The organism is Sediminivirga luteola, from assembly GCF_014639315.1.
Classification (GTDB): Bacteria; Actinomycetota; Actinomycetes; order Actinomycetales; family Brevibacteriaceae; genus Sediminivirga; species Sediminivirga luteola.
Window position 1 is genome coordinate 1 of the sequence record NZ_BMFY01000007.1, and the last position, 55,336, is coordinate 55,336.

The following is a 55,336-nucleotide window of genomic DNA, read 5'->3' on the forward strand; positions in this document are numbered from 1 at the left end:
CTATCGGTGCGGCAGTCCCCCAGGACTGGATCATTCAACCCGACCGGAGTCGCCTTGCCCCTTTGGTTCGTCAGCCCAAATGGCTTCCTGGCAGACACCACATCGCCGAGGAGAGGCTCCGACTCTCCGTCAACTCTGTGCGCCCTCACCTTGTCCAGAATCCGCACGCCCTCGTTGCGACGCACGAGCACGTCATAGGCGTCAAGCATCCGAAGTGCGGGTTCGCCGATAGCCTCGTCTCCGATCTTGGTGGTGACCTCGCACGGTCCCTCATGGTCTCGACTCCACAACCAGTACGACACGCCGCCTCGAATCTTCACGCCAGGAAAGACGTCGTACAGCTGCGGATAGTCGATGAGTTTCGCAAAGCGGTGGTCGGCGAGCATCCGATCCCGGAAATCGTCCAGACCCTTCCCGCCCGAGAACCATCGCGACGGGGTGATCATCACGGCATAGCGAGGGTCGAGCGCGAGTGCCTTCTCGACGAAGAGATTGTAGATGGGCGTGGCCGACGCGCCGCCACCACCGCCTCCATCCCCCAACTGATAGGGCGGGTTGCCGATGATGACGTCGAACTGCATGTTGTCTCCGAACAGCTCGGCGATCCGAGCTCTGATGTCGTCGGTATGGATGAATGCGTAGGCGTGAGTTTCCAAGTCGTCACCGCGTGCGTAGCTGCCTTCGCTAGCACCGCAGTAGGTGCACTTGCGGTTGGTATAGACGGCCATCTCTTCGCGCGTAAGCGGATCAACCCGAAACTCGCGTTTGCCACCGCCCCAGGCGTGGTCCGTGCGATCGAACCAGATGTTGCCGTCCTCGGTCGTGAACGACCTGGCGATCGAGTGCGGGCCGTTGGCGAACTTCGAGCAATAGACACTCCGGCGAGCCAGCAGTGCAGTGAGCTGTGTGATCCCGATGCCGAAAACCTGACGGGTGAGGATGTGATCGACGCGCTGGGCGAGGTCAGGGAACGTCAGGATCAGTCCGTCGGTGAGGCGGCGAGTGATCTCGCGAAGGAAGACCCCCGACTTGGTGAAAGGATCGAGGAACGTGACATCGGGGTTGGTCCAGATGTCGGCGCCGTCGTTGGCGTCTGCCCACGCGGCGGCAAGCGTGTCGAGCATCTGGTTCGCGAACTCCGGCGGGGTGAAGACCTCATCGTTGGAGAGGTTCGCGATGCACGTCAACACATCCGGGTTGTGCCCTCGGAGGGTGAAAGGTGCAAGGGTCACGCGGCGGCCTCGGCGATCTGACTGACGGTCATCGTCGGGTAAGTCTGCGCGGGGACGAACAGGTCCTCGTCATCGAGCTCGCCGAATAGGGTTCCCTCGTACGAGGCGCGCTGAGTGAGGTCGTCGTAGCGAAAGTCGCGCCTCTGGAACTTGCCTTTGCCGAGGTAGCCCCACTCAGGAAAGGTGATCGGCTGGCCGCTTGGCACGGTCATGGTCAAGGCATCGCCCTGGACGATGTTCACGGCGAGAACCGCGCGGGCCGCTCGCGCCCACTGGTCATCGTTGCCGATACCCAAGAATGTGTTGAACACCTCGGCGAGATTGTGGCGGCACTCTTCGGCGTTGTCTGCGAGAAGTTCGATACCGTAGGTGCACATGAGCGCGAACAATGCGTAGTGGCGCTTCTCGAACTCGCTCTTGCCGTGCCGAAGCTCGACCGTGGCGAGCTTGCGAGCCAGGACGGGGATGAGGAAGTTGCCCGAGCCGCAGGCGGGTTCGAGTACGCGGGAGTCGATCCGCTCAGACTCGTGCTTAACGAGGTCGAGCATGTCCTCGACCATCCACGCCGGCGTGAACACCTCGCCGTGGTCCGCAACGCGTTGCTTGGACTTCACCAAGCGCTGGGCGTCTTTCAGGTTCATCTTCCCCCCTCCCCGTGCTCGTCGTTGTCATGAGCGTAGGAGCGTCCACCGACACCGGGATGGGCTACGTGGAGCTCTTGGTCACTGGCCGCCGCACCCGCGCGCACCCAGTCGTCTATCTCGCTGGCTTGGAACTTCCAGAGGCGTCCGACCTTGTGGGCGGGCATGGCCTTCTCGGCGATCCAGGTGTAGACGGTGTCTTTGGTGACCCCGAGGTGGGCGGCGATGTCGTCTGCGGACAGCCACGGCTCAGCCACGTTGGTCCTCCCTCGCTCAATGGCCCAGGCAGGCCAACACCCACGATGATACCGGCTGAGGTACGGCTTGAGTTGGGTTTCTCCGGGCGTGGCCGAACGAGACGGGTTTCGAGAGTGGCCGCTGCGTTCTGCCGATCAGCGTGGGATGCGCACCTTGAGCCAGGCGGTCACCGTGTTCCGCCAGCGGTCCAGATCGCTGTTCCAGCAGAGGGTGTGGCCGGCATCGAAGGTCTCAAGCTCAACGAGGTCCGGGCGAGCGTCTCGGAGTGCTTGTGAGAGCCGGATCGGCACGGAGTCGTCTCGGGTGCCGTGGAGGATCAGGGTCGGCGTGTTGTGCTCTACGGCTCGGGATGTCCAGTCGAAGGTGGGAAGTGGGATGCGTCCTGGCAGGCCGACTGTGCGTGCCAGTGGGTCGAGGGTGAGCCACGGGATCGCGAGGTGCCCGGCTGCTGCAGGCCATCCGCTGCGGGCGCAGTTGGACTTGATGACTTCGGTCCAGTTGAGGACTGGGGAGTCGAGTACGAGCGCGGCGATCAGTCCCGGATGTCGCGGGTGGTCGGCGAGCTGGAGAGCGACAGCGGCACCCATCGACCAGCCGAAGATCACGACCTGTTCGGCTCCTCGTCGGACGGCGTACCCGATGGCCTCGTCAACGTCGCTCGTCTCTGCGTAGCCGAAGGTCGTCCGGCCGGTGCCAACTCGCGGCCCTTCTGCTGTGTTGCGGTAGCTGACGACGAGGGAGGTGTAGCCGAGTTCGGTTGCGGCGAGGACGCCGCGGAGGGTGCCGGCGCGGGTGCTGCCGAGGCCGTGGATGTGGATGGCCCAGGTCGCGAGGTCGCCGTCGATGCGCCAGGCCGGGCATGGTCCTGCGGGGTCGTGATGGTGATGTCGCGTGTGTGGAGTCCGGCGTCGGCTGGGGTGGCGTAGTAGATGCCGCTCCAGGAGGCGCAATCGCCGGTCTTCGGAGTGAAACCCGATGTGGTGCCCGTGATCCTGCGAGCGACGCGGGTGGGTCCTCGATCGACGGTATCTGTGGCGAGCTGCGCCCAGCCGCCGTGCTCGAACCAGAGATTGTAGATGCCTGGCGCGGCGGCCTGGTCGGTGCGGTCGAGCACGATCAGGTCGCCGTCGTCGGTGTACTCGACGCCTCGAACGGTGAGGTCGAACATTCGTGGGCCGACGGGTGCGGTGAGCCGCCGCGCGATGGCCCACCCGACCCCGGCAACCGCTGCCGCCGCGGCCCCAGCGCCGAGAGCGATGCGGCCTATCACGACTCCCGCTCCTCGACGTAGGGAACGGGCGAGGTCGTCGCGAGGGCACTGTCGCTTCCGACGAGGTGGCTCTCGGCGCGTTCGAGCAGGTCGCGGTCGTCGGTGCTGATGTCGAAGGTGATGCGAGGGTCGATCATCGCGTCGCGGATTTCGACGATCACTCGGTGGAGGTGCCCTTCGGGGTCTTCGCTACTGGCGGCGAGGGGGTCGGCCTGGCTCAGCCCGGGCCGTGCGCGCGTCGCCTGGTGCCAAAGCGACTCCAGCTGCGCTGTGAGGGCGACGGTCTGCCTCTGCCGGGCGCGGTGCTGAGCGCGACGGACGGCAGGCTGGATCGCGAACCCGGCACAGAGGAACACGAAGGTCAGGACGGAGAGCGGATCGTAGGCGGACTGGATAGTGTGCATGAGGTCGAGGTGGCCCGTGGCGTGGGCAACGTCCATGACGATCACGGCGAGGCAGAGCGCGACGCCGAACGCCGACCCCAGGCTCAACAGTGCCGCGGGGAGGTGCTGGATGCCGGTGTTGTGCCGGTACTGCCTTATGGCGAGGACGAGCATCGCCACGACAATGACGAGGCAGTAGGTGAAGTTGATGATCGAGTAGACCGCCGCCGCTGGCTGTGCGCCGAGGTCGATCATAAATCGTGTGGTAGTGGTGCCGCGGTCGATGAGCAGGAACGATGCGGTGATCGCGAGCAGCGCGACGAGCAGGACGGGGATGCTGACGGCGGCTCGGACGAGCCTGGGCCGGTACTCGCCGGTCTTCATGACGCCGCGGCCGAGGAAGAACAGCCCGGTCATCAGGAGCGCGTCCGCGATCAGGGTGGCGAGGTTGGTGCCACCGAGCAGTCGATCGACGGCGCTGTAGGCGGCATCCACGTTGAGCGTCATCGCGATGGCGATGGTGAGGGCGGCGTAGGTGATGCTTCGGTCGGTGCGTTTGCGTCGGAAGATGAGCAGGCTCGCCACGAGCGCCCACATGAGCGTTGCGACGAGCGTCTGGATCATCCGAATATCTCCGAGTATCTGGACTCTGCGAACACCGACCCTCGGATGCCGGCGGCGAGCCGGTCGGCGAGGGACTCGGCGGCGATCTCGGTTTCGCTGTCGAGGTCTTGCCGCCTGAGCAGGCGACCTCTGGTGTACGGCGGGATGTTGGGCAGCAGTACCTCCCCGACTGCACAGCCGTCGCCTTCGCCGTGGCCAAGGATCATGTGGGCGAGCTCGTGGAGCACGAACTGCTGGCGATGCAGCGCGGAGTCGCTGCGGGCGTGAAGCACGACGTCTTCGGCATCGGTGGAGAGCCAGAGCGCGCAGAGGCCGTCGTGGGTGTCGAGGTCTGCGAGTTCGACGACGCGGAGCCTACGGTGCCGCCGGTCTTGGACGGTGTGGAGGAGATCGTCAAGGGCGAAGGTATTGCCGAGCTCAAGGCCCGCGACGGCCGCCGATACGGTCTGTTCGATCTTCACGGTTCGCCCCTTCTCTGTAGGGAGCAGGGACCGGTGGCGGCTCCATCGTGCGGTACCGGTCAGTGCTCGGGCATGTGTGTCATTTCCTCGTCCAGGAACTTGGTGATGGCGTGGAGTGCTTTCGGCGAGATATCGCCGAGGGTGCGGGCAGCGTAGGACTTCACCTTCGCGGCACGCATGGACCGAACCAGGTCGAGCTGCGCAGAGACCTTCTCGGGAGTGGCAGCACCGTCCTCGCCGAGCAGGAACGCGGCGTCCACGTCGAAGAACTCCGCGAGCCCTTCGAAGACGGCGGGGTCTTGGACGTAGCGGTGGCCGTTGACCATGTACGTCCAGCGCGACCGCGACAGGTTGGTGCCTCGTTCTTGGAGGTAGCCGGCGATCTGCGAGTAGGTCGGCTCCGTGCCGGACTCGGCGACGGCGACATCCATCAGGAGCCGCAGACGTTTGGCGAGGTCTTCGGCCGCAGCCTGGCTCTCGTCTTCGGTCATGACGGTGACCCCCTTCCCTTCGCAACGGGCAAGGCATCGATGTAGTCCACCCAGAAGGTGGTTGTGCATGCTCAACCGTACTCGTTGAGCATGCACAAATCAAGGCTTGCGCATGCTCAACGGTCAGTGTTAGAACAGGACTCCGGGGCATTTTGAGCATGCTCAATGTTGCGTCCCGGTCTCGGCTCGGGCTGCCTCAAGGAGGTGAACGATGTCCAGCTCACGGTCTGGGCGCGGGTGTTCGCGCCTACCTGCCAGGTGTACCGCCGCGCGCAGCCGCGTCGCGGCCCGCCGAAGAGGAGGCCGGAGCATGGCATCGAACGAGGACGCCCGCGCGGCGCGAGAGGCGAAGCTCGACGAGCTGCACGAGAAGCTGACCGGCGCGGTCGAGTCGCTGGTCTCGGGTGACGACTGGCGCCAGGCGCTCGCCTTCGCGGCGCGGTTCCGGTCGCGGTCGTTCAACAACACGATGCTGATCTGGGTGCAGCACGAAGCCGCGTTCGAGGCAGGCCGCGTGCCCGAACCCTTCCCCACCCTGGTTGCCGGGTACCGGCAGTGGCAGGGGCTCGGTCGGCAGGTGATGAAGGGCCAGCCGGGCTACATGATCTTCGCGCCCGTGACGGGCCGGTTCGCCACCGCGACCCCTGCCGATGCGGGCTCGTGGCGGCGGCTCGGGCCGAGGGAGACGCCGAAGGCCGGCGAGGTGGTGCGCTCGCGGATGGTCGGAGCCCGGCCGGCCTACGTGTGGGATGCCTCCCAGACCGACGGAGAACCATTGCCAGTTCCGCCCGCTCCGACGCTGCTGGAAGGCGAAGCACCCTCGGGGCTGTGGGACGGGCTGGCCGGGCAGATTCGCGGCGCGGGGTTCGAGGTGCTGCGGGTGCCACACGAGGGGATGATCTCCGGCGCGAACGGCATGACCGACTATGAGGAGCGCACGGTAGCGGTGCGGGAGAACATGGACCCTGCTGCGCAGGTCAAGACGCTCGCGCACGAGCTGGCGCACGTGCTGATGCACGATCCCGACGACGAGGAAGCACGTCAGCATCGCGGCATCCGCGAGGTCGAAGCCGAGTCCGTCGCGCTGATGATCGGTGCCGCGCACGGCATGGACACCACCGGGTACACGATCCCGTACGTCTCGACCTGGGCCGCCCGCGTGGACGGCCAAGAGCCCGTCCAGGTGGTGCAGTCCACCGGCGAGCGGGTGCGGAAGACCGCGCTGGCGATCCTCGACCAGCTCGACACGCTCCAGGTCGGCGACGGCACCCCGCCCGGACTCGAACGCGACGCTCCCAGTCCGCGCACCTCCCGTACGGCTGCGAACTCGGTGGAGACCGATCGTCCGCGTGCTGCGTCGGCGCCAGCGCTGGCAGGGCGGAGGCTGTGATGCCCGAAGCATTCGATGTCCTGGCGGCGCTCATTCGCGTGGATCGTTCACCGAGCCTGGGGCTCGCGGCGCGGAGCCTCGCGGCGGCTGGCGTGCCCGTGTTTCCGTGCGTCGTCGAGGGGAAGCGTCCGCTGACCCGCCGTGGGTTCCTCGATGCGAGCAGCGACCCGGAACAGGTTGCCGCGTGGTGGTCGCGCACACCGAACGCGAACATCGGCATCCCGACCGGCGCTCCATCCGGCGTTGTCGTCGTCGATGTCGATGTCCACGGCCCCCACGACGGCCGCGCGGCGTTCCAGCGCGCCACCGACGCGGGGCTCGTCGATGGCGCGGGTCTGCTCGTGCGCACACCCACCGGAGGCGCGCACGTGTACTTCCCGGCGACCCCGGGCCGCGAGCAGCGGTCGTGGCAGGCAGCCACCGCGGGCGTCGACTTCCGGGGCGACGGCGGCTACATCATCGCTCCTCCCTCCCGGCGAATCATCGACGGCAGTGTGTGCCGCTACGAGGTCGCGGACATCGCCGCGCACTCGGTCGGTCATGTGGACGCGGCCCGTCTGCGGGACTTCCTCGACCCGCGCCCCGTCGCTCCACTACGCGCCAGCAGCGGCTCGATGGATGAGGATGCTGAGCGGTTGGCGACGTGGGTCGCTGGGCGGGGTGAGGGCGAGCGGAACTGAGGCCTGTTCTGGGCTGCCTGCCGCCTCGCAGAGAACGGCGTCTCGCCCGCCGAGGCGCTCGATGCGCTGGGTGCTGCGGCACAGTCGGCGGGTCTGGGTGATCGCGAGATCACCACGACCGTGCGCTCCGCCTACCGAGCCACCCAGCCCGCATCCGAAGTGACGCCCGGCGGCCGGAGCCAGAGCGCGGGTCGGTGGTTCGGTCGCTCGGCGAGCCCACCGTCCGCAGCCTTGGGGAGGGCTGGGCTGTGAGGCGTGAATCGGGAGGGCGGCGCTGGGCCGCGATGACGGCGGTCGCGGGGACGGTGTTCATCGCCGCCGGGGCGTTCTGGCTGTCGTTCACGTCGTTGGCCGATCTGGCTGCTCGCTCCGGGATCGGGGCTGGGCAGGCGTGGGCGTGGCCGCTGATCGTGGACGGCATCATCGTCGTCGCCACGGTTGCCGTCGTCGCGCTCGCCGGGCAGCGCTCGGCCTGGTATCCGTGGGCGCTGCTGGTAGGCGGCGCGCTCGTGTCGGTGACGGCGAACGCCATTCATGCTGTCGTCGCCGCGGACGCCGACGTGCCAAGGATGCTCGCGGCCTCGGTCGCCGCGGTGCCGCCCGTCGTGCTGCTGGCCATCACGCACCTGACCGTGATTCTCACCCGCACCACCGACCCCCATGCGGAACCCGCCACTGCCGACTCGTTCTCGACGAACACCGCGGATTCGATGCCTGCGCTGCCGCCTGGCGAGATGGAGGCCAACCGTCGCGATGAGGGTGTGGCGGATCGGCGGGCGCTGGGGTGGGAGCTGCGCGAGGCGGGCTGGTCGAACAAGCGGATCGCCCGCGAACTCGGGGTGCATCCGTCGACGGTGGGCCGCTGGTTCGCCGTCGCGCACCTCACTGACACCACTGACACCGCCGACGAGCGGGAGGAGACGATCCCATGAACACCACTGAGAACCCCCAGCGCAACGATTCCGCGAGGCCCGATCCCGCACGGCTGGTGCCCGAGGAGCCGCGGGAGCGCCCCGAGTCGGTCGAAGTGATGAGTACGCCGGAGGCGGTGCGGGCCGCGCCGGTCGCCCGCGACGACAAGCGGCACGCGCTCGTTCGTGGGCGAGGCGTGGAGTGGGTGCGCCCCACTGACTTGATCGCCCGGCACTCGGCGCACGCGGCCGGGCGGGGTCTCGACTTCCAGGCCGAGCTGGCACGCCGCACCCGCACCCCGCTCGGTGCAGGTGTTCGTCGTCTCGGGGATCGCGCCCGGCGGTTGCCGCCGATCTCGGCGTTCGGGTGCAGCACCGCACCTGCCTCGCAGGTGTCCCGCTCCGGGGTCTCGATGAGTTGACGGTGGTGACAGGTCATGGCTGCGACGGCATCGGCATGCAGGACGCGCTCGTGGGAGCGAGTGCGCACCTGCCTGCCAGGAGGTGCCGACACCATGACCAGACCAACCAGCACCAGCACCGAGCAGACGGCCGACGGGGCTGAGGACTTCACCACCGGCGAGGGCCTGCGTGCCCTGCTCAATCGCCTCGCCGAGGGCGGCGAGGATGCCTGGGTTCACGACCCGGTGGCCCGCGACCTGATGGAGTTCGCCGCCGACAAGTACCGCGCGCTCGCGAGGAAACACAGGCTCGACACCTGGGAAGCGGTGACGGCGGCGTTCGACGCGATGCAGTACCGCTCGACCCGTGAAGCCAACGATCCGTGGGCGATCATCACCCACGCCGTGCGGATCACCTGCGTCTACGAGGAACGCGCTCAAGGTCTGCTCTGCTCGGTGCACCAGGCCCGCCGCGCCCACGTCTCGGCGTTCCACGACCCTGAACGATTCTCCGAACGCGACACCGCGCTGGCCGACTACCATCCCGCGTTCCACACCACCGACCTTCGTCCCAGCGACCTCGAACCGGAACCGCGCGACAGTCTCGGGTCAGCGCAAGCGTGCATGTCCGCTGGATCGGCGGCCGAGGACGCCATCGCGATGCTGTGCCTGCTCGACTGGCCGACCGACACGGCGCGTGCCGCTGTCGAGCACGTCTGCGGGGCGTTGATGAAGGCTGGCACCCGCCAGTCCGCCTACGAGGCACTGCGCCGCGATCGGCACGCGCGGGCACTGCTCGACCTGCCGCGCCGCTCCTGGGCCGCGCTGCTGAAGGCGCTGCTCGGGAACCCGCACCCGGCTTACGTGGCCACCAGCAGCGGTCGCGGCATCCTGCTCCGGCTGCTGCTGGGCGAAACGCTCGACCTGCTGCTCCGCGACGACGATCTGATCCTTGCGCTCGCACTGGCCGCTCCGAGTGGTGGAGGCGGTGAGTCGTCGTGATCGAGCCACAGATCGGCAGCATCCAGCTCGACCGCACCGTCGAGTCGATCCTCGTCGGCACCCGGCACCGCGCCGACCTCGGCGACATCGACGCCTTGGCCGCGTCCATCGAGCGCGACGGGCTGCTGCAACCTCTCACGATCACCATCGATGGCGTGCTGGTGTGCGGGGCACGACGGCTCGCCGCGATCAAGATGCTCGGCTGGCGCACCGTCAACGTGTGGGTTCGCAGCGGTCTGTCTGACCGGCTCGGGCAGCTCCTCGCCGAGCAGGACGATAACATGCTGCACAAGCCCTACACACAGCTCGAAGCCGCCGGCCTGTACCGCGAGATCAAGCAGGTCATGGCCGAAGACGCCGCCCGCCGGAAGTCCGCCACGCAGTTCAGCAGCGAGAACCAGCCGGGGAACGACGGTGGTGCAAACTTTGCACCACCGTCGAGCGGGCCACTCGGGAAGACCCGGGAGCAAGCGGCGGCGATGATTCCCGGCGGTGCGTCACACACGACGCTGGAGAAGATCGGCTACCTCGAAGACATCGCCAACAACCCCGCTCAGCCCGAGACGTTGCGCGCCGAGGCCGCCGCCGGACTGGAAAGGATCGAGGCCGGTGACCCGGTGCATCCGATCTACCAAACGATCCGCGACGCCGATACCACCGCGCGGGAGCGGCGCGAGGCCGAGCTGCACGCCCGCGCCGAAGCAGCCGTGGCCCAGGCGAAGTCGATCAAGAAGGGCAAGCGCACCCCACCTCGGTCCCTTCCGGTCGTCACCGACGAAGGGCAGCCCGTCCGCTACCCGGTCCGGGCGTTCATCCAGACCTGGGGCGAGCTGACGAACTGGTGGACCCACTACGACACCGACACCCTCGCCGCCGAACTGACCGACGAGCAGTTCGAGAACTTCCTCGCCACCACCGACGGCACCGTCCGGTTCGCCGACGCACTCCGCGTCGCCCGCGAAGGCACGGCGGAGCCGCCACGCCTCCGCGCGCTCTGACCGCCGGCGTGGGTGCGGGGTGCGCACCTGCTCGGCATGAGCCCTGCATCCACTGACACCCGGAACCGCCGCCGACTCGTCACCCTCATCGCCGCCGGTATCGTCCTGCTGCTCCTCACGGGGGTCGGCGTCTACGGACTCCTGACTGGCCCACGCAACAGCACCAGCACCGATCCCGACCCGGAGCCCGGCCCGGTCACCACGGCACCGCCGACCGTGGAACCGAGCACGCCGCGACCGCCGGGGGTTCCTGCGGTTCCGCGCTCAGCCGATCCCGAGGCATTCGCTCGGGGCGTCGCGTCAACGCTGTTCGCCTGGGACACGGCTTCGGGGCTGTGGCCGCTGGACTACACCTCGGCGATCCTCACGGTCGGTGACCCCAGCGGAGACGAACAGGCCGGGCTGGCCTCCGACGTGGCCGCGTACCTGCCGACCCGCGACGCCTGGATCGAGCTGCGGCAGTATGCCACCCGCCAGCACCTCACCATCGACACCGCGTACGTCCCCGCCGCCTGGGCCGACGCGGTAGCGCAGGCCCAGCCGGGGCAGCTCGCGGCAGGGACGACGGCCGTAACGATCGAGGGCACCCGCCACCGTGCCGGAGTCTGGAACGGCCAACCGGTCACCAGCGAGCATCCGGTCGCGTTCACCGTGTTCGTCGTCTGCGCACCGACCTACCCGACCTGCCACCTGCTGCGGCTGTCTCAACTCGACAACCCGCTGCGCTGAAGAGGTTGGCGTCGTGTTCCGCAAAGCCGCCATCGCAGCCCTGGCGCTGCTGCTCTTCGCCCCCGCCGCCGCACTCCTCGGCATCGGGGTGCTGATGAACCCCGCTGCCGCCTACTGCGCCACCCCTGCCGGTACCGCGAACCTCGGCCCGATCCCGGACTCGCTCACCGTGACCACCACGAACGGCGAGACCTTCACCCTGAATCGTCAACAGCTCACGCACGCGGCAACGATCATCACCGTCGGCAACGGCATCACCGACGTGGGCCGCCCGGGAATCAAGATCGCGCTGATGGCCGCGCTCACCGAGTCCACACTGCGGATGCTCACCAACACCGGCGCATACCCTGAGTCGGCGAACTACCCGAACGACGGCAACGGCGGCGACCACGACTCCCTCGGCCTGTTCCAGATGCGCCCCCAATCAGGATGGGGCACCGTCGCAGAGTTGATGGACCCGCAGTACCAGGCCCGAGCGTTCTTCGGCGGGCCGACCGGACCGAACTACCCCTCGCCACGCGGCCTGCTCGACATCCCCGGCTGGCAACAGATGGACCCCGGCGAAGCCGCCCAAGCCGTCGAGGTCTCCGCCTACCCCGACCGCTACCGCAACTACGCGCCCGTCGCCGACAGCATCCTCGCCGCCCTCACCAACGGCGGCAGCACTCCGGTTGGCGTGGGTGGCCCGGCGGTCTCGTCGTCGCGGGTGGTATTCCCACTGCCCGAGGGCACCTGGGTGCTGTCCTCGCCGTTCGGGATGCGGGTGCACCCGATCACGGGCGAACGAAAGATACACACCGGCACCGACTTCGCCGCACCCGACGGCACGCCGATCCTCGCCGCCGCGGACGGCACCGTCACCATCGCCGAGTTCTCCGGCGGGTACGGCGGCCTCATCGTCATCGAGCACACCATCGCCGGCAAGACCGTCGCGACCGCTTACGCACACATGTGGCAAAGCGGCATCCACGTCCGTCCCGGCGATCGGGTGAGCGCCGGGCAGCACATCGGCGATGTCGGCTCCTCGGGCATGAGCACCGGCGCACATCTGCACTTCGAGGTCCGGCCCGGCGGCACGAACGGTGAGGCAATCGACGCCGCCGCCTGGCTCAACGAGCACGGTGCCGCGAACCTGCCGACGGCGACCAGCGGATCACCCGCTGCCTGCAACAACGCCACTGCGGGGACGCCGGTCGGTGTCGATGGAGACCCCGACCGGCTCGTCGACGATCCCACCAGCTCGGGCAAGATCACCGCCCGCCTGCTCCACCTCTACCAGCAGACCCTCGCCACGTTCCCCGACACCGGCTGGGGCTGCTACTCACCGCGCCCCGGCACCAAGTCCGAGCATCCCCTCGGCAGGGCGTGCGACATCACCTTCGGCAACCGCATCGGCCAGCGACCCAACCCAGAACAGCTCGACGCCGGCTGGAAGGTCACCAACTGGATGAAGGACAACGCCGACGTGCTCGGCGTCGAGTACCTGATCTGGCAAGGCCAAATCTGGTCCCTCGCCCGCGACTCCGACGGCTGGCGACCGTACAACGGCGGAGGCATGCACGACCCCGCCTCCATCACCGGAGGCCACTACGACCACCTCCACGTCACAGTCAAGGTGGGGTGATCGGCGATGGGTGTCTTCCCCGACTTCGACGGGCTCGGCGGTATCGGAGACCTCCGCGCCGTGGTCGGCGCGCTCCTGACGTTAGTCCTGATCGTCGCCGTCCTCATGCTGATCGTCTCGGCGATCGTCTGGGCCATCGCAACGGCCCACGGCAACTACGCCACCGCCAGCAAGGGACGAATCGGAGTCCTCGTCGCCGTCGGTGCCGCCGTCCTCGCCGGAGGCGGCGTCGCCTGGATGAACTGGCTCCTCAACCTCGGCCAACAGCTCTGACACCGAACACCTCTGAGCCCGTTGATGCCCACGTCCTCACCGGCGTGGGCATTGCTATTCCGTCGCCGAGGGGTCACGGGTGCACCTGTGGCGTGTACCCCGTCTGCGAGTTCGTGGGCGGGCCGCCCGTCGCTAAGGAGTCCTACCGTGTTCGATCTGCTCGCCAACGTCATGTCCGCGCCGTTGCTGGTGCCGATGGACATCAACATTGACCCCAACACCGACGGCCTGCCGGGGATCAACCAGTTGCGAACCATCGTCGGCGCGGTGATGACCATCGGCCTGATCCTGTCCGTGCTCGCGCTGATTGTGTCCGCGATCGTGTGGGGCTTCGGCGCGAACTCGTCGAACCCGCACCTCGCCTCGCGCGGGAAGATCGGCGTCCTCGTCTCCTGCGGTGCTGCGGTGATTTGCGGCGCGAGCGTGACGCTCATCAACTTCTTCTGGAACGTCGGCCAGTCCGTCTGACCCGCCCCGTCGTCGAGAGCTGGTGTTCGTGATGGGCGTGTGCGACGTTCCCGTGATCTCCTCGGTCTGCGATGCCGTCGGCGAAGGAGCTGCGTCTCTGGTCGCGGCCCCGTTCGACTGGCTCGCCCAGGCGATGGGTGCCGCCGCGGGGTGGCTGTTCGAGGCGGTCTGGTCGGTCTTCGACACCACGACGCTGGTGGATGTCACCAAGCCCGGTTACATCGCCGTCTACAACCTGTTGTTCGGTATCGCGGTCTTCGTGATGCTGATCTTCTTCTGCCTCCAACTCATTACCGGGCTGATCCGACGCGACCCCACCGCCCTCACCCGCGCCGCCCTGGGTCTGGCGAAGTCCGTCCTCGGGTCGTTCGTGGTCATCACGCTGACGGCGCTGCTGCTGGAGGTCGTTGATCAGCTGTGCATCGGGATCGTGCAGGCCGCCGGGGAAACGACCGAGTCGATGGGCGACAAGATCGCCCTGCTCGCTGCGGGGCTGGTCGGGATCAATATCGCCGCTCCCGGCGTGGGCGCGATCATCACGATCTTCATGGCCGGGCTCGCGATCACTGCCGCCGCGATCGTGTGGCTGTCCCTGCTCGTCAGGAAGGCGCTGCTGTTGGTGGCGGTCGTGTTCGCGCCGCTCGCGTTTAGCGGCGCGTCGTGGGATGCCTCGCGGGGGTGGATCGGGAAGTGGGCGATGTTCGTGGTCGCGCTGATCTGCTCCAAGCTCGTGCTCGTCGTGATGTTCCTCGTCGCGATCACCCAAGTCTCCGCACCGATCGACGCCGACCTCGCCTCGGTCAGCGACCCCATCGCGGGAATCGTGCTGATGGCGATGGCCGCATTCGCCCCGTATCTCACGTACAAGTTCATCGCGTTCGTCGGGTTCGACATGTACCACGCGATCGGCTCCGAGCAGGATGCCAAGAGCGCCCTCAACCGTCCGATCCCCGTCCCGACCAAGCCGCAAGGCGGCGGCGACCCGAAGAAGGTGCTCGACGGAGCCAGCAGTGGCGGCGGGAACGCGGGCGGAGGTTCTGGTGGAGGAAGCAGCGCCCCGCCACCGCCGAAGACCCCGGCACCGGCACACGCCGCGAGCGGCGGAGGTGCCGCCGCTGGTGGAGGGGCCGCAGCCGGCGGGGGCGGCGCAGCCGCGGCCGGTCCCGTCGCGGCAGGCGTCGTGGTCGGGGCGAGTGTCGCCAAGGGTGCCGCGACCGCCGGGCCGAAAGCCGGAACCGCGCTGGGAGCCCAGGGCGAGCACGCCGCCGACGCCGCCGCGCAGACACCGCCACCTCCCGCAGCCTCGCCTGCGGCACCGCCGTCGAGCCCGGCACCACGACCGCCGAGCACCGACCCGTCACCGCCACCGAAGCAGCCCCCGCCGCCCGCGCCACGCCCACCGAAGGAGTAGACGATGAGCAGCACGAACCACGACCGTCCCACCGCGGGCGAACTCGTGCCGGTGAAGTTCTCCCGCCTCACCCGCCGCGGTGTCCTCCTCGGTCTGTCGCTGACCCAGCTCATCACGCTCGCCATCGGCGGAGCCACACTCATCGGCGCGTTCTACGCCGGCGGCGGGATGCTGCTCGCCTACACCGCCCCCATCTGGGTACTCGCCGCCGCACTGACCTGGATACCCATCGCGGGCCGGCCCATCGTGGAATGGCTACCCATCGCCTGCTGGTGGCTGTGGCGCACCACCGGCGGGCAACTGCTCTACCGACACAGGATCGTCGTCCCACGCCCCGTCGGAACCCTCGCCCTGCCCGGCGACATGGCGCGACTGCGCGAATACACCGACCCCGACACCAGCGCCGGAATGATCCACGACCCCCACGCCGCAACCTTGACCGTGGTGTGCGAGGTCACCCATCCCGCGTTCGTGCTCCTCGACCCCGGCGAACAGGAACGCCGCGTCAGCTCCTGGGGTCGCGTCCTGGCCACCGTCTGCCGCTCCGGGCGGATCGCGACGCTACAAGTCCTCGAACGCACCCTCCCAGACTCCGGCACCGGACTCGCCGAATGGTGGGCCACCCACGGCACCCCGGACGGCTCGTGGGCGGCCGACACCTACGCAGAACTCATCGACCGCGCCGGCCCAGCCGGCGAACGGCACGCCACCACACTCTCGCTATCACTGGACATGAAGACCAGTGCGCGGCAGATCAGGACCGCGGGCGGCGGGATTCGTGGTGCTGCCGCCGTGCTGCGGCAGGAGATGAACACGCTCGTCGCCGCGCTCCGCTCCGCCGACCTCTCGCCGTCGGGATGGCTGACGCCGGGGCAGATCGCGGTGATGCTGCGCTCCGCCTACGACCCCGCTATCGCCGCCACGCTGGAACGCCACGGCAGGCTCGGCCAATCCCTTGCGACCGCAGGGCCGGTCGCGGTCACCGAGACTTGGGGCAAGCTCCGCACCGACTCCGCCCACCACGCAGTGCTCTGGGTCAGCGAGTGGCCCAGGTCGCTCGTCTATCCGGGATTCCTGTCGCCGGTGCTGCTGTCCACCGGCATCCAGCGGTCGTTCTCGCTGATCTGCACCCCCATGCGTTCCGACGCCGCTGCTCGCGACATCCGCAAGAAGAAGGTCGAGCACATCTCCGACCAGGCCCAGCGCGCGAAGATCGGCCAGATCGAAGACGCCTCACAGACCGCCGAGTACCACGACGTGCTCCAGCAAGAAGCCGACCTCACCGCCGGACACGGCATCCTCCGCTACACCGGCCTCATCGCCGTCTCCGCACCCACCGTCGAAGAACTCGACGCCGCCGTCGCCGCCATCGAGCAAGCCGCGATCCAGGCATCTTGTGAGACCCGGCTGCTCGTCGGCCAGCAAGCCGCCGCCTTCACCGCCGCTGCGCTCCCGCTCTGCCGGAGGGTCTGACGGGTCTTACGTGCCTCGCAGTGTGAAGCCCGTACCAAACGACTACGCGCTGTCCCTCGTGCGGTCGGCGATTGACCTTGGAGCGTCGACCTGCCGCGGACGAACGAGAACATACTCGCCGTCAGGGGTCATGCTCTCGCGCAGCAGCTCAACGACGCGCACGAGCGTCGCATCGTCAATCGTCGGTCCGTCCAGAGCGGCGCGGACCGCGTCTTCCAACTCGCTTGGAAGCACCTCGTCGTCGATGCGGACATTGGCGAGCATTGATCGCGCGCGAGCTGCGTATTGGTCCGCCAGCAACGCTGAAAGAAGAATCGCCTGGTACTGCTCCGCCGTCATGCTCTGTGGGCTGCGCGCCAGCTCTTCCGACGGTGGCTCATTATGCTCGGCGAGCGGACCTTCAAGGTACGCAGTAGGAACCTCATCTACCTTGCCGACTTCGACAGAGAACGTCTGCCGTGGCGGTCGAGTTGTGGCCCACTTCCACAGTCTTGAGACACCGAGGACCGCGGCGTCCACCGCAACATCAACTCCACGTTCAATGTAGGGCGCTAACGCCTCCATGATTGCGTCGCCGACTTGGTACCGGAACTCCTGACCGGGCGAAGGGCGCGCTGGTACCAAGGGTCCGCGCGACCGCACGATCTCGTCGATGTCGGCTGGGCGAGACTCAGTAGGACCGAGCAGGTTCTTGGTGTCGTCGTCACGGAGCAGGTCCCGTTCATACCCACGGGTCGCCCGCGACTCGGAACGGTGGGTTCCCTCGCGACGCCGCACCCAACGCAGCTCTTCGTCGTCGTTCATGCCTCACCTCCTCGGTGGTCGAAGTTTACCGGCGTCGAGCGCGGTGGGCTGGAGGAATGAGAAGCCCCTTGCTGCTGAATGCCTCAAATGATCTGCGGGTGCACGGGGGCGCACCTCGTGGGTGACATGACCTACCGATGGAGGCCACCATGCCCACGTTCTTCGATTCGACCGCGGATGCAGCGGAGGCATCCGAAGCCTTGCGCGGACTCGCGCACCCGAGCCGGGGGTTCGATCAGCCCGCCGAGATGTACGGGGTGATCGGTGATCTGTCCTCGGGGATGCGCTCGCTGCGGCAGGCACTCGATCAGATCGCCGATGTTCACGAGCGCAAGGTCGCGCACGCCTTCAATGACGCCGGAAGCCACGAGGCAGGAGTGCGTGACGCCCTCGCTGCTGCGGAGGAACTGCGTCAGGCGGCGAACCTCGTCGACCGGGCGTATGACCGGCTCGCGGAAGGGTTCATCGCCGCCGGGCGGATCGCCTGGCACCCTGAGCCCGCCGTCGAGGAGGCCGCGCCGTCTCGGTGGGTCAGTGTGGTGTTCCTTCAGGGCGAGGAGGCGGACCGGCCGTTGCGCATCCTCGGCGAGCTGGGGCATGTCGATGCGGTGGACTTCCTCGCGCAGTGGGACTACGGCGACGAGACCACGCAGGCCGCGCTGGAGAACGGGTACGTCTACGACGAGCCCGGCGAGGGCACCAACGACCAGGTGGCGCTCTCGGGCGACTACGCGCTGGTCGTCAACCCGCACGTCGGCTACGTCTCGCTCCTGCGCCGCTACACCGAACCGGAAGCAGAGCCCCAGGACGCCGAACCAGTCGGAACCCCTCCGGTGCAGGCTGGGCCGGAGTTGCTGGTGTCGTACTCGTCGCCGGGTGCCACGGAGCGGGCCGATGTGCCGACGGCGAAGCGGGATGGGTCGTGGTTCGAGCCGGCCAAGATCACGGCTGTCAAGCAGGCGCGAGGGCTGGTGCTGTGACCGAGGATCGCGCGCGGCTGCACACCGCAGTTCTGGTAGCGCCGTCGAAGGAGCGGCGGAAGCTCCGGAAGCAGCGCCGCAAGGCAGAGGCCCGGCTCCACGCCGAGCAGCGTCGGGCCGCGCTCGCCGCGGCGAAGGCGAAGGCCGAGGAGGAGCGTGCCGAGCGGCGCGCCACGGTCTACCTGCCGAAGTCTGGCGAACCGGGTGCCGCGAGGCTGCGCACTCCGGGTCGGTTCCATCTGACGCGGCATCAGGACACGTCGGCGACGCTGGCGGGTGCGTATCCGTTCGTCGCCGAGGGTGGGCTCGGTGCCGATGGTGTGTTCGTCGGCCAAGACCTGTACTCGGGCGGGAGTTTCGTCTACGACCCGTGGGTGCTCTACGCGCGCGGGATCATCACCGCGCCGAACGTGGTGCTGGCCGGGATCGTCGGCTCAGGCAAGTCCTCGCTAGCCAAGTCGCTCTACACGCGGTCGCTGCCGTTCGGGCGGCGCGTGTACGTGCCCGGCGACCCGAAAGGCGAACACACCGCCGTCGCGAACGCCGTCGGCGGACGCGCCATCGTCCTCGGGCACGGGCTCAACACTCGCCTGAACCCGCTCGACGAAGGTCACCGGCCCAGCGGACTGTCGGACGCGCAGTGGGCCTCGACCGTCGCGGCGCGGCGTCGTGACCTGATCGGCGCGCTCGCGGAGACCGTGCTCGCGCGAGGCTTGTCGCCGTTGGAGCACACCGCGATCGACATCGCCCTGACCCAGACCGTGTGGGAGAACGACGTGCCGATCCTGCCGATGGTCGTCGATCACATCCTCGCCCCCAGCAAGGATGCCGACGGCAGGCTGGCCGAGGACGGCAGGCTCGTCGGCCACGCGCTACGCCGCCTCGTCGCAGGCGACCTGGCCGGGCTGTTCGACGGCCCCTCCACGGTCGCGTTTGATCCGTCATTGCCGATGATCTCCCTCGACCTCTCGCGGGTCACCGAGAACTCGACCCTCATCTCAGTCCTGATGACGTGCTCGTCAGCGTGGATGGAATCCGCACTGCTCGACCCGAACGGTGGGCAGCGGTGGGTGATCTACGACGAGGCATGGCGGCTCATGTCCCACCCGGCGCTGTTGCGGCGGATGGATGCGCACTGGCGACTCGCCAGGCACTACGGGATCGCGAACATGCTGATCTTCCACAAGCTCACCGACCTCGACAACGTGGGCGACCAAGGCTCCGCCATGCGCTCCCTGGCCAACTCGCTGCTCGCGAACGCGGAGACGCGGATCGTGTACCGGCAGGAATCCGACCAGCTCGGACCGACCGCGACCGCCCTCGGTCTGACCGGCACTGAGCAGCAACTCTTGCCGAACCTCGGCGTCGGCCAAGGCCTGTGGCGGATCAAGGCGAGGAGCTTCGTCTGCCAGCACCAGCTCCACCCCGACGAACTCGCCCTGTTCGACACCAGCAGCCGCGCCGCGGGAGGTCACCGATGAACCTCACGGGCCCGCGCCGATCCACCACGACCGACGACGATGCCACGGCTCCCGTCGAGCTGCCGCACGTCCTCGTCACCGTCGCCGACGACGGAAGCCTCGCCGCGACGGTCGATGGAACACCACTTCCGTCACCGGACGCGGGCGCGTGGACGCGAGCGACGTTCGGGCCGCTCATGGACGCCATCACCAAGGACCGCACCGTCGCCGTCCGGGTCGAAGTTCGCGAGACCGATGGAAGTGTCTTCACCGATATCCTCCGCACACGCAAGACCCGACGCGCCGTGGCCCCGCCCGAGACCCCTGTGCCAGAGACTCGTCGGAGTCGCCACGCCCGACGAGTGCCGCGCCTGGCTGAGCTCACCGCCGAGGGGTTCGTACCCGGCGAGGATGTCGCCGTCGCGACGATCGTCTCCCACACCGACGCCACCGGAACCGGCGAGGCCCACGCACTCATCGACCTCGACGACCTGCCCGACGCAAGCGCGCCCGAGGTGATCCTCCTTGGGCGCATCTCCGGCACCCTCGCGGTGCGGCGGCTGACATGAACCAGCGGCAAGCCGGGAGCATGGGCGACGAACTCACCAACGCCGCCCTCATCGGCCTGATCGGCATGTTCGGGATCGCTCTCGTCCTCCGCGCGGCCGGCAGCGTCGCCGCGCTCCTCACCAGCACGCCCCAGCCCGACGCCGGCGCAGCGGCGGGGCTCGCCGTGCTGTTCAACCCCGGCGACCCCGCGACCGCGCTCGGTGCCGACGGACTCAACCCGCTCGTCTACTGGCTCGTCAGCACGACACTGCTCGGCGGACTCGCAGCCGGGATCGTCTGGGTCTGGATCGTGCTGCGTCGACACACGCGGAAGACCGAGACCGACCCGCACCGACTCGCGGGGATCGCGACCAGCCATGAAGTCAAGACCGCAGCATCCGCGAAGGCACTGCTTCACCGTGCGGCCACGCTGCGGCCCTCCTTGGAGTCGCCGGCACCGCAGGATGTCGGCTACCTCCTGGGGGCCAGTCGTGGCACGAAAGTCTGGGCATCGGTCGAGGACTCGATCCTGCTGATCGGCCCGCCCCGCTCCGGCAAGGGATTGCACGTCGTCATCAACGCGATCCTTGACGCCCCCGGTGCGGTCGTCACCACCAGCACGAGGCCCGACAACCTCACCGCGACCCTTCGCGCTCGACGCCGCAAAGGCGGGCCGGTCGCCGTGTTCGACCCCCAACACCTCGCCGAAGGCATCCCCGCCGGACTCCGCTGGTCACCCATTCGCGGCTGCGACGATCCGCTCACCGCGATGATCCGCGCCAACGGACTCGCCGCCGCCACCGGCCTCAGCGCCGGAGGCGTCGAGTCGGGTGGGTTCTGGGAGGGAAAGACCCGCACCGCACTCCAGAGCCTGCTGCACGCCGCCGCACTCGACGGCCGCCCACCGGCCGAGCTGTTCAGGTGGACCCTCGACCCCAGCGCAGCGACCGAGGCCGTCGCCATCCTCAACTCCCACCCGAACGCGGCGATGGGTTGGGACGACTCCCTTGGTGCGATGATCGACGCCGACCCCAAGACCCGCGACAGCATCTGGCAAGGCGTCTCCCTCGCACTCGCCGCCCTCGCCGACCCGCGCGTGCTCGATGCCGTCACGCCCGGCCCGCACGAGCACTTCGACCCCGAGACCTTCCTCACCGAACAAGGCACCCTCTACCTACTCGCCACCGGGGCGGGAGCAGGAGCCTCCGCATCGCTGGTCGCGGCATTCGTCGAAGACCTCATCGAAACCGCCCGCAGGCTTGCCGCCCGCTCACCCGGAGCACGGCTCGACCCGCCGCTATTGCTCGCGCTCGATGAGATCGGGAACCTCGCACCGCTGCCATCCCTGCCGACGCTCATGGCCGAAGGCGGCGGCACCGGAATCACGACCATGCCGGTCTTGCAGTCCCTCGCCCAAGCACGCGACAGGTGGAGTGAACACCAGGCCGGCGCGATCTGGGACGCCAGCATCGTCAAGATCATCCTCGGCGGCGCATCCAACAGCCGCGATCTCCAAGACCTCTCCACCCTCATCGGTGAGCGTGACGAGTACACCGACAGCGTGACCCTTGGCGACCACGGCACCCGCTCCAACCAGCGTTCGGTCCGCCGTGTGCCGATTCTGCCGCCAGACCGCATCCGCACCCTGCCGTTCGGCACCGGCATCACGATGCTGCGCTCCGCACCGCCCATCGTCACCGATCTGCGCGCCTGGCCGACCCGGCCCGACGCCGCGCAGCTCCGCAGCGACCGCAACGAACTCGAAGCATTGCTGCGCCACCGCCCCGCGTCCTGACGACGCTTGGAAGGGCCAGCGCACTTGCCTGACAGAGCGACCACACGCAGTTGGTCGCCCGAGTTCAGGAGGAGGCCATCATGGCCATTCACACCCAGGAATCGTTGTCGGGCTTCATCGCTTCGGAGCCGTTGCTCACTGAGACGGCCAAGGGAGACGCTAGGTTCTTCGCCCGTATCGGCAAGGAGCACTTCCGCCGCGAGGACGATGGTTCGTTCACGCAGACCGAGACGACCTATCACCACCTGGTGATGTTCGGGCGTTCCGCTGAGCACGCGCACGCGAGCTTCGCCCAGGGCGACAACTTCGTCGCCGAGGGCTACACGCGGCCGGTCAACTACGAGCGCAACGGTCAGGCGATCGAGGGCGAAGAGTTCGTCGCCAAGAAGATCGGCCACGACACCGCGCGGACCCGCTACGAGGTGGACCGGACGCCGCGCAATGGAGTCGGCCGGGACGCAGCGGCGTACGACCCGACGCAGCGAGCAGCGACTGCGACGCACGCCCCGGTCAGCATGTGAGTTCGGGAGCCACAGCACCATGAACGATCAGCATGAGATGGATGAGCCGGACGTCTTCGACGGGCCGCCCCGCGTCACCAACGCGGACATGCCCGAACCGCCGCACCCCGTGAACTGGAACCTGCTGACGGCGCACGAGCTGGAGCAGGAATGGCTCGCGCTGAACCGGTGGGTTGACTGGCTGCGACGCACCTACGGCCTCACGGTCGCGGTGGTGCCGCCGTACTGGCATCACCACCCGGAGATGGTCTGGGAGCTGTCTGCGCTGCACCTGCATTGGCTTGCGGCTTACGACCCCGAGCAGAACGCATCCGCGCCGCTCGGCTGGCACCGCGACTTCGCCGACGCACGAGAGCGTCTTCGCCATTGGGTCACCGCCTGCGGGACTCGTGGAGACCGCGACCGCCCGACCCGGCAAGCTGCTTGGCCCGGTGAGGACCCAGCGCCCACGATCCAGGACTTCACCTTCGCTGACCGGGACATCGAGTTCGTCGAGTTCGTCATCGCGCAAGTCCGCAAGCGCCAGGAGGCCGAAGACGAGTTCTACGCCAACCTGGCCGGCGACGAGACTCCGTAGACCGATGAGCCGCTATGCCAAGAAGACCGACCGTCGCCCCTACGAGGAGCGGTCGTTCTCCGTCCGGGCCGTCCACCGCGAACGCGCCGACCTGCACAAGCTCGCCGAGGTTCTCATCCGGCTGACGTTGCAGGAGACCGGCGAGAGCCGCGCGGCCCGCGAGGCCGTGCGGGTGCCCGACACCTACCGGGCGGCGACGGATGGCCTGGCCGCCTCCGAAGCCGCCCGGTAGAATGAACCTTGCAAGCCTCGCGATGCGGGGTGTTGTGGCCTAAACCTCGCCGCTCGGCGAGCAACACGCACCGAGACCATCGGGTCCCGCCCTACAGCCTTCATCGGCTGCTCTCACGATCAACACCCCTCCCACCAACAGTGGGAGCGCGAGGGTCGAACCGCGTGAGAGTGAGCCCCCGATGACCACCATTGCCGATGATCCGGCTACCAGCCTCATCGACCCGCCCAACACTGCGGCTGCCGCCGTGTCGTACCTGCGGGTCTCGACCCGCGAGCAGGCAGAGAAGGGCGGGACCGACGAGGGCTTCTCGATCCCCGCCCAGCGCGAAGCGACCCGGCGTAAGGCCGAACAGCTCGGCGCCGGCATCGTCGAGGAGTTCGTCGACGCGGGAGCCTCAGCCAAGTCGTCCGACCGGCCCGAACTGATGCGGATGATCCAGTACGTCAAGACCAACAAGGTCGCGTACTGCATCGTTCACAAGGTCGACCGGCTCGCCAGGAACCGCGCCGACGACGTGAGCATCCACCTCGCACTCCAACAGTGCGGGGTCATGCTCGTGTCCGCGTCCGAGAACATCGACGAGACCCCCTCGGGGATGCTCCTGCACGGCATCATGTCCACCATCGCCGAGTTCTACTCCCGCAACCTCGCCACCGAGGTCGCCAAGGGCATGACCCAAAAGGCCATCGGCGGCGGCACGAACGGACGAGCGCCCATCGGCTATCTGAATGTCCGCAAGCGCGACGAACTCGGCCGCGAAGTCCGCACCATCGAGCTCGATCCTGAACGGGCACCGATGATCGAGTGGGCGTTCAAGGCCTACGCCTCGGGCAACTGGAGCGTCAGCCAGCTCCATGACGAACTCACCTCGCGCGGGCTGCGCAGTCTGCCCACCCCGAAGCGGCCGGCGAAGCCGCTGGCCGTGTCCACCATCCACCGGCTCCTGACCAACCCGTACTACAAAGGCGATGTCGTCTACCGAGGCACCCGCTACAAGGGCAACCACCCGGCGCTCGTGCCCGCCGAGGTCTGGTACCAGGTCCAGTCCGTGCTCACCGCGCACCAGTGCGCCGTCGAGGCAACCCAAGTCCACGGCCACTACCTCAAAGGCACCATCCACTGCGGCCAGTGCGGGTCCCGGCTCATCGTCTCCAACGCGAAGAACCGCCACGGCAACGTCTACTGCTACTTCGTGTGCTCCGGTCGGCATTCCAAGCGCACCGACTGCACGCGCCAGGCGATGCTCATCGAGGACGTCGCGAAGCTCGTCGAGGACTACTACACGCGCGTCCAGATCACGCCGGCTCAGCAGGACGCGCTCGCGGGGATGCTCCACCACGAGTTCGACCGGCTCATGGCCGCCGAAACCGAGGAACTGGAACGCCTCACCGCCAACCGCGACCGGCTCGAAGGCGAGCAGGACCGCCTCATGCAGGCGCACTACGCCGACGCGATCCCGCTCTCCGTGCTCAAGCGCGAGCAAGACCGCATCGTCGCCGAACTCGACCAGGTGACCCGCCGTATCGACGCCCACTTCGGTGACTACGCCGACGCTCGCGCCCACCTCGACGACGCGCTCGGCCTGCTCGCCAACTGCGCTGACATCTACGCCCGCTGCGACGACACCAACCGGCGGCTGTGCAACCAGGCGTTCTTCACGAAGGTCTACATCGACGAGGACAACGAGCTGCGCGTCGAGCACAACCGGCCCTTCGAGATGCTCCTCGATCCACAGGTCAACGCCAACGCCCTGACCTGGGCCGCAGACACCAACAAGACCCGAACCTCAACCAACGTTTCCGTTGGCAAGGGTTCGAGCCTTGTGCGTGGGGTGGACCTAACGGGAGCACTATCGAAACTTGCCCCGCCCCTGGTTCACATGGCCGTGGTCCACCGCACGATCCGTGTTCGGCCTGGTCCTCGCAGGTCTCGGGCGGTGCCTCGAACTCGCCAGCAGGCGACGGTCAGCGATGATGCCCTCGTCTTGGCTGAGGCGCGATACGGGAAAAACGAGACGCTGCGACAGATCGCGAAAGACATTGGCGTGAGCCGTCAGCGGCTGGCCTCGCTGCTACGTGAGCGCGGGGTCCGGTTACGCAGTATCACGCCGTCGGCTGCGGAGGTGAACGAGATGGCGCGCCGGTATGCAGAAGGCGAGTCTCTGGAGCGTGTCGGCACACGGCTGGGGTACTCCGCTGGCACCGTCCGAAACCATCTTCTCGCCGAGGGCGTCGTCATGCGCGACTCGCACGGCCGACCGCGGTGAGGCCATCGGGTCCGAGCACCCAGGCCTACGGCTATCGATATGCGGGTTTCGCGTCGACTTTGAGCCACTTCCCTGCTCGGGCGACGCTGAGCAGAGAGGGCGCCGACGCTGAGCTGTCGCGTGATGCGGTTGCTCCATCGTCTCGCCCTGTTGCCGGCGGCGCTGAGGTGCGAAGTTGGTTCAGAGCGGCTAGTTCCGGGACGTCGGTGACGGCTGTGATGGCTCGCTTGTTCAGCCATCCGTAACGGGCGATCTGTTCGGCGGCCCGCAGGACTGTGCTTCGACGTGGTGATGGGAGTTGACCGAACACGGACTCCAGCGTCGGCAACAGCTCAGTGATGACTGAGCTGGAGGCGGTGCACCACAGGGCGAGTGACCACTCCGCCTCGGCCAGGTCATCGTCGAGGACATCGAGCTGTTCGCGCCACCACTGAGCGTTGCCGCTGTTGGCCCGAGCTTGAGCGAGAAGTTCGGAGGGATGGCTGGCGCTTCCGAAGGCCGCTGAGCCGGGCTTCTTCGTGTAGGCGGGCGGGAAGGGAGATGCAGCGCCGATGATCGCGATCTCGGACGCAAGCCAGCACCGTCCAGTGTGTTCGTGTAGTGCGGCAGCGGTGTCCGCCCAGGGGAACGTGCTGCCTTTCTGCCCGGCCTTGAATGCTCGTTGCTTGGCGATCTGGGTGTACGGCGAACCTGCTCGTCTGAGCTGGTTGATCGCCTCGCTTCGGCGACGTTTCGACTTCTCATCACTGCCGACGAATCCGGTCTTGGAACTGGTGAGGAAGTCGCTCGGCGACAAGGCCGCTGCGACTTGTGCGGGCATGGACCGGGTTGATGTCACGCAAGGGCATTCACCGTCCAAGACTGCGTCAAGAAGCGCTGCTTCGAGTGAGCTTCCTGGCGTAGGGATGAGGCCCGTGCTGAGGAAGAGCTCGGCGGCGCCTTCGGACAGGTCGATGTCCTCGAACGATGCGGTGACACCCGCGCCGGCCTCGCACTCGGCACCGAGTCTGAGCCATGCGTTTTGCTGCGGTGTGCCGATGGCTGCGGCGAGCTGCCCGTACCACCATGCGCTGAATTGGCTGCGTTGGTTCAGCAACTCGCGCAGAGCGCGAACTCGCCGCTTGTTGTCGCTGTCCGCCGGGTCCTTGCTGATCAGAGTGGTGAGGCGGACCCAGGTGGGATCGGCTCCGTCCTGGTCAGGGAGGTCGGGCAACTCGGGCAGAGCGATGATGTCGCGGCGGTCGAGCGCGGATAGCAGAATTGTGATTCCGGCGTCCGAGCAGAGTGCGGTGAGGATCTTGCGTGCCTCGCGGGGGCGGCGCAGGAAGACACCGTCGGTGAGCAGTGCCCACGCGGCGAGGTAGGAGGCGGGCGAGGTGCTGTGGGCCAGCTCCTCTTCGATCCCGGCGGTCAGGGGGTAGATGCCATTGCCCTTTGCGTTGCCTCCGTAGAACCTAGCGGTGTTGAGCCAGTACGGCCGGCGCAAGAGTTCGCGCAGCACGGCCGTGCTGTCGAAGGCCGAGTTGTCCTCGCCCGCGTTGTGATAGAGGAACCGTGCGGCGAAGTACTCTCGTAGGGACAGGACTTCGAACTCGTAGGTGCCGTCGACTTTGCTGGTCAGCGCCCACAGACGGTCGCTGGCGCCCTCGAAGAGCTGGTCGACGATCGATTCACGGTTGCCGTAGGTGCGCTGGAAGTGCCGCATGGCTTCCTTGAGTTCGTCCACGCTCATGCGGCCGTTGATCTGCGATTCCTCGGTGTGGGCGTGGAGGTACCAGCCGAGGAACGGGATGATCTCGAGCAGCTCTTCCTTGTGGTCCTTCACGGCCCTGGGGTGCTTGTTCGCCTCGCGAGCCAGGAGAAGCTCGACGTACTTGTCGTAGAGATCAGTGCGTTGCGTGGGGGTGGCTGCTCCTTGCTGGTGAAGTAGGTCGAGCAGGATCGTCAGCTGCATCGGATTGCCGGCGAGTTCGTTGATGTAGGGCTCGCGGCTCTTCTCCTTGAAGCTCTTCCGCAGGGCGCGACCGTCCTTGCCTCTGATCCCGCGGACCGTGCACCACTTGCGCAGGTAGGCGTCACGCTGCTCGACGGTGAGCTGGTTGAGGGTCACGACCTCAAACAGGTCGGGTGAGGGCTCGGGCAACTCGCCGGCGCTGGGGCGCGTGGTGACGACCACTCTCGGTGGGTCGGTGTACGCCTTCCCGCGACCGACGAACTTGTCGATCTCTTTGACGATCCTGCCTCGGATGGTGGCGCTGCCGACTTCGTCGAGTCCGTCGAGCACGACGAGGCTGGGGACGCGCTCGAAGATGTCCTGGACCGTCTTCGCGCCAGCGGGGATACCGCCGCTCTCGTGCGTCAGCAGGTCGGCGAGGAAGCACTCGATCGTTGCCTGTTCACCCTTGCGCGCTTTGGCCTTGCGTTGCTTGCGGTCCTCGGAGTGGTCCCACACGTCGTTGCCGCCGAGCCAGAGCGCGTAGTCGCTCAGGTCGAGTCTGACGGGGAACCGCGGCCGCTCCAGCTCGGTTAGTGAGTCAGGTCTGTCGCTTTCGGGGATGAATGACCCGCGGTGGGTCTGGCAGAGGTATTGGCTGAGTGTCGACTTGCCCTGTCCTGGCGCGCCACGGACGAGGGTGAAGGGCGCCGATGCGCGCAGTAGGTAGGCGGCGGCACCGCCCAAAGTGGTCGGTGATTGTGCTTGCAGATGCTTGCTGGCCACGGTGTGTACGCGGTCGGCGGTGACGTCGACGAACAGGTCCACGACCTTCTCTCGGTCCACATCGGACTGGCTGAACTTGACCCGTTTGTCGTCCTCCCATTGGGCGGCGGCGACCTTGCGGATGAGGTCACGATGCGCCTTGTCCTTGCCCTCACCGACATGCTCGGCGACGAGGTATCGGACAAGGTCCCACCCCGCGAGCATCTCGGCGTAGGCCCACTTGGTCTCGGTCGGGGCGTTGTCGACCCACGGGTTGAGCGCCTCGCGCCAGATGCAGGTCATCTGTTCGTAACCGAAGTCCTTCGCGTACCCCTGGAGCTTCTTGTCCAGTCGGTCGAACGTGCCCGAGTCCTCCTTGGCCGTGCTCCCCACGTTGGTGACCAACGTGTAGTGGCGGACCCCCTGTGCAGCCAGGCGGCGCAGACTGGCTTCCTCGTTCTTTACCACCTGGTCGAGCCAGGAGACCGGGTCCTTCTCCTTGCCACTGAGCGACCACTTGACCTGATAGACGAGCACCTTCGAGACGTCGACCTTGCGCAAGCCGTCTCGGCCGCCGTCGGCCTGACGCAGGGCCATCGGGATGTAGTCGGGAAACTGGTTCGCAAGCAGAGCGCTGACGAGCTGCTGGAAGTCCTGGTCCCCGAGACGCTCGTAGAGGTAGCGATGTCGACTCTCGGGCACGGGCTGCCTCCTAGACTCCAACCCGATCGTCTCGCTGGTGCGGTCGGGAAACCTCTGTTGTGTTCTTCAATTGAACCCGACGACTCCGACAGGCTTGAGGAACTACACGCCGCATGCCGAGGTCCATGACTTTGCCCGAATCGACCCCCGTCGCAGAAGTAGGGACGGCTGCCCCGGCGGAGCGCCTGGAGCCCGTGTCCGACGAGTTGCGGACACTCACGTCCCCTCACTGCGCCTTGCGCCGTGTGAACCTGGGTCGGACTGCCCGAGTGCCTTCATGAGGGTCGGCAGATACCGCTGAACCTGCTCGCGATCGCTGTCCTTCTCGTCCTCTGTCAGGTCCTCGTAGCGGGTCGTGGCTTGTCGAGTCCATTGATCGACGAGGTCGGCCGGGATACGCAGTGACCCGTCCGGGAGTGGTTCACACTTCTTGTGCAGGTACAACTGCCAGTGGGCCCATCGTTCGTGCTCGATCGACGCGAGTTCTTCGAGGAGTTCCGGCTTTTGAAGCGCGTCGTTGATGCTAGTCATCAGATCAGGTTCTCGTTGACGAGATTCCAGTAGTGCTGACCGAGGACAGTCAACTCACACGACTTGCGCTGCATCGCGGCATGCCACATGTGTGGCGCATCAACGGGGCGAACGAGGTTGACGCGAACGTAGGCCTGCAAGACCTTGAACACAGCGGTGTGTTCTGGGTCAGGGGGAGGGATCGTGGGGTCTTTGAGCTGTTCGGTGAAGCGTTCGGGCTCGTATGAAGGGTCAAGTGGGAAGTCGTAGTCGGCAGATGGAAAGTGAGTGGTAAGCGCCTGGAGCGATGCAAGGGGGATAGGAGCCTCCGCTTTGCGAAGGGACACGAAAGTCTTGACGTTGGTCTTGAAGACGGGGCGCTGAGCCCAGGGGCCGAGCGACTGGTCGATGTGCGCGTAAACGCTTCCGGGTGTCACATCACCGACGAGGTTGGCTGCCGCGCCGTTGAGTGCGTCGACGAATAGGTTGGTGAAGACGCCCGCGCCACCTCCGGGAACTTCCAGCGCGTACTGGTTCTCAGTCGACGCCGTGAGGATGGTGACGCCGTCGTTGAGTTCGGCCATCGATCTGGTGATGGCGTCGTTACCGGCGGCGCCGCTGTGACAGCTGTCGAGGATGATGACCTTGTTGCGTGCTGGCGAAGTGTTGGCCATCGTCATGACCTCATGAAGAGCGAGTCCATCATCGCCATCTGCTGAGTCGCTGGCGCAGAGGAACCCTCCGGTGTCTTCGACGTACCCATGCCCTGCGAAGTAGAACAGTGCGATCTCGGCGTCGTCGGCGAAAACCTCACGGACGGCATCCTTGAGGTCCTTCTTGATCACCGGCTGACCGGCTCCAGTACCTGTGAGGAGCTGAGGAGTCGTAAAGTTGAGCGTGCCGTCGGCATGGCGTTCGAGCGCGGCACGAACTGAGTGGGCATCGTTGACACAGCCGCTCAGAGAACCGATGTGGTCGTAGTGATCTATACCGACGATCAGCGCCTTGCGCATGTCCGCCTCATAGCGAATCGATGAAGCTGCTGATGTTGGCGTCGGTCCACTCCACTGTGCGGATGCCCGCGATCGCCGTCCTGTCAGACTTGTAGGCCCAGATACCGAGGACGGGCTTGTCCTCCTCGGTCGCGCATTGGATCTCCCACTCCTGTCCGGTTGAAGTCAGAGAGTTCTCGCTGACGAGGACGATCACGCCGTGTGAGCGGCGGATGCGGGTGCGAACCCTGTCCTTCCAGCCGCTGTCGTAAGGCTCCTTCACCGACATGTCGATGAACTCGTAGGGCGCCCGCGGGCTCAATGACTGCCCCTTGAGGAAGTCTCGCTGGCGCTCGTCCTCGATCGCGAACGCCACGAACACTGTTTTCACGTCCGACATCGCATCTCCTTTGATGGATCAGGTTCTACTCAGCGACTCGGGCATCGTGACGCTGCTCACACGTTTCCAGTCTACCGCCGTCAACCCTGCGATGCGGGGCCAAGTCGGGGCGTGGGCCGACATGCACCAGCAACTGGCGACCCGCCTCTCCTCCGCCCAGGCCTTCCGTCACCCGCTGAACCAACGTAATCTGGGAAGTGGCGGCCTCTACCTGCTACGCCACCACCGGATGTGGTGACCGACCGGACGGCCTCGGCTGGACAGTCCTTCGACTCCTTGTCGCCGGAGACTCGGAGAGGACTGTCGTCATGTTCCGCTTGATCTGGACCGCCAGCGTCCACACTCGCTGCTTCCTACGCCGCTACATGCCCACCAACATCGTCCTGGACGCGATCCGCACACGACGAGGGCTGCGTTGGGGCGTCCCGGCGATGCTGCTCGCCCTTCCCTACCTGTATGGCGCGAGCATCGTTACGACCCTCATTGCCAACGGTGCGCCAGCATGGCTGCACTTGATGGCTCTGCTCCTGGTGTGGAACGCGATGAAGTTCATCGTCATAGGACCGGTCAGCCTGTTCCTTCTCGTCCGTGCAAGGGCTACGGAGTCCCGTGATCGACAGATCGAACGCCACACGATCGCAGCTGGCGCTCGCGCCAACTGAACCGTGCGACAGGACGGGAGGTCATGCAACAGCTCGGCGAGGCTCCCGGCTGAGCTTGCGATAACGGCCGGGACTCACGCCCACGCACTGGCGGAACAGGCGAGTTGCATGGTTACGACTCAACCACCCGACCTCGTGGGCTGCTTGCTCGACGGTCACCTCGGTTTCCCGGAGCAACCGAGCCATCTGCTCGGCTCGAAGCATCGTCAAGTACGCCAGCGGTGTCTTGCCGTAGGCGTCGACGAAGACCCGGCTCAGCTGTGCCGGTGACAGGTGCACAGTGTCGGCGAGGCGGTCGAGGGTCCACCGTTCACCAGGCGCACCGCGGAGCATCTCGACGATTTGACGCACTTCGGCACGCAGCGGGGCGAAGCCGCGGTGACGCGGGAGGCCGGGCCGGGTGGACTTCCGTTGAGACGGAGACCGGCGCGAGGCGGTGGTGCGCACGAACGGGGTCACCACGTCGAGCACCGCGAAGAGTAATGCCTGCGTCCGGTAGAACCGCTCCGGCGACGGCCCGTCGAGGCTGAGCGCGACCAGCTCGTCGAGCCAGGGCATGAGCATCCCGGCGCGGTCTTCGCCGAGCCGGAGTATCTGCGCCGGTTCGGAGTACAGCTCGTCGGCGAAGTCCTGAGCATCCCATCGGTCGGCCAGCAACGCGGCGTGCTGCCAGAACACCTGGTCGATCACGTAGTCGCGGTCCAGGTAGAGAGTGGTGACGGTGATGGAGCCTTCGGGCTCGCTTCCGCACAGAGTGCTCGCGCCGAGCGCCACGACGTCGCCGACAGTGACGGGTTTCTCGCCGAACTCGCTGAGAAGGATCGCCGAGCCGTGCCGCACGAAGATGAGCTTCACGCAGTCGTAGGCGACGGGTGCGATGGGTCGATGAATCGAGCGCGTGCGGGCGAGGATCGGGGCGAAGGACGCGCGACTATCACCGGTTGCGGTTTCCTCGATCGACGACACACGCTCGGGCTACTTGCACGTGTGCCGGTTAGGTTCGCGGTGCCGGTGTCAGCAGAGCGAACTGTGCTCCAGCGGGGTCGGCCAGCACGGCGACGCGTCCGGCTGGGATGTCGCTGGGTTCGGCGACGAGGGTCGCTCCGAGCCGTAGCGCGTTCGTCAGGACTTGGTCGGTGCCGATGGCTGGGTCGACGGTGAAGTAGACGCGCCAGTGCGCCGGACCACCGTCGTGGGCAACGATCTGGTGGCGTCCGGCCACGGGTGCCTGATGTCCGGTCGGCGTCCAGACTGCGTAGTCGTAGGTGTCTGCGTTTCCGATCTGTGTCGAGCCGAGTCCGACGAGCCGAGCGTAGAAGTCGTCGGCGACGCTGCCTCTAGGGGTCAGAAGCTCGGCCCACGCGAACGCGCCGGGGGTGTGACTGGCGAAGCGCCAGCCCGGTCGCGGCTGCCAGAGGCCGGTGATCGCGCCCGTGGGATCAGCGATGAGTGCGACTTCTCCCTGGCCGGGGACGTCTACGGGACCGTACAGAATGCGGGCATCGCTTTCGGCTGTGTGCCTCGTGGCGCGGGCGATGTCGTTCGTGGTCAGGTAGACCGTCCACGCTGCGGGCTGGTCGCCGTCTGTTTGGCGGAGCCCCGCGATCACGGCGCCGTCGAGCGTGCGAGAGTAGCGGTAGCCGGCCGGCGCCTTGTCCTCGATGCGCCTGCCGAACAGTTCGACGTAGAACTGGGCGGCTGCATCGGAGTCGGGGGTTTGGAGGTCGATGAGGTTCGGGACACCGGCGGTGGTCTCGGTCATGGGGCGGGCCTTTCGGGACTGGTAGCTGACAGGTAGGCCCGGCCGCGGGCGGAGAGTTCGTAGCCGGTGGGCAGGCTGCGGGTCAGGCCGTGCTCTTTGAGGGTGCGGATGCGGCGTTTGAGGGAGTCCTTGCCGAGCGGCAGTCCATCGACGAGCTGCCCGGCGGTGATGCCCGGCTGGCCTGCGATCCGGTTCAGCGTGGTGCGTGCCCACGGGGTGCGGGCGTCGAGGCGGTCCAGCAGGGCGTCGATGTCGGCGATATCGGAGGGCGAGAGCACTGCGTTCTCCGCGAGCGCTTCTCGGGCATCGGAGCCGACCCACGCCACAGCGATCCGCCACAGCGGGATGCTGTCGTCCCCGCGGAAGGTGGTGAGCAGCTCCTCGAGGGTGGCGTAGCCGGCGTCCCGCGCGGCAGTGGCGTCGAGCTGTTCGGGGTCGGCTCGGTCGATCGCCTCGATGCGCACGATGCCGGCCACGGTGCGGAACGTCGATCCGGGTGTCACGCGAGGCGTCGTCCAGCGGCGATAAGCGATAGCGACCTTCCCGGTGGCGACATCGTGGGCGATCCGGTTGGTGAGGATCATCGGGCTGCCCTGACGAACTCGGTGACCGGTCGTGGTGCGCGACCCAGAACCTCGGCGGTGTCGGGAAGCACGGGCGCGGCATGGCCGGCGTCGATCGTCGCGAACAGGCTGGTGAGGGTGTTGACGTAGTCGGGGTGCCACCCCAGGTCGAGCGCTGCGCGGCGAAACTCCTCCTCCGAGACCGGCTGATACTGCTCGATCGGAATCGTGGAGTCTCGACAGGCGGCGGCGAGGTCGGTGAAGGTCAGGCTCTGTGGTCCGGTCAGTGCGTACTCGCGGCCGTCGTGATCGCCGAGGAGGGCTTCGACGGCGACGGCGGCGATGTCGCGGGTGTCGATGAAGCTGACCGCGGCATCGCTGGTCGGCAGGCGCAGCAAGCCGTCGTGTGCGTCGGCGAGGGCGCGCAAGGGGCCGTCGGTCAGGTTCTGGAAGAACCAGTTCGGCCGCAGGATCGTCCAGGCCAGGTCACTGCGTTGCAGGTGCAGTTCAACGGCGCGCTGCTCGACATCGGCCGGAGCGTATTCCATGCCCAGGGCGGTCATCAGCACCACGCGCTCGGCACCTCGGCGCTGGGCGAGGTCGAGGAACTCGACCACCGCTGTCCCCAGCCCGGTGACCGAGCGGTGGCCGTCGTCGCCTCCGGGGACGATCAGGAAGACCCGGTCCACGCCCTCCAGTGCCGCCGGCCACGTTGCTGGGTCGCTCCAGTCCAGCGGGATGGCGCTGCGGCGGGACGCTGCCCGCACGTCGACGTCCCGAGATTGAAGCTGTGCCAGCGCTTCGCGGCCGACTTTCCCGCTGGAGGCGGTGACCAGGGCCGTCATGGGTTGGTCCCGAGGACGAAGGCGAGCTGGGCGAGCACCACATCGCGGTAGTCCAGATCGGCCGAGGCTCGGTGCCCTAGCACGAGGGGGTAGAGCAGGCCGTCCATTGTCGCGACCACCACGTCCACGATCGCGGTGACCGCGAACCGGGGAGAGAACGAGCCAGACTCCACCCCACGCTCCATCGCGTCTAAGAACGGTTGTCGGTACTGTTCGGCCAACGCGGCGGCGTGGGCGCGCAGCTCGGCATCGTGAGCGGCGGCGGTCCAGAACTCCATCAGCATCCGCCACGTCGGCACCGGCGTGGACAAGCCGCGGTCGACCAGCGCGACCAACTGCTGCCACGGGTCCTCGAACCCTGCGGCCAGCTCGGCCAAGGCCTCGACCTCGCCCGAGGTCGCACCTTGAAGTGCCTCGATGAGCATGTCCTCACGGGACCCGAAGTAGCCCTGCAATGTCGACACCGCGACACCCGACGCCTGCGACACGTCGGCGAACCGGGTCGCGGCATACCCACGCTCGGACAACACCTCCACGACCTGCTCCAGCACCTGTGCTCGTCTGGTCCCGCCAGCACGCCGCGTCCGCGTCAACCTATTCTCGCTCATGCTCATACCGTATCACCATACGGTATGAGCATGAGCGGTCCTGCTATCGGCCGTTGGCTCGGAGGATCGCCACCGCCGAGACGGTGGCATAGCCGCGCCATTCGAGGGCTGCGGCCTCGGAGTAGCTGGTGAAGTCCACGATCCACCCACCATCGCTCTGCTGCCCGTTCTCCAGACGATCCAGGTCAGCGACGACTGCGGCCTCGTCGACAAGGCTGCGGACCGGACGTCCCGGCTCGGGCGCGAAATCGAGGAGATGGAGCGTCTCACCTGCGGCCCCTCCTTCGACCGGGATCGCACCGTCAGCAGGCACGTATTTGCCAAGGCGCTGCAGGAATTCGTGGGCTTCGGGGTGGCTGTCAGCGGCCGCATCAAGGAGCTGAAGGGCGAACGACAGGACGTAGGCGAAAGGCTTCTCGTCCATCTGGTCAATCGCGTCGAAGCAGTAGCGGGTGACCCGTGCCAGCCAGGGATGCTCGCGCGCTTTCTGAGTGTCGCGGGCGAGGCGATGAGCCTGGGCGGCGACGCCGGCAGTGATCTGCAACGACGACTCCTCCGGGTCGGACTCGACCCAGAAGGGAGCGCAGGCCGCGGGGTTGGCGATCGGCAGTGCGAACGGGAGGCCGCCGTCGGGAAGAGTCACGGAGTCGAGCCAGTCGAACAGTTGGGTCGTCGCCGATGTCGTCTCCGCACCAGCGTCACCGATCGCCTCCAGCGCGTGAAGGGCACCGGCTGGTTGGCTCTCGGGCGCGCGAAGATCGGGCTCGATGCCCCAGCTGTAGCCGCCGTCACCGTTGCGGTAGCCGTCGACCGCAGCCAGCACCGCGGCACGATCGGTCGCGGTCGTCCCTCCGGTGAGCAGGGCAAAGCGTCGTCGATCCAGTACGCGTCCGTGGGCTGCCAGGAACGATGCCGCTCGCCCGATGTCGTAACTCATGCTTCCCACGGTGTCACGGGGGATGCGCTGTGGTCTTGGACGAATCGGTCAGCCCTGAGGATGCTGCCAAACACGGTGGTCGCTTGCAGCGGTCCTTATGCGGCGAGCGCGCCGGGAGTGGTTCCGGCCAGACGTTGGGCGTCGCGGTTCAGGTGGGATTGATCGACATATCCGGCCATCGTGGCGGCCTCGGCGAGCGGGGTGCCCGATCGGGCCAGGTGGAGAGCGTACTGAAAACGGTGGATCGCGGTGAGCGTCTTCGGGCCGTACCCGAACAGCTTGTCGCTGACGCGACGCAGGGTGCGTTCCGAGAGACCGTGACGGTATGCCATGTCCGTCACGCTGAGGCCCGCCCTTGCGGTCTTGTCCAACGACTCGGCGAGTCGAAGCGCAGACGCTTCGGGCGCGGCCTTCTCCCAACGCGTGACAAGAAGGCGCTCCAGCGCCGCCGCGGGATCAGCGTGGGCGCTCTCCGTCACCATGTTCGGCACCGTGATCAGCTCACTCAGATCGAACCGCTGATCGGTCAGCTCGTGTGCGGGAATGCCCATCAGAACATGCGCGGCGCCCGGTGGCAGCCTCAACCCCCACGTCACCCCGCCGGTCTCGGACGACGAGATCATGGCGGTGGTGTCCGCGCCGGCGAACAAGAAGCGACCCTCGGACCACATGAGGTCCATGACTCCATCAGGCAGAATGCGTAGATCGCCGGGCTCGGCCTCGACTCGCCACAGCAACGCCCCGGTGCGGGGGCCACGCCGAGCTGTATAGCTGCCCATTGTCCGCACCTCCCCGCGTAGACAAGATTCTACCGTCGGCCATAGTCAGGAGTCGGTCTCAGTCGAGTTCGCGAGAACTGGCATCGGGCCACTGCGGACGAAGCGGAACCGCGGGGTGCTGTCGTTGACTCGGGTCGCGACGTCCGAGTCGTAGGCGGCAAGAGAGCCGTCTGCGGTGACGACGTGCTGGCCGTAGCGGGCGCCGACGGCGATGAGGATGGTGCCCTCGATGTCGGCCGCTGGCCAGCGGACGGGGTTGAGATGTCCGGCCACGTCGAGGAAGCCTCCTTCGGCGACTTTCGGGATCGCGCGGATGTAGCCGGAGGCATAGCAGGCCCCACCAGCTTCGACGACAAGGCGCTGGCTGATGATCCCGGAGACGATGAGCCTGCCGCCGGTGCGGACGTGGACGCCGCCGTAGGCGGCACCCAGGAGCCGGGTGGGTCCGCTGACGCGCAGGAGCGTCCGTTGGTCGTCGTAGAAGACCACCTCGTCGCCGCTGTCATGGACGCGCTCCGTCATGCTTCTTCACGCTAGCCCGTCTGGCCGGACGTTCACAGGCGGCGGCTCTGGTCGACCCGCTGCGCGTCCCTGCGCGGGATGGGCTGGGCGGAACGCTCGGCGGCGGACTGGGCGCGGCGCAGCGCGGCAGACGCTGCCCGGTACTCGTCCGACTGTTGCGCTCTGGTGATGTCCTTCGGGTTGCCCAGCGGCGCCGGCCCGATGATGTCGTAGCGGTGCCGGTACAAGGCGATGGTCGTGGCGGCGGTGAGCCAGGCATTGCGAGCGCGCAGGTTCGCGCTGGGACGCCCAATGTGCGCGGTCCAGTCCTCCCCCGCATTGATCGCATGGTGGAGAGCCTGTTGGGCGGCGGCCTCGATGAGGGCGGCTCGTTCGTTGAGTGCGGCTCGCATGTCGTTCGGGATCGGTTCGGCGGGAGTCGCGATGAGCCCGGCTGCCCGTCGCGCCCGTGTGCTCCGACCTTCCGGCAAGCGCGTCGTGGCCTGGTCGATACTCGTGGCGAGTTGGGCCGCGGGGTCGGTTGGGTCTTCGCCGGGAGTGAGGGACGGGGCCAGGGCGGTCAGGATCGCGGTGACGTCGTGGCCGGCAGCTTCGTGGCGGGCGAGTGCGCCTTCGAGGTGGTCGTAGTAGGGGCTGGTGAACACGTCATCGGCGACGTCCTCGGGGAACGGTGCGACATCGAGCAGTGCCGCCCACCGGTCGACTTGGGCTTCGCGGGCCAGGACGTCGTACTCGTCCAGCAGCGTGGACAAGGAGGCGTGACGGTCGGCCTCGAGCTTGAGTGTCTCGGTCGCCGACAACTCGGCGTCGCTGCGCGCGAGCACACGTGCCAGTTGCTCGGTCACGGTCGCGGTGTCGGGCTGGTCGAGGTGGGGTTCGACCTCGTGCGGGTCGGGCTGGACGACGTAGGCGTGATTGCTCTCGCGTCCTCGGGTGAGGGCGACGTAGAGCAGCTCCCGCGACGCCTTCTCAGGATCGATGAGTGCATGGGCGGTGTCCACGGTCGAGCCCTGAGCCCGGTGAACCGTCGAGGCGTAGCCAAGCTCCAAGTCCTCGCGCACGTATCCGGCAGGCAGCACGAGCGCCTTCCCGCGCGGAATGTCACCTTTGCCGAGCCGACGCACGGCGCAGGAGCCGTCGTCGTAGCGGTAGGTGATCTGCCAGCGGTCACCGTTCTTCACCCACGATCGCCCGGTGCTCAGGCGCCGGTCGTTGCGACGGGTGACAACGAGATCCCCAACGCCAGCGGCCGTCCCGTCGTGCAACCGCACGCCGTCGGCCTCGACGACGCCCGCCTCGATAAAGTCGGCGCGGGCGCGTTGGTTCAGCTCGGCCACCGTGTCGCCGTTGCCCGCGATCATCAACGTCGAGCGGCCCGCAGCCCGGTCTGCCCGCCAAGCGTCGTAGACGGCATCGAGCATCGCGTCGAGTTCGCCGTCGTGAAGTCGTCCGTGCGTGTCGTAGGTCTCCAGGATACCCGCGTTCCCGTGGCGTAGACCGAGGCTGGCGCTCTTCTCCCACTCGTTCGCGAAGCGGCGCACGTCGGTCAGCTCGGGCACCTTGTGGCGGTGGCGCACGAGCATCCCGAACGCTCCCCCGGTCTCGATCGCCGAGAGCTGCGCCCAGTCACCGATGAGCAGGACCTTGGCGCCGACCTCAGCGGCGTGGGTGGTGATGCGGTCCAGGGCGAGGGTCCCGGCGAGCGAGGCTTCGTCGACGAGCACGAGCTGCCCGGGCTGGAGGTTCCACCGGTCGCGGTGGTGTTCGTAGAGGAACTTAGCCGTGTTCTCGGCCCGGACGCCGAGGGAGTCTCCGAGAACTTCGGCGGCGGCCGCGGACGGGGCCAGACCGATCACGGAGTCCTTGCCGTGCGCGGCCGTCCATGCCCGGTGCAGGGCGCGCAGCGCCGTGGTCTTCCCGGCCCCGGCAGGCCCAACGAGCAGATCGAGGGTGAGTCCGGAGCCTGCGATCACGGTGATCGCCGCCGCCTGGTCCGCCGCGAGCTGGACGCCCTTGATCTTGCGTGAGATGTGCCTGGCGAGCAGCCGTCCGGACAGCTGCGGCGCGTCCGCGGTCTGGGAGTGATGAAGGAGCCGGGTTTCGGCGTCCAGGATGTCTTGGCTCGAGTACGCCACCTGATCGGCGGGCTGGAAGCGAGTCGAGCCGTCCATGCTCCGGTAGTGGTCGGGCACCGCGCGGTCATAGTCGGGTGTGAGCCGCAGGGATGCTTCCTCGGCGCGGGCGACGATCTGGTCGAGCACCGCCGTACGGTCGTCGGTCGTGGCGAACCGCACGCCCATGATCTGGCGCATCGCCTCGGCGTGCAGATTCCACCGTGTCCATGTCGCCCGCCGGTTGCCGACCTCCATCAGCACCACGGCCGCGATGTCTTGCACCTGTTCCAGGCCCACGTCGTCGGCGCGCAACCGCGCCTCCGTCGAGCCCTGCGCCAGGAGAAGTCCTGCCCAGGTCGTCGCGTCCTCACCCAGTACGACGGTTGCGCGCTCGCGCCACTCGGCGGTCAGCTCGGCCAGGGAATGCAACTCCTTGTCCGGCCGCGTCTCCAAGGTCGCTTGCTGGCGCAGCCGCGCAATCGTCGCCGCCGAGGGCTGGCGTCCATGCTCGGCGACGTACTCGGCGATGAGCCGGTTCTTGACCTGCTCGATCCCATCGGCCCCGTCGCTGGTGCCGGTGGTGCGGCGGGAGAACTCTGCGATCAGCTCGGCGGGTACGCCCTCGATCTCCCAGCCAGTGTTGCGGTCCTTCCCGCGGTCCACCGGAGCCCAGGAGACACCGAGCAGGCGAGCGGTGTGATCGGTGAGGAAGGCGTTGTACGACGCCGACATCGCGACCGTGGCGCGGTGCAGGGTGCGCGAATCCAGAGTGCGCCAACGTCCGTCTTCGCCCTGGACCTTATTCGAGACGACCACATGGGTGTGGAGCTGCGGGTCCGCCGCGCGGGAGTCGTAGTGATCGAACGCGCTGGCGATCACCCCGGCGACGGGCATCCGCGCGATCCCACCGCGCCCGACCCTGGTGGCCGCGACGCGCTCCTCCAGCATGGTCATCGTGTCGCGCAGCGCAGAGTGATGGGCCTGCGCAAGCAGCGCTTGCGTCCCGGCGTCGGCGACGCCCCACACTACGCTGAGCGACTTCGGCGGCGAGAACGTCAGATCGAAGCCTGCAACCGCGGTGCGCGGCTTCTTCGCAACCTCTTCCTCACGGATGCGCTCGATGGCTTCCTGCCGTTGCGCACCGGTCAGCGACGCATCCAGCCGCGCAACCCTCGCCGCAATCCGCTCCCGCGGGGGAAGCAGCCGCGGATACGGCGACCCGAGCTTCTTGCCGGTCACCGGATGCACGCCCTCGCCGAGCAGCCTGGCGAGGTGCTCCTCGGTCACCGTGTCGCCGTCCGCGAGCGCTGGACCCTGGCCGGTGTCGAGACTGGACAGGCCCGTGCCAAGCCACGTTCCTGGAGGACAGCCGGACTCGGTGTAGTACCGGGTCAGCGGAGTGCCCATGTCCCGGTCGCCGTCGCCCGCGGCGACTGACCTCAACAGGTATTCGTACCCGCGGCCCGACGACATCACGCGGATCGTCATCACCACGGCCGGCCCCTTCCGAGACGATCTCGGAAGGGGCCGCCTCAGCGGTCAGGTGCGCCCCGCGCGCCCGCTCTGCACCCTTGGTGCCAACCGTGTGGAGGAAATCTACGGGCCTCTGATCAAGCCAGCTGAGCGGACCACCGTCAGGTGGTCCGAAGAGTTCAGCGATGCGTCAGCAAGCAACGCTATGTACTAGCCGGCGCTGGCCCTCGCCTACAGAATGATGGTGGCGTAGAAGGTCCGCGGATCGATGTCGGCTAGCGCGAGCATGTCGTCGGACGCTGATCCCCCCGAGTGCGGCGCGGTCACTCTCGGCATCCGAAGCCGGACGGCGACGACAGGTTCTTCGTCGACCTTCTGGACGAGGGCGTAACAGATAGCGAGGACGTGCCGTCGACTCGCTTCGCCGGTGTCGCTGGTAGCGGTGATCTCACCAATGGGCGGCGTAATCGATACTCCGGCGGAGGTCAGTTCGGTGACGAGGTGGTCGGGCAGGTCGCCGCTCCACGACGACGCGGCTTGGCCGATGGTCCGGGCGACCACGTTCTGTTCTTCACGGTTCCAGGTCGGGATGTTCAGAGTGATCTTGTGCTCGTGGCCGCGTTCGGTGAGCCGAACGGTGACCTGGTTTGTCTCGATGGCCAGGTCTTCGATGGCGCGGCGGGCCAGGGCGCGGGCGCGGGGTAGGTCGCGGTCGGGTGGTCCGGTGATGAGGACGGGTTCGATCATCTTGAGCCAGGCGCGTCCCCATGCGGTGGCGCCGAACTCACGGGTCATGGGGTGGCCCCCAGATTGAGCCGCAGCACCTCATACAGCTCGTCGTCGCCGAGGGTCAGCAGGTCGGCGTCGCTGCCTGTGAGGGCTGCGTCGGCGAGTCCGCGTTTGCGGGCCTGCATGGTGGCGATGTGGTCTTCGACGGTGCCGGCGGCGCGCAGGGTGTAGACCGTGACGGGCTGGTCTTGTCCGATGCGGTGGGCGCGATCGGATGCCTGGTCCTCGACGGCGGGGTTCCACCAGCGGTCGTAGTGGATGACAGTCGTGGCGCGGGTGAGGTTGAGGCCGAACCCGGCCGCGCGCAGCGAGAGCACGAGGATGCTCGGTCCGGTGCCGTCCTGGAAGTCGCTCACGATGCGGTCGCGGCTGGTCGGGCGTAGTCCGCCATGCAGGAACGGGACCGTGATGCCGTGACGCTCGGCGAGGTCGCCGGCCAGGAGCCGGCCCATCGCGGTGTATTGGGTGAAGACCAGGCAACCGGTGCCGGTGGTCAGGGTCTCGTCGAGCATGTCGCTCACGCGGTCGAACTTGCCCGACCGCTTTGCCAGCGGCCCGTCCTGGCCGAGGACCTGGGCAGGGTGATTGCAGACCTGCTTGAGTCGGGTCAGCAATGCCAGGACGTTGGTGCGGCGGGTGGCGCCGAAGCCCAGGCCCGTGTCGAAGCTCTCGGCCAAGGCCCTGTCGTAGAGGCGGCGTTGCTCGTCTGTGATGGTGCAGGCGATGTCGATGACCTGGCGGGCCGGGAGTTCGGGCGCGACCTCGGCCTTGGTCCGTCGAAGCACCAGGTCGCGGGTGTGGGTGGCGAGCCGCTCGGCCGCGGTCGTTGAGCCGCGGCGTTGGATCGGGATCACGTAGCGGTCGCGGAAGCGACTGCGGGTGCCCAAGAAGCCGGGTCGGACGAGGTCACCGAGTGCCCACAGGTCTCCCAGCTCGTTCTCCACCGGGGTGCCGGTGATCGCCAGCCGATAGTCGGCCCGGATGGCCGTGGCGGTGCGGTAGGCGAGGGTGCGAGGGTTCTTGATCTGCTGGGCCTCATCGAACGCCACCACACCCCACGAACACTCGGTGAACCTCGCGGGGTCACGGCGCAGGCGCGCATAGGTCGTCACGGTCACGGTGCCAGACCCGGGCTCGCAGCGGTCGCCGACAATGCGTAGTCCGGGGGCGTGGCGGGTGATCTCGCGTTCCCAGTTCGTGCTCACCGAGGTCGGGCAGATCACCAGATGCGCCTCCTCAGACTTGCCGAGCATGAGGGCGAGGGTCTGGATGGTCTTGCCCAGCCCCATGTCGTCCGCCAGCACCGCGCCGCCCTCGTGACCGGTGAGCCATTGCACGCCTGCGAGCTGATAACCACGCAGCCTCGCCGCCAGCCCCGCACCGACGAGCGTGTCAGTGAGCCGCAGAGCGCTGTGGAGGTGCAGTGTGGTGGCCCCGGCGGTGTGAATGTGAGCGCCGTCGACGGCTACAGCACAGTGCGCCGCCACCGGTAGGAGCGCCGTATCGGCATCGGGGTCTCGCGCCAGGTGTGTCCAGGCCCGCAGCGAGTCACTGTCGGTCTGCGCTGGCTCACGATCACGGAGCCAGCGCCATCCCTCGTGCAGGCTCATCTCTTGGCCGGAGACGTCACGGGCCACGATCTTGTCGCCGTCAGGGATCGCCAGTCGCATCGTCGCCGTGGTGTCGGCGGGTACGCCGGAGTCGAGCGTGGCCGGGTCAGGCGTCCAGAGGAACCAGCTCGCACGCTCGGGCAGGTAGGTCAGTTGTGAATCGGCGGTCACGGACTCTCGTCCAGCAGGGCGCGGGTGTTGTGCAGGCTGGTCTCGATGAATCGTGCGATCACCTCCTGCTCGCGTGCGGTGAACCCGGCCAGGGTCGCGCGGGTCTGCGCATCCAGGCGCCCGTAACGGTCCAGCATCTGCTCACGCACCGCCGGGACGGCTTCGATCAGCACGCGGCGCCGGTCAGCGCCATCGCGGACCCGCTGCACCAGCCCGGTTTCGGTCAGCCGGTCGATCATGTGCGTGATCGCCCCGGTGGTCAGCCGCAGCCTGCGTGACAGCTCGCCGGCCGGCAGTGGTCCGTCCACGATCACTTCGTGCAGACACGCTAGATCAGAGGGACCGATGCCTGCCTCACGGGCGACCGCCTCGTTCACCGCATCGACCGCCGACAGCCACGGGGGCAGGGCGCGTGCGATCCGCTCTACCGCATCGGGCTCCGCCGGGGTCTTGCCGTCACTCGCCATCCCACCAGTGTACCTGAACTACTCATTATCTTAGTCATTCAGGTATTATGTGGGCATGCGCACTCGAACTCTTGGCCTCGTCGCGATCCTGCTGGCAGTCTTCGTCGACCTGCTCGGCGTGACGATCGTGACTGTTGCCCTGCCCTCCATCACCACCGATCTGGACGCCAGTGCCGCCCAAGCCCAAGCGGTGCTGTCCGGCTACACGCTGACCTTCGCGGTCGGGCTCATCACTGGCGCCCGGCTGGGCAGACTGCTCGGCCTACGGCGCGCGTTCGTCATCGGCGTGGTCGGCTTTACCCTCGCCTCCCTAGCCTGCGGACTCGCCGATGCCGCGTGGCTGCTCGTGGCCGCCCGCGTCATTCAAGGACTGTTCGCGGCGCTCATGGTCCCGCAGGTCCTGGCGTTCATCCAGCTCATGTACGAACCGAGCGAGCGAGCCAAGCCAATGGCCGCGTTCTCCGCTCTGCTGGGCATCGCCGCCGCCGCGGGTCCGATCCTCGGCGGCGTGCTCATCGCCCTGGACTTGTTCGGCACGAGTTGGCGGGGCGTGTTCCTGGTCAACGTGCCCATCGGCATCGCCGTCATCATCCTGGCGCTGCGGACCCTGCCGGCGGCACGCTCCGAGACTCGGGTTCAGCTCGACCTGCTCGGCCTGGTGCTCTCGGCCGCGTCCTTGTTCCTGATCCTGCGGGGGCTGGCGGGCCTGGCCGACACCGACACTCCGCTCATCGAAGCCGCCGCCATTGCCGGTGGCGCGGTGCTATTCGTGGTGTTCTTGATCCAGCAGCGCGCCAGCGACCGCCGTGGCGGTCAGCCGTTGGTGCCGTTGGCGTTGCAGCAGCGCAGCACCTTCCGGTCCGCGATGGCGGTCCAGGTGTTGTTCTTCATCCCTGTGATGGGCTTCTCCCTGGTCATGACCCAGTACGTCCAGAGCCATCTCGACTACAGCGCCCTCATGGCCGGCCTCGTCGTGCTGCCCTGGGCGATCCTCACCGGAGTCGGCGCGGGCATCGGCACCACTGCACTCCTGCCACGCCTGGGACGCCTCGTCGTCCAAATCGGCCTTCTCACCATGAGCCTGGGCATGGCGCTGGTGATCGTCGCCGTCCTTCTGGCCTCCGACCAGCCCGCCTTCGCCTCGTTCCTGCCCGGCGCCGCCATCGGCGGGCTCGGCATGGGGCTGGTCGTCGGACCGCTGACCGAGACCGCCCTGGCCCGAGTGAGTCGCGACCACGCCTCGGAGGCATCTGGCCTGTTCAACAGCGTCGGTCAACTCTCAGCCAGCTTCGGCTTCGCCACTGTCGGCAGCACCTACTTCGCCATCACGGCAACCGCAACCGGCCCCTCCGATTCCGCCTACGACCAAGCACTCAGTTTCGCGCTAGGTGTTGGCATCGCTGTCGCCCTCATCGCCACCGTGGTCGCCTTCCGCCTACCCCGGCATCACATCGCCGGCAGCACCCCGACCACAGAACCAGATGCGTATCGGTGACAGGAGCATCACGTGTCCGGGGTGCCTCTCCGATGTGACGCACGCGCGGTGCGTCACAGTCGCGCGGGGGCATCTCCATCAGGACACCGCCTGACAGTTCTCGAACGGCACAGCAGGCATCGTTCGTGAGGTGCCAGGGCGATGACAGGAGCCGCACATGCCACGGCCCCTTCTGCTGGGAGCGGGTCGGCCAACGAAGCTCTCGGTAGCGAGCCCACCGAGTTCCACCCGATCATCGCGCGAACTCGCACGATTCATAGCCCCATCGGTCCGGTCGCCTACGACTGCGTGAAGCTGATCTTTGTTCGCCACGGATCGGCGATCCTGCTCAGCGAGTTCGGCGAGAAACCGGTCAACGTCGGTGACGTCGTGGCGCTCGGCTCGAACACCCTGTGCGGAAGCGAACCCGAAGGCTTCATCACCGTCACGACCCTCTACCTCGACCGCGACTACGTCGTCGATCAGGTCTTCTGGCAACACGCCGCCCTGCTGGCAGACCGCCTCGATGCGCAGGACTTCGCCGATGAGCTGTACTCCGAGCCCGCCCAGATACTTCACCTCGGCGAAGACCGTGCCGGGATGCTGATGCCCTGGCTGGATGAGCTGGTGGCTCTCAGCCTGAATGGGCCATCACCGGATCGGTTCTACCGGATGCAGGCACTGCTGTTCGCGCTACTCGATATCGTCACGCCCTACGTCAAGACGACACCCACTCGGCGGTCTCCGACGCAACGGAAGACCACGCGAGCCGGTGTGCCGCGTCATCGTCGATTCGCTCCGCTCCGAGTCGAGGCGCGCGAAGTCGGCGAGCTGCTGCGCGATTCTCCTGCCGAGCGGTGGACGCTGGACCGGCTTGCTAGAACAGTTCATCTTTCGCGTGCGCAGTTGAGCAGGGTCTTTGTCGACGCCTACGGCATGACACCCTTGGCGTACCTGACGACGCTGAGAGCTGAGCAGATGGCACGATTGCTCCGAGAGACCGATCTGACTGTCGAGCAGGCCGCCCGCGAGGTGGGATGGTCGAGTCGCAACCACGCGGCGCGACTGTTTCGCCAGTGCGTGGGCGTCAGCCCCGGCCAATACCGGCGCGTTGCGCGGCAAGCCGCGTGAGCTGATGCTCACGATCTGCTCGTCTCCTGGTCTCGATTCCTTCACTCTCAACCGTCGGCGACGCCGGGGCGAAGGGCGGGCTGGTAGTCCGGTAGGGACTCGTCGGGTTCACCGCCGCACCTGACGGTCACTGTCCTTGTCCGTCTCGTTGTCCCGGTGGTCCCGGCGTACCTGAAGGTCATCGAGCCCGATCGGCTCGGTGCCCAGGGGATCGGGAGGAGACCACGATGACAACGAGGGCATGGGAGACAATCGCGACGGCGCATAGGGCGCTGGGGACACGTCTGGTGTTGTGAGGCCGTGCCATGTCTGCCGCCTTCGACGTCCTCGAGCAAGCCAGCCACCTGCGCCTGCCGGAAGCCGCTCGCGTCTATGCGACCGCGGGTGTGCCGGTGTTCCCGTGCGTTCCGGGTGAGAAGCGGCCCCTGACGGAGCAGGGCTTCCACGACGCCACCACCGACCTCACGCAGATCGAAGCGTGGTGGTCGCGCTGGCCGGAGGCGAACGTCGCCCTGCCCACCGGACCTGTCTCGGGCGTCGAGGTGGTCGATGTCGATGTCCACGACAGCGGTTCTGGCTACAGCGCGTGGGAGCGCGCCAGAGACGGCGGGCTGGTCGAGGGGTGGGGTGCGCTGGTGCGCACGCCGTCGGGTGGACTGCACGCCTACTACCCGGCGGGCGGGCGGGAGCAGCGTTCGTGGCAGGCCCCGAGGGCGCATGTGGACTTCCGCGGGACCGGTGGCTATGTCGTCGTCCCGCCGTCCAGGGCCAGCTTTGGCATGGATCAGGTCGGTGTCTACGAGCTGATCGCGACCACAGCCTCTGCGCCGATGCCGGTCGATGCGGTACGTCTTCGGGACTTCCTCGATCCGCGCCCGCCAGTCGCTTCGTCTTCGGTAATGCCGGTGCGTGGGGTGGACGCCGGTCGGCTGTCGCGGTGGGTGTCCGCTCTCTCTGAGGGTGAGCGAAACCAGGGTCTGTTCTGGGCGGCTTGCCGTCTGGCCGAGTCGGGCACCGCGCCGGGTGAGGCCCTGGCGGCGCTCGGGCCTGCTGCCGAGCAGGCTGGGCTCGGCTCGCGGGAGGTCTCGGCCACGATCCGCTCCGCGTTCCGCACCACCGCCCCGCACGCAGGCGGTCAGGGCTCCTCGGCGGGCAAGCAGCACGACGCTCCGCGACGCGCGTCACGGTCTGTCATTGGGCAGGTGCTCTCATGAACCCCGGATCGTCGCCGGTGGTGCGTCGTCGCGGAGGACGCCTGGCCGTGATGACCGCGGTGGCCGGGACGGTGCTGATCGCGTTGGGGGCGTTCTGGCTGTCCTTCACCGCTCTGGCCGATCTGGCCCGGCGTTCGGGCATAGAGGCGGGGCAGGCGTGGGCATGGCCGCTGATCGTGGACGGCATCATCGTCGTCGCGACCGTCTCGGTCGTCGCGCTGGCCGGACAGCGGGGTGCGTGGTATCCGTGGATGCTGCTGGCCGCTGGGGCGATCGTCTCGGTCACGGCCAATGCCCTGCACGCCATCGTCGCCGCGGATGCCGATGTGCCCGGCGTACTGGCTGCCTCGGTCGCTGCCGTGCCGCCGTTGGTGCTGTTGGCAATCACCCATCTGACCGTGATCCTCACCCGGCCCCTTCCCGAACCCGCACGCAGCGGAGTGTCCGTCGAGGACGACGCGGTGCTCCCGCGCGCGGCGGTCCGCGAGCTGGTCACTCCCGATTCGACCGAGACCGGCGCTGAGCCTGCGCCGGTGGAGCGGGACCGGCGTGAGGTCGCCGCCGAACTGCGAGATGCGGGCTGGTCGAACAAAGCCATCGCATCCCGCGTGGGAGTGCACGCGTCCACGGTGGGTCGGTGGTTCGCCGAGCCCACCTCCCTGGAGAACAGCCGCGAAGGCCAGGAGACGCGACCATGAGCGAACAGGACCGAGACGACCAGCAGGTGCCCAAACGGGCGACGCCACCGGACGGCCCTGCCCGACCGGACGTTCAGGAGTCGACGACCGAGGAGTCGAGGGCTACGGCGTCCGAGCGGACGACGGCCCGCGAGCGAGAGGTCTCCGAACTGGCTCGCCGCCGCGACCCCTCGCTGGACGGGAAGGATCCCGCCACGGCGCGTGATGCCGCCCGGTGGGATGCGCGCGGTGTGGCGTGGGTGCGCCCGACCGATCTGGTGGCGCAGTCCAGCGCCCGGTGGGCGGGCCGTGGCATCAGCTTCGAGACCGAGCTGGCCCGACGCATGCGCCGCCTTCCCCTCGAAGCGACCGCCGCGACTCGGACGGCGATCAGCGAGCGTGCGCGCCGGTTGCCGCCGTTGTCGGCGTTCGGCCGCAGCCGCGGGTCCGGCCACTCGGGGACCAGCCGGTCGGAAATCGGGTTGGGGTGACACAGGCCCATGACCACTCCCGGGAGAGCGACGAGCGAGGTTCCTGGGGAGCGCGTGCGCACCTACCGTCCAGGAGGTGCCACCACCATGACCACGACCAACGTCCCATCACGAACGGACTTCACCACCGGCGAAGGCCTGCGCGCCTTGCTGCACCGGCTCCACCAGGGTGGTCCGCGGGCATGGCGCGCCGACGCGGAAGCTGCCGCGCTGATGCACTACGCGGCGGAGAAGTACGCGCCCTTGGCTCGCAAGCACGGTCTGGATGCGTGGGAGGCGGCGTCGGCGGCGTTCGAGGCGATGCGCACCCCGGCAACAAGGCGGGCCGATGACCCGTGGGCGGTGGTCACGCGCGCGGTGCAGGTGACCTGCATCGCCGAGGAACGCGGCAACGGACTGTTGTGCTCGCCGCATCAGGCCAGGCGGGTGCAGTTCTCGGTGTTCCACGACGCGGAGCGCTTCAGCGACCGCGAGAACCCGCTGGCCGACTTCCATCCCGCGTTCCACCATCACGACCCGACCGGCACCGACCTCGCATCAGGACCGGAGCCCACGACGGAGTCGTCCACTGCGGCTTCCAGCGCGGCCGAGGACACGATCGCGCTGTTCACCATGCTCGGCTGGCCCCCACACACCGCCCGCGGCGCGATCGAGTACGTGTGCGAGCGTCTCGCCCGTGCCGGGTCCCGGCACACGGCGTTCGAGGCGCTGCGCCGCGACAAGTCTGCCCGGGCGCTGCTCGACCTGCCTGCGCCCTCGTGGCACGGGCTGCTGCGGACCGTGCTCGGCAACCCCGAACCCACCTATACGGGAACGTCGCTGGGACGGGGTGTGCTGGTGCGGTTGCTGATCGGTGAGCCGTTGCGGGTGCTGCTGCGCGATGACGACCTGGTGCTGACCATCACCGTCGCGGCCCCGAGTTCACCCTCTGGGGGCGAGGGCCGTGGGTAACCGAGACGGGCACATCGAGCTGGAACGCACCGTCGCCTCGATCATCGTCGGACGCCGGCACCGCACGGCATTCGGAGACATCGACCAGCTCGCCGTCTCCATCGACCGCGACGGGATCTTGCAACCGATCACCGTCACCCCCGACGGTGTGCTGGTGTGCGGGGCCAGGCGCCTGGCGGCGATCAAGAAACTCGGGTGGCGGACCGTGAAGGTGTGGGTGCGCGCCGGGATCACCGACCGTCTCGGGCAGCTGCTGGCTGAGCAGGACGACAACCAGCTGCACAAGCCCCTCACCCAGACCGAGCAAGCTGCGCTCTACCAGGAGCTGAAGGCGCTGATGGCCGAAGACGCCGCCAGCCGCCAAGAAGCCTCACGGTTCACCGCCGAAGGACAAAAGCCCAGGTCACACGGTGGGGCCACGGTGGCCCCACCGCCCCGCCCCGGGTCTGGGAAGACACGCGAGCAGGCCGCCCTGATGGTCACGGGCCGCAATTCCTACACGAGTCTGGAGCGCATCTCTCGACTCCAAGACCTCGCGAACGATCCAGCCCAGCCCGCGCGTGTGCGCGAGCGTGCGGCCGCCGAGCTGGAGGCTGTCGACGCTGGTGCGTCTATCACCGCGGCCGTCCAGAACACCAACGCTGAGCTGTCGTGGGCCGAGCTGGACCGGCTCGCTGCCGATGAGTCCCAGCCGGTCATGGTGCGCCGCCGCGCCGAGAGTGAGGCGGCACGGGTGCGTGAGCAGGCCGCACGCGACGCGAAGGCCGCCGAACTGGAGGCTCTCGCCAAGGAAGCCCTCGCCCGGGCCAAGGCGGCCAGCAAGAAGCGTCCTTCCCAGCGCCGCACCCCGGCGACGCCGCTGGAGGGAGTGGTGTTGCCGCCGCGGGCGTTCGTGCACGTCTGGGCCGAGCTGGGCGGCTGGTGGCACCACTACGACCCGGCACAGATCGCCGCCGAAGTGACCGATGAGGACTGGGAACGGTTCGAGGTCACCGTGGCCGGGACGATCGCGTTCGCCGAGCACGTCCGCACCCTGCGCACCCCCGAGACCGACACCGCGGACGAGGACAGCGAAGAGACCGCAACCCATCCGCGTGAGCCGATAGCCGTCTGACACGGCCGCGCGATCCTGCGCCCCTCCTGCCCTGGGTGGCGGTGTGCACCTGTGAGGCATGAACCCCTCTGACCTGACTTCCCGTCGCCGGGTGCTGATTGCCGTGATCGCCGCCGCCGTGGTGCTACTGGTGATCGTCGGCGTCGGCGCCTACGGCCTCATCCGCGGACCCCAGCCCACCGGCCCCAGCGGCGACGACGCGGTGACGCTCGCGCCCGGCCCTACCGGACCGTCCGGAACCTCGGCCACGCCTCGCCCCCTGTACGACACCACCGATGCAGAGGCGTTCGCCCGCTCCGTGGCGGTGTCGTTGTTCACCTGGGACACCACCGGCAGCCACGGACCCTCGGACTACGCCCAGGTGCTCGTCGACGTCGGCGACCCCACCGGGACCGAGACCTCCGGGCTGGCCTCTGACGTCCGCTCCTACCTCCCGGCCACCGACGCCTGGGCACAGCTACGGACGCATCAGACCAAGCAGTGGATCACCATCGAGACCGTCGAGATCCCCGACGCCTGGGCCGATGCCGAAACGCAGGCAGCCCCAGGGCAACTGCTGCCCGGCACCACCGCCTACACGATCACCGGCACCCGCCACCGGGCCGGCATCTGGGGCACCGAACCCATGCAGACCGAACGCCCGGTCTCGTTCACGGTCTTCATCGCGTGTGAGCCCTCGTTCGATGCGTGCCGGTTGCTGCGGCTCTCCCAAGTCGACAACCCCCTGCGTTGAGAGACGGGGTGATCCGGGATGCGTAAGATCCTCACCACCTTCGTTCTCGCCGCGTTTTTCCTTGGCCCCTCGGTGGTGCTGCTGGGTCTGGGGGTGCTGATGAACCCGGCCGCCCGCGCCGAGGCGATCTGCCTACCGGGCACCACTCTGACGGTCGGGCCGATCCCGGACTCCCTGACTGCGACCACCCGCAACGGCGAGGCGGTCACGCTGAACCGGGCCCAGCTCACCCACGCCGCCACGATCATCACCATCGGCGGGCAGACCGAGGGCATCGACGACCGCGGCGTCGTGATCGCGCTCATGGCCGCGTTGACCGAGTCCCACCTGCGGATGCTGTCCAACACCAGCGCCTACCCGGAGTCGGGTGACTATCCCAATGACGGCAACGGGTCCGATCATGACTCGCTGGGCTTGTTCCAGATGCGCCCCGCCACCGGGTGGGGCACCGTCGCGGAGTTGATGGACCCCACCTATCAGGCGCACGCGTTCTACGGCGGACCCGAAGGCCCGAACCACCCGAGCCCGCGGGGTCTACTGGACATCCCCGGCTGGGAACAGATGGACCCCGGCGAGGCCGCCCAAGCGGTCGAGGTCTCCGCCTACCCGGATCGGTATCAGAACTACCAGCCGGTCGCTGAGACCATCCTCGCCACCCTCACACGCCCGGCAGGCGGTGGGGACTCCGGTGTAGTGCCCGAGACATCCCGGGTGCTGTTCCCGCTGCCCGAAGGGACGTGGACCAAGACATCAGACTTCGGGTGGCGCACCCACCCCATCACCGGAGAACGGTCCTTCCACACCGGCACCGACTACGCCGCCGCGGACGGCACACCGTTGTTCGCGGTCGCCGATGGCCGCGTCACCACCGCGGAGTTCTCCGGCGGATATGGCGGGCTGATCGTCATCGACCACACCGTCGCCGGGCAGCGGGTCGCCACCGCCTATGCGCACATGTGGTCCCACGGCATTCACGTCCAAGCCGGTGACACCGTGACCGCCGGACAGCACATCGGCGACGTCGGCTCCTCGGGCAACTCCACCGGACCCCACCTGCACCTCGAAGTGCGCCCCGGCGGACCAGGCGCCGAAGCCGTCGACGCCGCCGAGTGGCTCGCCGAGCATGGCGCCAGCGAACACGACGGCGGCGAGACGGCCGGACCGGGATGCGCGCCCGGCGGGGACACCGGACCGCCCACAGAGTTTCCCGGCGGCGATCCCGACGCGATGGTCGACGACCCCACCAGCGATGGGCAGATCACCGCGCGCACCGCCCACGCCCTCGAACAAGTCCGCGCCGCGTTCCCCGAATCGGCCTGGGCCTGCTACTCACCACGCCCCGGCACCGTCTCCGAACACCCGCTCGGGCGAGCCTGTGACGGCACCTTCGGCAACGCCATCGGCGAACCTGCCACCGGCCAAGCCCTCGAACTCGGCTGGGCCGTCACGAACTGGCTCCAGACCCACGCCGAGTCCCTCGGCGTGGAGTACCTGATCTGGCAGGACCAGATCTGGTCGCTCGCTCGCGCCGATGAGGGCTGGCGCCCCTACACCCGAGGCACCGATGTCACGACCAGGCACCTCGATCACGTCCACGTCACGATCCGAGAAGGGGCCTGATGAGCATGGACGTCTTCCCGGACTTCGGTGCCGTGGGCGGGGCCGATGACCTTCGCGCCGTGATCGGCGCGCTGCTGACATTCGTCCTCATCGTCGCCGTGCTCATGCTGATCGTCTGTGCCATCACCTGGGCGCTCGCCACCGCCAACGGCCACCACACCGCCGCGACCAAGGCACGCGTCGGCGCGTGGACAGCCCTCGGCGCTGCGGCGCTCGCCGGTGGTGGCATCGCGTGGGTGAACTGGCTGCTCGACCTCGGCAGTCAGCTCTGAGCCCGGCCCGTCCCATGGGGTCGGTCTCAGCCGGTCAGATCGAGACATCGATCGCACCTGTGGCGAGGAAGTAGGGCGACGTGACCGGGAGTCGCCGCGAGTGAACCATCCGGAATCGGGCGGCCTGCCACCACGGGCCGATGTCGTGGGTACCGGTCAGGAACACGACTCGGCGCCCGTCGGACCACGGGACGACCGAGGGGCCGCAGACTCCCCGTCCCATCCACGACGGGATACCGGCCACGTCGGTGTCGAGAAGCCGCTGCGGCACTGACCAGTCCGCGCGATCAGGCGACGGCCTCGTCGCCCGCATGAGCCACAGCCCCTGGCTCGGGTAGGGGGTGGTGCCGTGCAGGTTGGTGCCGCGGGCGAGCATCATCTCCCATCCTTGCGGGGTCCGGTAGACCGCGTTGTCGAAGAATCCCTCCTCGGTCGTGGCGAAGCGGCGGGCAGGCTCCCACTCGATACCATCGACGCTGTCGGCCACGTGAAGCTCAAAGTCGGGCTGCTCGCCGGGGGCGACCTCGTGCGGAGTAGCCAGGAACCACATCCGGTAACCGCTCTCGACCGCGACCACGAGTGGCTCGAGAACACTGGCCCGGCCCGGCCATCCGGCCAGCGCCGGCACGTCCCGCCGCAGCCATTCACCTCGGACCCCGCGCGTGAGGACGCCGATGGCGTACGCGCTGCCCTCGCCGTAATGCCGCGCGCTTGCGCGGCCGGCGTAGTAGATCCGCGCATCACGGCCCTTGTGAGGTGGGACGTAGCTGGGGGTGTGCATGCCGCCTGCGTCCCACGAGCCCTTGGGCGGGTCGGGGGTGATCGGGTGCCGGTCGAGCATCCATCCCGCATGTCCTGGTTCGGCGCCGACGGGTAGGCGCGCCCGATAGAGGCGGTTGCGGAAGGTGGCGGAGAACCCGCCGATGAACATCACCCAGCGGCCGTCGATTAGATGCACGTCCGGATCGCTGAGGCCGAGGACGCCTCTCGGCATCCGGGAACCGAGCATGTCCCAGATCGGCTCGGCGATGAGTGGGCTCGGCGTGAATGACATGGCGGCCTCCGTGGTGAGCGCGCTTGAGCGCGGACTCCCCTGAGTGCCAGGTAGGTCATCACCAGCGTAGCGAATCACCGGTGTGGCGATCCCA

General features: G+C 67.8%; 59 protein-coding genes and 1 pseudogene. 33 read left to right on the forward strand and 27 right to left on the reverse strand.

Annotated elements, in window-relative coordinates; translation table 11 throughout:
* From IEW13_RS08820 to IEW13_RS08850, 8 genes and pseudogenes are all read right to left on the reverse strand, one after another.
* On the reverse strand, positions 1-1,232 hold a 1,232-nt coding region (locus IEW13_RS08820), incomplete at its 3' end, for an Eco57I restriction-modification methylase domain-containing protein (protein ID WP_229745036.1).
* Positions 1,229-1,873 (reverse strand): N-6 DNA methylase, encoded by a 645-nt coding sequence (locus IEW13_RS08825; RefSeq protein ID WP_013601291.1) that lies wholly within the window; start codon positions 1,871-1,873, stop codon positions 1,229-1,231. The genes IEW13_RS08825 and IEW13_RS08820, both read right to left, overlap by 4 nt.
* Complete coding sequence (locus IEW13_RS08830; RefSeq protein WP_013601292.1) at positions 1,870-2,130, reverse strand: helix-turn-helix domain-containing protein; 261 nt, start codon at positions 2,128-2,130, stop codon at positions 1,870-1,872. Before IEW13_RS08830 ends, IEW13_RS08825 begins: the two co-directional genes overlap by 4 nt.
* Positions 2,131-2,265: 135 nt before the next feature.
* A complete protein-coding gene (locus IEW13_RS08835; protein WP_229745037.1) occupies positions 2,266-3,081 on the reverse strand; it encodes an alpha/beta hydrolase family protein in 816 nt (271 codons plus the stop codon).
* 44 nt (positions 3,082-3,125) lie between these two features.
* Positions 3,126-3,299: pseudogene (locus tag IEW13_RS17890) on the reverse strand (DUF8805 domain-containing protein); the annotation flags it as partial.
* Positions 3,300-3,397: 98 nt separating this feature from the next.
* On the reverse strand, positions 3,398-4,408 hold the full coding sequence (locus IEW13_RS08840) for an MAB_1171c family putative transporter (RefSeq protein WP_026926277.1): 1,011 nt from the start codon (positions 4,406-4,408) through the stop codon (positions 3,398-3,400).
* Positions 4,405-4,869, reverse strand: coding sequence for a hypothetical protein (locus IEW13_RS08845; protein ID WP_013601295.1), 465 nt, complete (start codon positions 4,867-4,869; stop codon positions 4,405-4,407). The genes IEW13_RS08840 and IEW13_RS08845 overlap by 4 nt, the downstream gene beginning before the upstream one ends.
* 59 nt (positions 4,870-4,928) lie before the next feature.
* Positions 4,929-5,360, reverse strand: a complete 432-nt coding sequence (locus tag IEW13_RS08850; RefSeq protein ID WP_013601296.1) for a hypothetical protein — start codon at positions 5,358-5,360, stop codon at positions 4,929-4,931.
* A 310-nt stretch (positions 5,361-5,670) separates the two neighbouring features.
* On the opposite strand from IEW13_RS08850, the gene IEW13_RS08855 reads away from it, so the two are divergent.
* The 13 genes from IEW13_RS08855 to IEW13_RS08910 all read left to right on the forward strand — a co-directional run bounded on the left by IEW13_RS08855 (position 5,671) and on the right by IEW13_RS08910 (position 16,720).
* Complete coding sequence (locus tag IEW13_RS08855) at positions 5,671-6,750, forward strand: ArdC-like ssDNA-binding domain-containing protein (RefSeq protein WP_026926276.1); 1,080 nt, start codon at positions 5,671-5,673, stop codon at positions 6,748-6,750.
* A complete protein-coding gene (locus tag IEW13_RS08860) occupies positions 6,750-7,430 on the forward strand; it encodes a bifunctional DNA primase/polymerase (RefSeq protein ID WP_229745038.1) in 681 nt (226 codons plus the stop codon). Before IEW13_RS08855 ends, IEW13_RS08860 begins: the two co-directional genes overlap by 1 nt.
* A 3-nt stretch (positions 7,431-7,433) precedes the next feature.
* Positions 7,434-7,682, forward strand: a complete 249-nt coding sequence (locus IEW13_RS17870; protein WP_229745065.1) for a primase C-terminal domain-containing protein — start codon at positions 7,434-7,436, stop codon at positions 7,680-7,682.
* A gap of 32 nt (positions 7,683-7,714) precedes the next feature.
* Positions 7,715-8,362, forward strand: coding sequence for a DUF2637 domain-containing protein (locus IEW13_RS08865; protein WP_013601299.1), 648 nt, complete (start codon positions 7,715-7,717; stop codon positions 8,360-8,362).
* Entirely contained in the window at positions 8,359-8,763 is a 405-nt protein-coding gene (locus IEW13_RS08870) for a hypothetical protein (protein ID WP_077684802.1), read from the forward strand. The genes IEW13_RS08865 and IEW13_RS08870 overlap by 4 nt, the downstream gene beginning before the upstream one ends.
* A 93-nt stretch (positions 8,764-8,856) precedes the next feature.
* Complete coding sequence (locus IEW13_RS08875; protein ID WP_013601301.1) at positions 8,857-9,744, forward strand: hypothetical protein; 888 nt, start codon at positions 8,857-8,859, stop codon at positions 9,742-9,744.
* Positions 9,741-10,742, forward strand: coding sequence for a ParB N-terminal domain-containing protein (locus tag IEW13_RS08880; RefSeq protein WP_188550600.1), 1,002 nt, complete (start codon positions 9,741-9,743; stop codon positions 10,740-10,742). Before IEW13_RS08875 ends, IEW13_RS08880 begins: the two co-directional genes overlap by 4 nt.
* 36 nt (positions 10,743-10,778) lie before the next feature.
* Entirely contained in the window at positions 10,779-11,471 is a 693-nt protein-coding gene (locus IEW13_RS08885) for a hypothetical protein (RefSeq protein WP_034717461.1), read from the forward strand.
* A gap of 13 nt (positions 11,472-11,484) precedes the next feature.
* Positions 11,485-13,095 carry a M23 family metallopeptidase gene (locus IEW13_RS08890; RefSeq protein WP_188550601.1) on the forward strand — a complete coding sequence of 537 codons (1,611 nt, stop codon included), beginning with the start codon at positions 11,485-11,487 and terminating at the stop codon, positions 13,093-13,095.
* 6 nt (positions 13,096-13,101) lie between these two features.
* On the forward strand, positions 13,102-13,368 hold the full coding sequence (locus IEW13_RS08895; protein ID WP_188550602.1) for a DUF6112 family protein: 267 nt from the start codon (positions 13,102-13,104) through the stop codon (positions 13,366-13,368).
* 171 nt (positions 13,369-13,539) lie between these two features.
* A complete protein-coding gene (locus IEW13_RS08900; RefSeq protein WP_241263536.1) occupies positions 13,540-13,836 on the forward strand; it encodes a DUF6112 family protein in 297 nt (98 codons plus the stop codon).
* A gap of 31 nt (positions 13,837-13,867) precedes the next feature.
* On the forward strand, positions 13,868-15,247 hold the full coding sequence (locus IEW13_RS08905) for a hypothetical protein (protein WP_013601307.1): 1,380 nt from the start codon (positions 13,868-13,870) through the stop codon (positions 15,245-15,247).
* 3 nt (positions 15,248-15,250) lie between these two features.
* The gene (locus tag IEW13_RS08910; protein WP_013601308.1) at positions 15,251-16,720 is read left to right on the forward strand and encodes a PrgI family protein; all 1,470 of its coding nucleotides are present in this window, start codon (positions 15,251-15,253) and stop codon (positions 16,718-16,720) included.
* A 42-nt stretch (positions 16,721-16,762) separates the two neighbouring features.
* Here the strand turns inward: IEW13_RS08910 and IEW13_RS08915 are convergent, their stop codons facing one another.
* Positions 16,763-17,524 (reverse strand): hypothetical protein, encoded by a 762-nt coding sequence (locus IEW13_RS08915; protein WP_013601309.1) that lies wholly within the window; start codon positions 17,522-17,524, stop codon positions 16,763-16,765.
* Between the two features lie 149 nt (positions 17,525-17,673).
* Between IEW13_RS08915 and IEW13_RS08920 the strand changes: the two genes are divergently transcribed.
* The 8 genes from IEW13_RS08920 (at position 17,674) to IEW13_RS08955 (ending at position 25,907) form a co-directional block, all read left to right on the forward strand.
* Positions 17,674-18,504: a hypothetical protein gene (locus IEW13_RS08920; protein WP_041652872.1), complete on the forward strand. Its 831-nt coding sequence runs from the start codon at positions 17,674-17,676 to the stop codon at positions 18,502-18,504.
* Positions 18,501-19,985, forward strand: a complete 1,485-nt coding sequence (locus tag IEW13_RS08925) for a putative type IV secretion/conjugal transfer ATPase (RefSeq protein WP_188550603.1) — start codon at positions 18,501-18,503, stop codon at positions 19,983-19,985. The genes IEW13_RS08920 and IEW13_RS08925 overlap by 4 nt, the downstream gene beginning before the upstream one ends.
* Positions 19,982-20,533: a hypothetical protein gene (locus IEW13_RS08930; RefSeq protein WP_188550604.1), complete on the forward strand. Its 552-nt coding sequence runs from the start codon at positions 19,982-19,984 to the stop codon at positions 20,531-20,533. Before IEW13_RS08925 ends, IEW13_RS08930 begins: the two co-directional genes overlap by 4 nt.
* Positions 20,530-22,308 (forward strand): type IV secretory system conjugative DNA transfer family protein, encoded by a 1,779-nt coding sequence (locus tag IEW13_RS08935; protein ID WP_041652107.1) that lies wholly within the window; start codon positions 20,530-20,532, stop codon positions 22,306-22,308. The genes IEW13_RS08930 and IEW13_RS08935 overlap by 4 nt, the downstream gene beginning before the upstream one ends.
* Positions 22,309-22,388: 80 nt before the next feature.
* Positions 22,389-22,829, forward strand: coding sequence for a single-stranded DNA-binding protein (locus tag IEW13_RS08940; protein WP_013601314.1), 441 nt, complete (start codon positions 22,389-22,391; stop codon positions 22,827-22,829).
* A 37-nt stretch (positions 22,830-22,866) separates the two neighbouring features.
* Positions 22,867-23,406 (forward strand): hypothetical protein, encoded by a 540-nt coding sequence (locus IEW13_RS08945; RefSeq protein WP_013601315.1) that lies wholly within the window; start codon positions 22,867-22,869, stop codon positions 23,404-23,406.
* Positions 23,407-23,410: 4 nt separating this feature from the next.
* A complete protein-coding gene (locus tag IEW13_RS08950; RefSeq protein WP_013601316.1) occupies positions 23,411-23,638 on the forward strand; it encodes a hypothetical protein in 228 nt (75 codons plus the stop codon).
* A gap of 181 nt (positions 23,639-23,819) precedes the next feature.
* Positions 23,820-25,907, forward strand: coding sequence for a recombinase family protein (locus tag IEW13_RS08955; protein WP_229745039.1), 2,088 nt, complete (start codon positions 23,820-23,822; stop codon positions 25,905-25,907).
* Positions 25,908-25,938: 31 nt separating this feature from the next.
* Here the strand turns inward: IEW13_RS08955 and IEW13_RS08960 are convergent, their stop codons facing one another.
* The 4 genes from IEW13_RS08960 to IEW13_RS08975 form a co-directional block, all read right to left on the reverse strand.
* Positions 25,939-29,307: an NACHT domain-containing protein gene (locus IEW13_RS08960; RefSeq protein ID WP_188550605.1), complete on the reverse strand. Its 3,369-nt coding sequence runs from the start codon at positions 29,305-29,307 to the stop codon at positions 25,939-25,941.
* 216 nt (positions 29,308-29,523) lie between these two features.
* Positions 29,524-29,838, reverse strand: coding sequence for a hypothetical protein (locus tag IEW13_RS08965; RefSeq protein ID WP_188550606.1), 315 nt, complete (start codon positions 29,836-29,838; stop codon positions 29,524-29,526).
* Positions 29,838-30,830: a caspase family protein gene (locus IEW13_RS08970; RefSeq protein ID WP_188550607.1), complete on the reverse strand. Its 993-nt coding sequence runs from the start codon at positions 30,828-30,830 to the stop codon at positions 29,838-29,840. Before IEW13_RS08970 ends, IEW13_RS08965 begins: the two co-directional genes overlap by 1 nt.
* A gap of 7 nt (positions 30,831-30,837) precedes the next feature.
* Complete coding sequence (locus tag IEW13_RS08975; RefSeq protein ID WP_188550608.1) at positions 30,838-31,209, reverse strand: TIR domain-containing protein; 372 nt, start codon at positions 31,207-31,209, stop codon at positions 30,838-30,840.
* 13 nt (positions 31,210-31,222) lie between these two features.
* Between IEW13_RS08975 and IEW13_RS08980 the strand changes: the two genes are divergently transcribed.
* Together IEW13_RS08980 and IEW13_RS08985 are read left to right on the forward strand one after the other, a co-directional pair.
* On the forward strand, positions 31,223-31,447 hold the full coding sequence (locus IEW13_RS08980) for a hypothetical protein (RefSeq protein WP_188550609.1): 225 nt from the start codon (positions 31,223-31,225) through the stop codon (positions 31,445-31,447).
* Between the two features lie 70 nt (positions 31,448-31,517).
* Positions 31,518-31,871: a sulfate permease gene (locus tag IEW13_RS08985; protein ID WP_188550610.1), complete on the forward strand. Its 354-nt coding sequence runs from the start codon at positions 31,518-31,520 to the stop codon at positions 31,869-31,871.
* Positions 31,872-31,892: 21 nt separating this feature from the next.
* Here IEW13_RS08985 and IEW13_RS08990 read toward each other — a convergent pair whose 3' ends face one another.
* From IEW13_RS08990 to IEW13_RS09045, 12 genes are all read right to left on the reverse strand, one after another.
* Positions 31,893-32,837: a helix-turn-helix transcriptional regulator gene (locus tag IEW13_RS08990; RefSeq protein ID WP_229745040.1), complete on the reverse strand. Its 945-nt coding sequence runs from the start codon at positions 32,835-32,837 to the stop codon at positions 31,893-31,895.
* Between the two features lie 28 nt (positions 32,838-32,865).
* Positions 32,866-33,633 (reverse strand): VOC family protein, encoded by a 768-nt coding sequence (locus tag IEW13_RS08995; RefSeq protein ID WP_188550611.1) that lies wholly within the window; start codon positions 33,631-33,633, stop codon positions 32,866-32,868.
* The gene (locus tag IEW13_RS09000; protein ID WP_188550612.1) at positions 33,630-34,217 is read right to left on the reverse strand and encodes a hypothetical protein; all 588 of its coding nucleotides are present in this window, start codon (positions 34,215-34,217) and stop codon (positions 33,630-33,632) included. The genes IEW13_RS08995 and IEW13_RS09000 overlap by 4 nt, the downstream gene beginning before the upstream one ends.
* Entirely contained in the window at positions 34,214-35,041 is an 828-nt protein-coding gene (locus IEW13_RS09005) for an NAD(P)H-binding protein (protein ID WP_188550613.1), read from the reverse strand. The genes IEW13_RS09000 and IEW13_RS09005 overlap by 4 nt, the downstream gene beginning before the upstream one ends.
* Positions 35,038-35,649, reverse strand: coding sequence for a TetR/AcrR family transcriptional regulator (locus IEW13_RS09010; RefSeq protein WP_229745041.1), 612 nt, complete (start codon positions 35,647-35,649; stop codon positions 35,038-35,040). Before IEW13_RS09010 ends, IEW13_RS09005 begins: the two co-directional genes overlap by 4 nt.
* Positions 35,650-35,692: 43 nt before the next feature.
* Complete coding sequence (locus IEW13_RS09015) at positions 35,693-36,586, reverse strand: hypothetical protein (protein WP_188550615.1); 894 nt, start codon at positions 36,584-36,586, stop codon at positions 35,693-35,695.
* Positions 36,587-36,681: 95 nt separating this feature from the next.
* Positions 36,682-37,365, reverse strand: coding sequence for a helix-turn-helix domain-containing protein (locus IEW13_RS09020; RefSeq protein WP_188550616.1), 684 nt, complete (start codon positions 37,363-37,365; stop codon positions 36,682-36,684).
* Between the two features lie 45 nt (positions 37,366-37,410).
* Positions 37,411-37,887, reverse strand: coding sequence for a hypothetical protein (locus IEW13_RS09025; protein WP_188550617.1), 477 nt, complete (start codon positions 37,885-37,887; stop codon positions 37,411-37,413).
* Positions 37,888-37,919: 32 nt separating this feature from the next.
* Positions 37,920-41,444, reverse strand: a complete 3,525-nt coding sequence (gene mobF / locus IEW13_RS09030) for a MobF family relaxase (protein ID WP_229745043.1) — start codon at positions 41,442-41,444, stop codon at positions 37,920-37,922.
* A 261-nt stretch (positions 41,445-41,705) separates the two neighbouring features.
* Entirely contained in the window at positions 41,706-42,269 is a 564-nt protein-coding gene (locus tag IEW13_RS09035) for a hypothetical protein (RefSeq protein ID WP_188550618.1), read from the reverse strand.
* Positions 42,266-44,044, reverse strand: a complete 1,779-nt coding sequence (locus IEW13_RS09040; protein WP_188550619.1) for a DEAD/DEAH box helicase — start codon at positions 44,042-44,044, stop codon at positions 42,266-42,268. Before IEW13_RS09040 ends, IEW13_RS09035 begins: the two co-directional genes overlap by 4 nt.
* Complete coding sequence (locus IEW13_RS09045) at positions 44,041-44,511, reverse strand: MarR family winged helix-turn-helix transcriptional regulator (RefSeq protein ID WP_188550620.1); 471 nt, start codon at positions 44,509-44,511, stop codon at positions 44,041-44,043. Before IEW13_RS09045 ends, IEW13_RS09040 begins: the two co-directional genes overlap by 4 nt.
* A gap of 55 nt (positions 44,512-44,566) precedes the next feature.
* Between IEW13_RS09045 and IEW13_RS09050 the strand changes: the two genes are divergently transcribed.
* On the forward strand, positions 44,567-46,006 hold the full coding sequence (locus IEW13_RS09050; RefSeq protein ID WP_188550621.1) for an MFS transporter: 1,440 nt from the start codon (positions 44,567-44,569) through the stop codon (positions 46,004-46,006).
* A 288-nt stretch (positions 46,007-46,294) separates the two neighbouring features.
* A complete protein-coding gene (locus tag IEW13_RS09055; protein ID WP_229745044.1) occupies positions 46,295-47,116 on the forward strand; it encodes a helix-turn-helix transcriptional regulator in 822 nt (273 codons plus the stop codon).
* A 108-nt stretch (positions 47,117-47,224) separates the two neighbouring features.
* On the opposite strand, the gene IEW13_RS17655 is transcribed toward IEW13_RS09055, so the two are convergent.
* On the reverse strand, positions 47,225-47,359 hold the full coding sequence (locus IEW13_RS17655; protein WP_268235186.1) for a hypothetical protein: 135 nt from the start codon (positions 47,357-47,359) through the stop codon (positions 47,225-47,227).
* Between the two features lie 62 nt (positions 47,360-47,421).
* On the opposite strand from IEW13_RS17655, the gene IEW13_RS09060 reads away from it, so the two are divergent.
* The 8 genes from IEW13_RS09060 to IEW13_RS09095 all read left to right on the forward strand — a co-directional run bounded on the left by IEW13_RS09060 (position 47,422) and on the right by IEW13_RS09095 (position 54,188).
* A complete protein-coding gene (locus IEW13_RS09060; RefSeq protein WP_188550623.1) occupies positions 47,422-48,330 on the forward strand; it encodes a bifunctional DNA primase/polymerase in 909 nt (302 codons plus the stop codon).
* Positions 48,327-49,028 carry a DUF2637 domain-containing protein gene (locus IEW13_RS09065; protein WP_229745045.1) on the forward strand — a complete coding sequence of 234 codons (702 nt, stop codon included), beginning with the start codon at positions 48,327-48,329 and terminating at the stop codon, positions 49,026-49,028. Before IEW13_RS09060 ends, IEW13_RS09065 begins: the two co-directional genes overlap by 4 nt.
* Positions 49,025-49,498: a hypothetical protein gene (locus IEW13_RS09070; protein WP_188550624.1), complete on the forward strand. Its 474-nt coding sequence runs from the start codon at positions 49,025-49,027 to the stop codon at positions 49,496-49,498. The genes IEW13_RS09065 and IEW13_RS09070 overlap by 4 nt, the downstream gene beginning before the upstream one ends.
* Positions 49,499-49,585: 87 nt before the next feature.
* Positions 49,586-50,449, forward strand: a complete 864-nt coding sequence (locus IEW13_RS09075; protein WP_188550625.1) for a hypothetical protein — start codon at positions 49,586-49,588, stop codon at positions 50,447-50,449.
* Positions 50,442-51,563 carry a ParB N-terminal domain-containing protein gene (locus IEW13_RS09080; RefSeq protein WP_188550626.1) on the forward strand — a complete coding sequence of 374 codons (1,122 nt, stop codon included), beginning with the start codon at positions 50,442-50,444 and terminating at the stop codon, positions 51,561-51,563. Before IEW13_RS09075 ends, IEW13_RS09080 begins: the two co-directional genes overlap by 8 nt.
* A 58-nt stretch (positions 51,564-51,621) precedes the next feature.
* Complete coding sequence (locus IEW13_RS09085; protein ID WP_188550627.1) at positions 51,622-52,296, forward strand: hypothetical protein; 675 nt, start codon at positions 51,622-51,624, stop codon at positions 52,294-52,296.
* An 18-nt stretch (positions 52,297-52,314) separates the two neighbouring features.
* On the forward strand, positions 52,315-53,916 hold the full coding sequence (locus IEW13_RS09090; RefSeq protein ID WP_188550628.1) for a M23 family metallopeptidase: 1,602 nt from the start codon (positions 52,315-52,317) through the stop codon (positions 53,914-53,916).
* A 5-nt stretch (positions 53,917-53,921) separates the two neighbouring features.
* Entirely contained in the window at positions 53,922-54,188 is a 267-nt protein-coding gene (locus IEW13_RS09095) for a DUF6112 family protein (protein ID WP_188550734.1), read from the forward strand.
* Positions 54,189-54,222: 34 nt separating this feature from the next.
* On the opposite strand, the gene IEW13_RS09100 is transcribed toward IEW13_RS09095, so the two are convergent.
* Complete coding sequence (locus IEW13_RS09100) at positions 54,223-55,242, reverse strand: hypothetical protein (RefSeq protein ID WP_229745046.1); 1,020 nt, start codon at positions 55,240-55,242, stop codon at positions 54,223-54,225.
* Positions 55,243-55,336 lie beyond the last annotated feature (94 nt).

Bases quoted from the DNA above. Each gene is read 5' to 3' on its own strand.
- IEW13_RS09000 (WP_188550612.1), bottom strand. From the start codon at position 34,217: ATGATCCTCACCAACCGGATCGCCCACGATGTCGCCACCGGGAAGGTC.
- IEW13_RS08985 (WP_188550610.1), top strand. From the start codon at position 31,518: ATGTTCCGCTTGATCTGGACCGCCAGCGTCCACACTCGCTGCTTCCTA.
- IEW13_RS08875 (WP_013601301.1), top strand. From the start codon at position 8,857: ATGACCAGACCAACCAGCACCAGCACCGAGCAGACGGCCGACGGGGCT.
- IEW13_RS09065 (WP_229745045.1), top strand. From the start codon at position 48,327: ATGAACCCCGGATCGTCGCCGGTGGTGCGTCGTCGCGGAGGACGCCTG.
- IEW13_RS08920 (WP_041652872.1), top strand. From the start codon at position 17,674: ATGCCCACGTTCTTCGATTCGACCGCGGATGCAGCGGAGGCATCCGAA.
- IEW13_RS09020 (WP_188550616.1), bottom strand. From the start codon at position 37,365: ATGGGCAGCTATACAGCTCGGCGTGGCCCCCGCACCGGGGCGTTGCTG.
- IEW13_RS09090 (WP_188550628.1), top strand. From the start codon at position 52,315: ATGCGTAAGATCCTCACCACCTTCGTTCTCGCCGCGTTTTTCCTTGGC.
- IEW13_RS08935 (WP_041652107.1), top strand. From the start codon at position 20,530: ATGAACCAGCGGCAAGCCGGGAGCATGGGCGACGAACTCACCAACGCC.
- IEW13_RS09100 (WP_229745046.1), bottom strand. From the start codon at position 55,242: ATGTCATTCACGCCGAGCCCACTCATCGCCGAGCCGATCTGGGACATG.
- IEW13_RS08860 (WP_229745038.1), top strand. From the start codon at position 6,750: ATGCCCGAAGCATTCGATGTCCTGGCGGCGCTCATTCGCGTGGATCGT.
- IEW13_RS09095 (WP_188550734.1), top strand. From the start codon at position 53,922: ATGGACGTCTTCCCGGACTTCGGTGCCGTGGGCGGGGCCGATGACCTT.
- IEW13_RS08940 (WP_013601314.1), top strand. From the start codon at position 22,389: ATGGCCATTCACACCCAGGAATCGTTGTCGGGCTTCATCGCTTCGGAG.
- IEW13_RS09045 (WP_188550620.1), bottom strand. From the start codon at position 44,511: ATGGCGAGTGACGGCAAGACCCCGGCGGAGCCCGATGCGGTAGAGCGG.
- IEW13_RS08955 (WP_229745039.1), top strand. From the start codon at position 23,820: ATGACCACCATTGCCGATGATCCGGCTACCAGCCTCATCGACCCGCCC.
- IEW13_RS08975 (WP_188550608.1), bottom strand. From the start codon at position 31,209: ATGTCGGACGTGAAAACAGTGTTCGTGGCGTTCGCGATCGAGGACGAG.
- IEW13_RS08885 (WP_034717461.1), top strand. From the start codon at position 10,779: ATGAGCCCTGCATCCACTGACACCCGGAACCGCCGCCGACTCGTCACC.
- IEW13_RS08910 (WP_013601308.1), top strand. From the start codon at position 15,251: ATGAGCAGCACGAACCACGACCGTCCCACCGCGGGCGAACTCGTGCCG.
- IEW13_RS08945 (WP_013601315.1), top strand. From the start codon at position 22,867: ATGGATGAGCCGGACGTCTTCGACGGGCCGCCCCGCGTCACCAACGCG.
- IEW13_RS09050 (WP_188550621.1), top strand. From the start codon at position 44,567: ATGCGCACTCGAACTCTTGGCCTCGTCGCGATCCTGCTGGCAGTCTTC.
- IEW13_RS08950 (WP_013601316.1), top strand. From the start codon at position 23,411: ATGAGCCGCTATGCCAAGAAGACCGACCGTCGCCCCTACGAGGAGCGG.
- IEW13_RS08995 (WP_188550611.1), bottom strand. From the start codon at position 33,633: ATGACCGAGACCACCGCCGGTGTCCCGAACCTCATCGACCTCCAAACC.
- IEW13_RS08930 (WP_188550604.1), top strand. From the start codon at position 19,982: ATGAACCTCACGGGCCCGCGCCGATCCACCACGACCGACGACGATGCC.
- IEW13_RS09035 (WP_188550618.1), bottom strand. From the start codon at position 42,269: ATGACCCGTGAGTTCGGCGCCACCGCATGGGGACGCGCCTGGCTCAAG.
- IEW13_RS08850 (WP_013601296.1), bottom strand. From the start codon at position 5,360: ATGACCGAAGACGAGAGCCAGGCTGCGGCCGAAGACCTCGCCAAACGT.
- IEW13_RS08870 (WP_077684802.1), top strand. From the start codon at position 8,359: ATGAACACCACTGAGAACCCCCAGCGCAACGATTCCGCGAGGCCCGAT.
- IEW13_RS08865 (WP_013601299.1), top strand. From the start codon at position 7,715: ATGACGGCGGTCGCGGGGACGGTGTTCATCGCCGCCGGGGCGTTCTGG.
- IEW13_RS09025 (WP_188550617.1), bottom strand. From the start codon at position 37,887: ATGACGGAGCGCGTCCATGACAGCGGCGACGAGGTGGTCTTCTACGAC.
- IEW13_RS09075 (WP_188550625.1), top strand. From the start codon at position 49,586: ATGACCACGACCAACGTCCCATCACGAACGGACTTCACCACCGGCGAA.
- IEW13_RS09070 (WP_188550624.1), top strand. From the start codon at position 49,025: ATGAGCGAACAGGACCGAGACGACCAGCAGGTGCCCAAACGGGCGACG.
- IEW13_RS08970 (WP_188550607.1), bottom strand. From the start codon at position 30,830: ATGCGCAAGGCGCTGATCGTCGGTATAGATCACTACGACCACATCGGT.
- IEW13_RS08905 (WP_013601307.1), top strand. From the start codon at position 13,868: ATGGGCGTGTGCGACGTTCCCGTGATCTCCTCGGTCTGCGATGCCGTC.
- IEW13_RS08840 (WP_026926277.1), bottom strand. From the start codon at position 4,408: ATGATCCAGACGCTCGTCGCAACGCTCATGTGGGCGCTCGTGGCGAGC.
- IEW13_RS09015 (WP_188550615.1), bottom strand. From the start codon at position 36,586: ATGAGTTACGACATCGGGCGAGCGGCATCGTTCCTGGCAGCCCACGGA.
- IEW13_RS08980 (WP_188550609.1), top strand. From the start codon at position 31,223: ATGGATCAGGTTCTACTCAGCGACTCGGGCATCGTGACGCTGCTCACA.
- IEW13_RS08855 (WP_026926276.1), top strand. From the start codon at position 5,671: ATGGCATCGAACGAGGACGCCCGCGCGGCGCGAGAGGCGAAGCTCGAC.
- IEW13_RS09010 (WP_229745041.1), bottom strand. From the start codon at position 35,649: ATGAGCGAGAATAGGTTGACGCGGACGCGGCGTGCTGGCGGGACCAGA.
- IEW13_RS08895 (WP_188550602.1), top strand. From the start codon at position 13,102: ATGGGTGTCTTCCCCGACTTCGACGGGCTCGGCGGTATCGGAGACCTC.
- IEW13_RS08900 (WP_241263536.1), top strand. From the start codon at position 13,540: ATGTCCGCGCCGTTGCTGGTGCCGATGGACATCAACATTGACCCCAAC.
- IEW13_RS17655 (WP_268235186.1), bottom strand. From the start codon at position 47,359: ATGCCCTCGTTGTCATCGTGGTCTCCTCCCGATCCCCTGGGCACCGAG.
- IEW13_RS08915 (WP_013601309.1), bottom strand. From the start codon at position 17,524: ATGAACGACGACGAAGAGCTGCGTTGGGTGCGGCGTCGCGAGGGAACC.
- IEW13_RS09005 (WP_188550613.1), bottom strand. From the start codon at position 35,041: ATGACGGCCCTGGTCACCGCCTCCAGCGGGAAAGTCGGCCGCGAAGCG.
- IEW13_RS08825 (WP_013601291.1), bottom strand. From the start codon at position 1,873: ATGAACCTGAAAGACGCCCAGCGCTTGGTGAAGTCCAAGCAACGCGTT.
- IEW13_RS09085 (WP_188550627.1), top strand. From the start codon at position 51,622: ATGAACCCCTCTGACCTGACTTCCCGTCGCCGGGTGCTGATTGCCGTG.
- IEW13_RS08965 (WP_188550606.1), bottom strand. From the start codon at position 29,838: ATGACTAGCATCAACGACGCGCTTCAAAAGCCGGAACTCCTCGAAGAA.
- IEW13_RS09060 (WP_188550623.1), top strand. From the start codon at position 47,422: ATGTCTGCCGCCTTCGACGTCCTCGAGCAAGCCAGCCACCTGCGCCTG.